Origin of the sequence: Pseudodesulfovibrio sp. zrk46 (assembly GCF_012516435.1) — a bacterium.
Taxonomy (GTDB): Bacteria; Desulfobacterota; Desulfovibrionia; order Desulfovibrionales; family Desulfovibrionaceae; genus Pseudodesulfovibrio.
Genome location: NZ_CP051216.1, coordinates 2,860,884 through 2,918,554, shown reverse-complemented (window position 1 = coordinate 2,918,554; position 57,671 = coordinate 2,860,884). Strand labels below are relative to the sequence as shown.

At 51.7% G+C, this 57,671-nt stretch carries 53 protein-coding genes and 3 tRNA genes (1 of these 56 only partly in view); 34 read left to right on the top strand and 22 right to left on the bottom strand.

The genetic code is table 11. From position 1 onward, the window contains the following. From HFN16_RS13130 to HFN16_RS13110, 5 genes are all read right to left on the bottom strand, one after another. A protein-coding gene (locus HFN16_RS13130) for a heme exporter protein CcmB (protein ID WP_168891188.1) crosses the window boundary here: on the bottom strand, nucleotides 1-564 show its 5' portion. Its footprint begins 114 nt before the window's first position; 564 of the gene's 678 nt are visible here — the first part of the coding sequence; the start codon lies at nucleotides 562-564; its stop codon lies off the left edge, out of view. Beyond that, nucleotides 558-1,223 carry an ABC transporter ATP-binding protein gene (locus HFN16_RS13125; RefSeq protein ID WP_168891187.1) on the bottom strand — a complete coding sequence of 222 codons (666 nt, stop codon included), beginning with the start codon at nucleotides 1,221-1,223 and terminating at the stop codon, nucleotides 558-560. Before HFN16_RS13125 ends, HFN16_RS13130 begins: the two co-directional genes overlap by 7 nt. Then, nucleotides 1,223-3,118, bottom strand: a complete 1,896-nt coding sequence (locus tag HFN16_RS13120; RefSeq protein ID WP_168891186.1) for a cytochrome c-type biogenesis CcmF C-terminal domain-containing protein — start codon at nucleotides 3,116-3,118, stop codon at nucleotides 1,223-1,225. Before HFN16_RS13120 ends, HFN16_RS13125 begins: the two co-directional genes overlap by 1 nt. A 233-nt stretch (nucleotides 3,119-3,351) precedes the next feature. Then, entirely contained in the window at nucleotides 3,352-3,783 is a 432-nt protein-coding gene (locus tag HFN16_RS13115) for a cytochrome c maturation protein CcmE (RefSeq protein WP_168891185.1), read from the bottom strand. Nucleotides 3,784-3,813: 30 nt separating this feature from the next. Continuing rightward, nucleotides 3,814-4,872, bottom strand: coding sequence for a hemolysin family protein (locus tag HFN16_RS13110; RefSeq protein WP_168891184.1), 1,059 nt, complete (start codon nucleotides 4,870-4,872; stop codon nucleotides 3,814-3,816). 112 nt (nucleotides 4,873-4,984) lie between these two features. Here HFN16_RS13110 and HFN16_RS13105 point away from each other — a divergent pair, with 112 nt between their 5' ends. Both HFN16_RS13105 and HFN16_RS13100 read left to right on the top strand, forming a co-directional pair. Further along, complete coding sequence (locus HFN16_RS13105; protein WP_247648336.1) at nucleotides 4,985-6,061, top strand: glycosyltransferase family 9 protein; 1,077 nt, start codon at nucleotides 4,985-4,987, stop codon at nucleotides 6,059-6,061. A 76-nt stretch (nucleotides 6,062-6,137) separates the two neighbouring features. Beyond that, the gene (locus tag HFN16_RS13100; protein ID WP_168891183.1) at nucleotides 6,138-7,106 is read left to right on the top strand and encodes an HD domain-containing phosphohydrolase; all 969 of its coding nucleotides are present in this window, start codon (nucleotides 6,138-6,140) and stop codon (nucleotides 7,104-7,106) included. 67 nt (nucleotides 7,107-7,173) lie between these two features. Here HFN16_RS13100 and nadD read toward each other — a convergent pair whose 3' ends face one another. Further along, entirely contained in the window at nucleotides 7,174-7,830 is a 657-nt protein-coding gene (gene nadD, locus HFN16_RS13095; protein WP_168891182.1) for a nicotinate (nicotinamide) nucleotide adenylyltransferase, read from the bottom strand. 670 nt (nucleotides 7,831-8,500) lie between these two features. Here nadD and HFN16_RS13090 point away from each other — a divergent pair. The 21 genes from HFN16_RS13090 to HFN16_RS12990 all read left to right on the top strand — a co-directional run bounded on the left by HFN16_RS13090 (nucleotide 8,501) and on the right by HFN16_RS12990 (nucleotide 30,414). Further along, nucleotides 8,501-8,587, top strand: a tRNA-Leu gene (locus HFN16_RS13090). A gap of 182 nt (nucleotides 8,588-8,769) precedes the next feature. Beyond that, nucleotides 8,770-9,696, top strand: coding sequence for a diguanylate cyclase (locus HFN16_RS13085; protein ID WP_168891181.1), 927 nt, complete (start codon nucleotides 8,770-8,772; stop codon nucleotides 9,694-9,696). A 151-nt stretch (nucleotides 9,697-9,847) separates the two neighbouring features. Next, nucleotides 9,848-10,828: a D-glycerate dehydrogenase gene (locus HFN16_RS13080; protein ID WP_168891180.1), complete on the top strand. Its 981-nt coding sequence runs from the start codon at nucleotides 9,848-9,850 to the stop codon at nucleotides 10,826-10,828. A gap of 3 nt (nucleotides 10,829-10,831) precedes the next feature. After that, the gene (locus tag HFN16_RS13075; protein ID WP_168891179.1) at nucleotides 10,832-12,181 is read left to right on the top strand and encodes a glycerate kinase; all 1,350 of its coding nucleotides are present in this window, start codon (nucleotides 10,832-10,834) and stop codon (nucleotides 12,179-12,181) included. 72 nt (nucleotides 12,182-12,253) lie between these two features. After that, nucleotides 12,254-12,340 (top strand) — tRNA-Leu (locus tag HFN16_RS13070). Between the two features lie 286 nt (nucleotides 12,341-12,626). Continuing rightward, on the top strand, nucleotides 12,627-13,658 hold the full coding sequence (locus HFN16_RS13065) for a transglutaminase-like domain-containing protein (protein ID WP_168891178.1): 1,032 nt from the start codon (nucleotides 12,627-12,629) through the stop codon (nucleotides 13,656-13,658). Nucleotides 13,659-13,794: 136 nt separating this feature from the next. Then, a complete protein-coding gene (locus HFN16_RS13060) occupies nucleotides 13,795-14,376 on the top strand; it encodes a DNA-3-methyladenine glycosylase I (RefSeq protein ID WP_168891177.1) in 582 nt (193 codons plus the stop codon). A 250-nt stretch (nucleotides 14,377-14,626) separates the two neighbouring features. Then, nucleotides 14,627-15,955 (top strand): Na+/H+ antiporter NhaC family protein, encoded by a 1,329-nt coding sequence (locus HFN16_RS13055; RefSeq protein WP_168891176.1) that lies wholly within the window; start codon nucleotides 14,627-14,629, stop codon nucleotides 15,953-15,955. Between the two features lie 125 nt (nucleotides 15,956-16,080). Next, entirely contained in the window at nucleotides 16,081-17,319 is a 1,239-nt protein-coding gene (locus HFN16_RS13050; protein WP_168891175.1) for a hypothetical protein, read from the top strand. A gap of 192 nt (nucleotides 17,320-17,511) precedes the next feature. After that, nucleotides 17,512-17,928 carry an SxtJ family membrane protein gene (locus HFN16_RS13045; RefSeq protein ID WP_168891174.1) on the top strand — a complete coding sequence of 139 codons (417 nt, stop codon included), beginning with the start codon at nucleotides 17,512-17,514 and terminating at the stop codon, nucleotides 17,926-17,928. Nucleotides 17,929-17,937: 9 nt separating this feature from the next. After that, a complete protein-coding gene (locus HFN16_RS13040) occupies nucleotides 17,938-18,087 on the top strand; it encodes a DUF5989 family protein (protein WP_168891173.1) in 150 nt (49 codons plus the stop codon). An 8-nt stretch (nucleotides 18,088-18,095) separates the two neighbouring features. Continuing rightward, nucleotides 18,096-19,952 (top strand): carbamoyltransferase, encoded by a 1,857-nt coding sequence (locus tag HFN16_RS13035; protein WP_168891172.1) that lies wholly within the window; start codon nucleotides 18,096-18,098, stop codon nucleotides 19,950-19,952. Between the two features lie 42 nt (nucleotides 19,953-19,994). Beyond that, nucleotides 19,995-21,131 carry a hypothetical protein gene (locus HFN16_RS13030; RefSeq protein WP_168891171.1) on the top strand — a complete coding sequence of 379 codons (1,137 nt, stop codon included), beginning with the start codon at nucleotides 19,995-19,997 and terminating at the stop codon, nucleotides 21,129-21,131. Nucleotides 21,132-21,292: 161 nt separating this feature from the next. Further along, a complete protein-coding gene (locus HFN16_RS13025) occupies nucleotides 21,293-22,696 on the top strand; it encodes a sigma 54-interacting transcriptional regulator (protein WP_247648335.1) in 1,404 nt (467 codons plus the stop codon). An 8-nt stretch (nucleotides 22,697-22,704) separates the two neighbouring features. Next, nucleotides 22,705-23,049 carry a dinitrogenase iron-molybdenum cofactor biosynthesis protein gene (locus HFN16_RS13020; protein ID WP_168891169.1) on the top strand — a complete coding sequence of 115 codons (345 nt, stop codon included), beginning with the start codon at nucleotides 22,705-22,707 and terminating at the stop codon, nucleotides 23,047-23,049. A gap of 369 nt (nucleotides 23,050-23,418) precedes the next feature. Then, nucleotides 23,419-23,934: a CBS domain-containing protein gene (locus HFN16_RS13015; RefSeq protein ID WP_168891168.1), complete on the top strand. Its 516-nt coding sequence runs from the start codon at nucleotides 23,419-23,421 to the stop codon at nucleotides 23,932-23,934. Between the two features lie 32 nt (nucleotides 23,935-23,966). Continuing rightward, nucleotides 23,967-25,442, top strand: a complete 1,476-nt coding sequence (locus HFN16_RS13010) for an SLC13 family permease (RefSeq protein ID WP_168891167.1) — start codon at nucleotides 23,967-23,969, stop codon at nucleotides 25,440-25,442. Between the two features lie 96 nt (nucleotides 25,443-25,538). Then, nucleotides 25,539-26,960: a transferase gene (locus HFN16_RS13005; protein WP_168891166.1), complete on the top strand. Its 1,422-nt coding sequence runs from the start codon at nucleotides 25,539-25,541 to the stop codon at nucleotides 26,958-26,960. Between the two features lie 45 nt (nucleotides 26,961-27,005). Next, the gene (gene nhaB, locus HFN16_RS13000) at nucleotides 27,006-28,622 is read left to right on the top strand and encodes a sodium/proton antiporter NhaB (protein ID WP_168891165.1); all 1,617 of its coding nucleotides are present in this window, start codon (nucleotides 27,006-27,008) and stop codon (nucleotides 28,620-28,622) included. A gap of 157 nt (nucleotides 28,623-28,779) precedes the next feature. Then, the gene (plsY, locus tag HFN16_RS12995) at nucleotides 28,780-29,370 is read left to right on the top strand and encodes a glycerol-3-phosphate 1-O-acyltransferase PlsY (protein ID WP_168891164.1); all 591 of its coding nucleotides are present in this window, start codon (nucleotides 28,780-28,782) and stop codon (nucleotides 29,368-29,370) included. Between the two features lie 129 nt (nucleotides 29,371-29,499). After that, nucleotides 29,500-30,414, top strand: a complete 915-nt coding sequence (locus HFN16_RS12990) for a cation diffusion facilitator family transporter (protein WP_168891163.1) — start codon at nucleotides 29,500-29,502, stop codon at nucleotides 30,412-30,414. Between the two features lie 14 nt (nucleotides 30,415-30,428). Here HFN16_RS12990 and hflX read toward each other — a convergent pair whose 3' ends face one another. The 3 genes from hflX to HFN16_RS12975 all read right to left on the bottom strand — a co-directional run bounded on the left by hflX (nucleotide 30,429) and on the right by HFN16_RS12975 (nucleotide 33,801). Then, nucleotides 30,429-32,021, bottom strand: coding sequence for a GTPase HflX (gene hflX / locus HFN16_RS12985; protein ID WP_168891162.1), 1,593 nt, complete (start codon nucleotides 32,019-32,021; stop codon nucleotides 30,429-30,431). A gap of 191 nt (nucleotides 32,022-32,212) precedes the next feature. After that, nucleotides 32,213-32,809, bottom strand: a complete 597-nt coding sequence (locus HFN16_RS12980; protein WP_168891161.1) for an IMP cyclohydrolase — start codon at nucleotides 32,807-32,809, stop codon at nucleotides 32,213-32,215. A gap of 428 nt (nucleotides 32,810-33,237) precedes the next feature. After that, nucleotides 33,238-33,801, bottom strand: a complete 564-nt coding sequence (locus tag HFN16_RS12975; RefSeq protein WP_168891160.1) for a tetratricopeptide repeat protein — start codon at nucleotides 33,799-33,801, stop codon at nucleotides 33,238-33,240. A gap of 432 nt (nucleotides 33,802-34,233) precedes the next feature. Here HFN16_RS12975 and flgB point away from each other — a divergent pair, with 432 nt between their 5' ends. The 10 genes from flgB to HFN16_RS12925 all read left to right on the top strand — a co-directional run bounded on the left by flgB (nucleotide 34,234) and on the right by HFN16_RS12925 (nucleotide 42,114). Further along, entirely contained in the window at nucleotides 34,234-34,644 is a 411-nt protein-coding gene (gene flgB, locus HFN16_RS12970) for a flagellar basal body rod protein FlgB (RefSeq protein ID WP_168891159.1), read from the top strand. Continuing rightward, the gene (gene flgC / locus HFN16_RS12965) at nucleotides 34,644-35,084 is read left to right on the top strand and encodes a flagellar basal body rod protein FlgC (protein WP_168891158.1); all 441 of its coding nucleotides are present in this window, start codon (nucleotides 34,644-34,646) and stop codon (nucleotides 35,082-35,084) included. The genes flgB and flgC overlap by 1 nt, the downstream gene beginning before the upstream one ends. Before the next feature lie 15 nt (nucleotides 35,085-35,099). Continuing rightward, nucleotides 35,100-35,429, top strand: coding sequence for a flagellar hook-basal body complex protein FliE (gene fliE, locus HFN16_RS12960; protein WP_168891157.1), 330 nt, complete (start codon nucleotides 35,100-35,102; stop codon nucleotides 35,427-35,429). 59 nt (nucleotides 35,430-35,488) lie between these two features. Continuing rightward, nucleotides 35,489-37,093: a flagellar basal-body MS-ring/collar protein FliF gene (gene fliF, locus HFN16_RS12955; protein ID WP_168891156.1), complete on the top strand. Its 1,605-nt coding sequence runs from the start codon at nucleotides 35,489-35,491 to the stop codon at nucleotides 37,091-37,093. Then, complete coding sequence (gene fliG, locus HFN16_RS12950; protein ID WP_168891155.1) at nucleotides 37,094-38,092, top strand: flagellar motor switch protein FliG; 999 nt, start codon at nucleotides 37,094-37,096, stop codon at nucleotides 38,090-38,092. Then, a complete protein-coding gene (locus tag HFN16_RS12945) occupies nucleotides 38,079-38,831 on the top strand; it encodes a FliH/SctL family protein (RefSeq protein WP_168891154.1) in 753 nt (250 codons plus the stop codon). The genes fliG and HFN16_RS12945 overlap by 14 nt, the downstream gene beginning before the upstream one ends. Next, nucleotides 38,832-40,175, top strand: coding sequence for a FliI/YscN family ATPase (locus HFN16_RS12940; RefSeq protein ID WP_168891153.1), 1,344 nt, complete (start codon nucleotides 38,832-38,834; stop codon nucleotides 40,173-40,175). It begins immediately after the preceding gene. 152 nt (nucleotides 40,176-40,327) lie between these two features. Further along, nucleotides 40,328-40,843 carry a chemotaxis protein CheX gene (locus tag HFN16_RS12935; protein WP_168891152.1) on the top strand — a complete coding sequence of 172 codons (516 nt, stop codon included), beginning with the start codon at nucleotides 40,328-40,330 and terminating at the stop codon, nucleotides 40,841-40,843. After that, the gene (locus HFN16_RS12930) at nucleotides 40,844-41,212 is read left to right on the top strand and encodes a response regulator (RefSeq protein ID WP_168891151.1); all 369 of its coding nucleotides are present in this window, start codon (nucleotides 40,844-40,846) and stop codon (nucleotides 41,210-41,212) included. 5 nt (nucleotides 41,213-41,217) lie between these two features. Then, nucleotides 41,218-42,114 (top strand): GGDEF domain-containing protein, encoded by an 897-nt coding sequence (locus HFN16_RS12925; RefSeq protein ID WP_168891150.1) that lies wholly within the window; start codon nucleotides 41,218-41,220, stop codon nucleotides 42,112-42,114. 9 nt (nucleotides 42,115-42,123) lie between these two features. Here HFN16_RS12925 and HFN16_RS12920 read toward each other — a convergent pair whose 3' ends face one another. From HFN16_RS12920 to HFN16_RS12865, 12 genes are all read right to left on the bottom strand, one after another. Further along, nucleotides 42,124-44,274 carry an AsmA family protein gene (locus HFN16_RS12920; protein ID WP_168891149.1) on the bottom strand — a complete coding sequence of 717 codons (2,151 nt, stop codon included), beginning with the start codon at nucleotides 44,272-44,274 and terminating at the stop codon, nucleotides 42,124-42,126. A 24-nt stretch (nucleotides 44,275-44,298) separates the two neighbouring features. After that, nucleotides 44,299-44,607 carry a MerR family transcriptional regulator gene (locus tag HFN16_RS12915; RefSeq protein WP_168891148.1) on the bottom strand — a complete coding sequence of 103 codons (309 nt, stop codon included), beginning with the start codon at nucleotides 44,605-44,607 and terminating at the stop codon, nucleotides 44,299-44,301. A 122-nt stretch (nucleotides 44,608-44,729) separates the two neighbouring features. Beyond that, entirely contained in the window at nucleotides 44,730-47,132 is a 2,403-nt protein-coding gene (gene pheT / locus HFN16_RS12910) for a phenylalanine--tRNA ligase subunit beta (protein ID WP_168891147.1), read from the bottom strand. 81 nt (nucleotides 47,133-47,213) lie between these two features. Beyond that, entirely contained in the window at nucleotides 47,214-48,242 is a 1,029-nt protein-coding gene (gene pheS, locus HFN16_RS12905) for a phenylalanine--tRNA ligase subunit alpha (RefSeq protein ID WP_168892359.1), read from the bottom strand. Nucleotides 48,243-48,269: 27 nt separating this feature from the next. Next, nucleotides 48,270-48,623 (bottom strand): 50S ribosomal protein L20, encoded by a 354-nt coding sequence (rplT, locus tag HFN16_RS12900; RefSeq protein ID WP_168891146.1) that lies wholly within the window; start codon nucleotides 48,621-48,623, stop codon nucleotides 48,270-48,272. Nucleotides 48,624-48,797: 174 nt separating this feature from the next. Next, complete coding sequence (gene rpmI / locus HFN16_RS12895; protein WP_168891145.1) at nucleotides 48,798-48,995, bottom strand: 50S ribosomal protein L35; 198 nt, start codon at nucleotides 48,993-48,995, stop codon at nucleotides 48,798-48,800. 45 nt (nucleotides 48,996-49,040) lie between these two features. Beyond that, nucleotides 49,041-49,589 (bottom strand): translation initiation factor IF-3, encoded by a 549-nt coding sequence (gene infC / locus HFN16_RS12890; protein WP_168892358.1) that lies wholly within the window; start codon nucleotides 49,587-49,589, stop codon nucleotides 49,041-49,043. Next, complete coding sequence (gene thrS, locus HFN16_RS12885; RefSeq protein ID WP_168891144.1) at nucleotides 49,573-51,510, bottom strand: threonine--tRNA ligase; 1,938 nt, start codon at nucleotides 51,508-51,510, stop codon at nucleotides 49,573-49,575. The genes infC and thrS overlap by 17 nt, the downstream gene beginning before the upstream one ends. Before the next feature lie 78 nt (nucleotides 51,511-51,588). Next, nucleotides 51,589-51,663 (bottom strand) — tRNA-Val (locus tag HFN16_RS12880). A gap of 385 nt (nucleotides 51,664-52,048) precedes the next feature. Then, nucleotides 52,049-53,209, bottom strand: coding sequence for a phosphate ABC transporter permease PstA (pstA, locus tag HFN16_RS12875; protein ID WP_168891143.1), 1,161 nt, complete (start codon nucleotides 53,207-53,209; stop codon nucleotides 52,049-52,051). Between the two features lie 12 nt (nucleotides 53,210-53,221). Continuing rightward, the gene (pstC, locus tag HFN16_RS12870; RefSeq protein ID WP_168891142.1) at nucleotides 53,222-54,445 is read right to left on the bottom strand and encodes a phosphate ABC transporter permease subunit PstC; all 1,224 of its coding nucleotides are present in this window, start codon (nucleotides 54,443-54,445) and stop codon (nucleotides 53,222-53,224) included. A gap of 77 nt (nucleotides 54,446-54,522) precedes the next feature. Beyond that, entirely contained in the window at nucleotides 54,523-55,566 is a 1,044-nt protein-coding gene (locus tag HFN16_RS12865) for a PstS family phosphate ABC transporter substrate-binding protein (protein WP_168891141.1), read from the bottom strand. Between the two features lie 241 nt (nucleotides 55,567-55,807). Between HFN16_RS12865 and HFN16_RS12860 the strand changes: the two genes are divergently transcribed. Then, nucleotides 55,808-56,986 carry an SGNH/GDSL hydrolase family protein gene (locus tag HFN16_RS12860; protein WP_168891140.1) on the top strand — a complete coding sequence of 393 codons (1,179 nt, stop codon included), beginning with the start codon at nucleotides 55,808-55,810 and terminating at the stop codon, nucleotides 56,984-56,986. On the opposite strand, the gene HFN16_RS12855 is transcribed toward HFN16_RS12860, so the two are convergent. Then, complete coding sequence (locus HFN16_RS12855) at nucleotides 56,983-57,660, bottom strand: 4Fe-4S binding protein (RefSeq protein ID WP_168891139.1); 678 nt, start codon at nucleotides 57,658-57,660, stop codon at nucleotides 56,983-56,985. The genes HFN16_RS12860 and HFN16_RS12855 overlap by 4 nt on opposite strands. Between the last annotated feature and the right edge of the window lie 11 nt (nucleotides 57,661-57,671).

Here is a 57,671-nt window from a genome sequence, read left to right as displayed (position 1 = left end):
CGAAAAACACATGCCGAACAAAGTGATTCCAGCCAACAGCACTGGCAACAGAAGTGGAAATACGATGACCGACAAAAGCGACTCTCGGGCAGCCTGTCCCTGACTCAGCGCACCGAGCAGCGCGCCAATGACAACAAGGCCGATATCAGCACCAACCAAAGTCACCAGCAACAGCCACCATGGACCGGAAACGGTTTGCCCCAAAAAGGCTACAGTTGCCGGCAGAAAAACCAGCTGCGAAATGAGCAGCAAGGTCAACCCGGCAAGCCCCTTACCGATCCATACGGCATGAACGGGCGCAGGCGAGGACAAAATACCGATACGCGCGCCGTTGGCCTCTTCGATGGAAAACAAGTCATTGAAGACCAGCACCAGTCCAAAAGCCGAAGCGAGCCAGAAAATGGCTCCTGCGGCCTGTGGCGAAATGGCTCCGCCCAGCGGCTTGGACAACGAAAACATGAATATGAGGAGTAATCCCAGCAATACCGCCTGGACCATCCCCTGCCCTCCGGACACGGAGAGCTTCAAATCTTTAGAAACAAAGGCAGCGGTGCGTTTTAGCATTCACACACCTCCACCTGATATTCAGATGCAGGCCCAAAGTATTCCAGCTTCTTGCCACCAATGGCCAGCACAGTGTCAGCCAAGGCGGTATCTTCCGCTACGTGATGACTAATCCAGACCACACTGGTGCCATTATCTCGAAAGCCAACAATCTCACGGCGCAGTGTCGCCAGAGACTTGGGATCAAGACCGGTTCCAGGCTCATCCAAGAAGATGAGCTTGGGCTCCACAAGATAGATACGGGCCAAATTCAAACGCTGCGCCATACCTCGGGAAAAGGAGCCAGCCTTTTCTTCCGCGGCACGCTCAAGCCCAACACGCTTAAGCAGAACCATAAGCTCATCACGGGAAGCGGAAATGCCGTACATGGACGCCCAGAACTTCAGATTAGCCAGTGCGGAAAGCCCCGGATAAATGAAGGTGGAATGCCCAAGATAGGCAACCTCCTCCGGCTCCAATCCCAGCGCCACATCACCGGCAGACGGCTTGGACAGCCCTGCCATGATACGCATGAGGGTTGATTTACCTGCACCGTTGGGGCCAGCGACCAGCATAATCTGGCCCGGTCCAACCTCACAGGAGATATCTTTGAAGACGAGCTTATTGCCATAAAATTTGGCAGCTCGTTTCACCGTCAAAAACGGCTTACCTCCAGCCATTACTCGGTCTCCTCAGGTCGACGAATGCGACGCAGAACGAGGAACGGCAAAATGCACATGATAGTGCCGCCAATCCAGACCCAGTTCACCAGCGGATTCACGCTGATCTTGAAGCTGGCCTTCTCGCCTTCGGTGAACCCAAGCAAAGTCGAATAGACTTCGTCACCCAGGCTGAAGATAGTGGAAACTTCAGCGAACTGTTGTTGTTCGAAGTTCTTGTAAATACGTTTGTCGGGCTGCATCAGGCCGATCACCTTTCCATCCTTGGTCACTTCCAAAGTGGTGGTAGCGCGAGCGAGCAACTCGGGAGTGTTGTCCTCCACCATGGAGAGGTACTTGATCTGGTAATCGCCAAGCTGAGCAGTCTCGCCCTGAGCCAACACAAACTCATGCTCAATCTTGTACGGACCGGAGAAGGCGATACCAAGAGCCATGAGCACCAGGCCAAGGTGAATACCGTAAGCTCCCCAAGACTGGCGAGACTTGCGAAGATTCGGATTAAGCACAAACAACATGATAATGGACACGACAGCGGCCACGGATGCGGCAGCGGTCAGCGCGGCCAATGGCTTGGTCATACCCGAGACGTAGAAGGTGATCAGAGCTGCGACCAGCACACCGGAAACAGCGCCAAATCCAATTTTATTACGGATTCCGCCCTTCCAGCCAAGCCAAGGACAGTAGCAGAAGATCAACACCAGCACAGCCATGAACGGCAGGCAAACACGATTGTAGAAGTTTGCATCCAATCCCATGGACTTGGTAGTCCAAATCTGGCTGATGACGGGCCACATGGTTCCGAGAGTAACAACCATACCGAGTGCCAACAGGAACCAAGCGGTAATGACCAGCATTCCCTGTCGGCTGATGAAGTCGGACAAAGTACGGTAGGTGGGACGTTCACTCATGAAGGTCACCATCAGAGTGATCACGATAATGGCAACCTGCCCCCAGAACAGCGGGATGGCCACCGGGGATTCGCCGAAGCTATGCAGAGAATCAATAACGCCCGAACGAGTCAGGTAGGTAGAGAAGATGCACAACAGGAACGTCATGGACATCAGAAAAACGTTAGTACGCTGAAGCGCATTGCGACGAACCTCAATGATGGAGGTATGCAGCACGGCGGTACCTGCGAACCACGGAATCAGGGAGGCATTTTCGACCGGATCCCATGCCCAGTATCCACCCCAGCCCAACTCCATGTAGGACCACCAACCGCCCAGCACGATGCCTGCGGTCAGGAAAACCCAAGACAGGATGTTCCAGTTGCGGGATGCAGTAATCCAGGATTTCTGCTCACCGGCGATGGAAGATGCCAAGGCACATGCTGCCGGGATAGCGTACATGGCGAAACCGAGGAAAAGCAGCGGCGGATGGAAGATCATGCCCGGGTTGCGCAACAAGGGATTCAGACCGCGACCATCAGAAGGCGCAGGAATCATCTCGATGAACGGATTGGACCAGCACGTAAGCAGGAGCAGGAAGAAGCCCTGAATTGCGAGGAAAAACATCCAGAAATACAACCGTGTTTTAGGTGCGAGCATCCGGTACCCCGGCGTGTACACATAGATCATGCCTGACACGGCAATGATCAATTCCCAAAACAGCAGTGAACCTTCGCGTCCGCCCCAAAAGGCAGTGAGGGTATATACGAAGGACAGCGCATTATCGACGTTGTCATAGACATACTCAAAGGAATAGTCGCGGGAAGCCAGAGAGATAAGCAGAATCATCGACGAAAAGAGAACGCCACCACTGCCGATAATCTGGCCGCGCTCAATGAGCCCGAGGGCGTCTTCTTTGTCGCTCCAGGCCGCGACTCCGGCCCAAACCGCGAGGAACAAAAAGGCGAGCAAAGCGAAAAGCAGGCCCACGTAACCGGTCAAATGCATAGAAACTCCTTCAGAAACGTCGTACTAATGCGCAGACATACCGCACATCAGGCGGCCGCGTCCATGATCAAAGTCAAACTGCGATAGACTGGGATAAATCAAACGGGCAACCATGTGAACAAAATTTCACTTCCCCCGAAAGCGCCATATCCCGGACAAAGAAAAAGACAGGACCACCGCGAAGCGGCAGGCTACCTGTCTTTTCATCGCCAAAGGCCGAAACGCCTATGGCGTTAGCCTTTCTGGCTCTCCATTTCCTTGCTCTGCTCCTCATACTTGGAGGGACATTTGGTAACAAGGGTACGGGCGACAAAAGTCTTTCCGTCAGGGGTAAAACCACCTTCAACGATGACTTCCACGTCTTCTTTAAATGTATCAGGCAGTGCTCCTTTGAACTCTACGCGCAAAGATTTACCTGCTTCCATTTTATCAACGAGATCGAAGGCTGCGCCAAGTTTTCCTTCGGCGATGGCGAGATTCTCAGGAGACACCTTGCCGAACAAGCGTGCCTGTTTGATTTGACTCCGGTCCTCGGCAAGAGCTTCAGAAACATTGAGGAAGTAGACACTGTCCTCAGTCAGCCCGGAGAAAATAAGGTATCCGAGGCCGCCCAAGAACAAGAGCAGAGCCACGGCATAAACCGCTTTGTTGTTGCTTTTCGCCATTATGTATTCCTTGTAATCATGCGCATCGCGCTACTTGTCATTGCTGTCGCCGTCTTTGCCGAGGTTTCCCGTCAACTCATCACGCTGCTGGCGTGCGAGTTCACGCATATCCACTACCTGGTCGGTCTCGTCAACAATTTCACTTCCCAAAATTTCTTCAAGCACGTCTTCCAAAGTCACGACTCCGGCCACTCCGCCATACTCGTCCAGAACGACGCACAAATGGAGTCGGCTGCCTAGAAACTTCACCAGCAACTTATCCAGCGTAATGGTTGCCAAAACGAACCGGACCGGCCGCATGATGTCACTCAGCTTGAGGTCATCCCTGTCATCGGCCAAGGCCTCAAGCACCTGCCGCCTGTAGACCACACCCACAATGTCTTCCTGATCTTCATCATAGACCGGGATACGACTATGCGGCCACGTAGGTTGCAACTCCCGCGCCTGACTTACGGTCATATCCGAAGGCAACGAGAACACCACTGTGCGCGGCGTCATGATTTCTTCAACCGTTTTGGTGTCCAGCAGCAGAATATTACGGATAGACTGCTCTTCGTACGGTTTGATCGACCCTGATCGACGCGTCAGGGAAACAATAGCCCTAATGTCATCTTCTGTATGATCCGGCCCCTCATCCTTTTTACTCACCGCGCTTGAAAGGATTCCCATCAGAGCAATGATAGGTTTGAATATCCAAACCAAGCCTCTGAGCGGTCGCGCCAATGGCGGTGCAATCTGTTCACTGTAAACCACACCGATAGTTTTCGGGAGAATCTCAGTAAAGATGAGAATAATTACTGTAAAGCCTGCTGTAAAGGCCCAAAGAGTCTCTTTTCCATACAAATTGGCCCATGCCCAACCGGCAACAGCAGCACCTGCTGTATGAGCGCATGTGTTCAAAGTCAGAATTGCCGTGATAGGCTCATCTACATTGGAACGAAGCTTGTGTAATATTTTGGCCGACTTACGACCACTCGTCATGAGTTTCTCAATGTCTGCCCAACTCATCGAATACAATGCAGCCTCAGCCACGGAGCAAAACATAGAGACAAAAACGGCCACACTGACCGCAAGAATGAGTTCTAACATTTCAGTTTGTTACTTCCTGGTTCTGTCCGGCTCGGGCCGGAATCTCGATAAAGAAATCTAGCAGATAGAAACATGTCACGCAACTTGGTGCAAGAAGGAAAAAAATAAAAACATGTTCCTCACACTTTGCCCATCATCTCTTGACTTCCGTGCCAATAAAAGCAAACTCAACCGCATGACTCACAACGGCGCAAAAAATCCGAAAATTGTATTCCGCCTCAGCCACATGGGTGATGTGGCGTTGACCACAGGTGTTCTGTCTCACTGGCAGGAAGTTCACTGTGACACGTTCATCTTCATCACTCGCAGCGGAAATGCGCCGCTTCTGGAAAGACACCCCGCCGTCCAAGATGTCATCACTCTTGACGATGCTATCCTCAAAGGAAAGGCCTGGCTAAAAGAAGCTCCCCGCCTTGCATCTCTATATCAAGGGCATACTTTGCTCGATCTACATGGCACTTTACGATCACGGATCCTTTCTTTCTTTTGGAAAGGAGAAGTAAAGCGATACCCCAAATTCGGACTTGAACGCCGTTTGTACGATCGTACCCACGCGGAGGTCTTTCGCAAGAGACTGGAAGCCACCACCGTACCTCAGAGATACGCCATGGCTTACGGAGAAAAACCAGCTCAAGCCGAGCGACTGGTCCCGCGAATCTATCTTTCGGAGTTTGAGAAGGATGATGCAGCACTTCGTCTGCAGCATCTGACCGGTGACAGACCACTGGTCGCAATACATCCTTACGCTACGCACCCGGCAAAGCAGTGGCCGAGGGCACACTGGAAAGCGTTAACCGGCCTTTTGGCCAGCGCAGACATGGATTGGATCATCGTTGGACGCGACAAGGAACCGCTCATCCCTGGCCATGACCATGACCTGACCAACAAGACCGACTTGCGTGAGACTTGTGCTCTGCTCAGTCAGGCCGATTTACTGGTGACAGCCGACTCAGGCCCCATGCATCTAGCCAGCGGCGTAGACACCCCATCCCTTGCCATGTTTGGTCCCACTGCCAAAGTCTGGGGTTTCTATCCTGCCGGACCGCTCGACCGAGTTCTGGAGAAAGATCTGAACTGTCGTCCCTGCTCTCTTCATGGCGGCAAACCTTGCGAAAAGGGATACGAATGTCTCGCAGGGATCACACCGGAAGAGGTCTTGGAAAACGTAGCTGAAATGCTGAAGAGATAGTCCAATATCATTGACAGTGCACCTTCGGCCCCGCACACTGAATATGCGCGGAATCCCTTAACCGAAAAGGTGCACGATGACAGAAAAACTGCTTTCCGTTTCTCCCAATCTGATCCTTCCTGCCACCAACGCCAAGTTCGAGATATATCTCAAACAAGAAGACAACTACGTTCTATACACTCGAGCTGGCGAACGGTTTTCAGACGAAACAGTGCTTCGGTTACAGGCGCAAGCCATTGACCAAGTATTCATACCCGCCAGCCAAGAAGCGGAACTCACCTACTATATCGAGCGGCACATTGCTTCGATCCTGAAAAACACTTCCATACCCGTTGCCGAACGAGCTGACGTATGGAACAAATCTGCGTCCAGCCTGGCTCAAAACCTGTTTGAGGAGCAACTTCCGCCCGCCCTGCTCAAGAAGCGCTTCGAACGTTTTCAGAAGCTACTTCAAGGCAGCGTCCAGTTCTTCAAAACCAAAGATGCCCTCAAGGAGCTCTCACGGCTCATCAGCAAGGGGTTCGACATCTACCACCACGGCCTTTCCACCAGCGTGCTATCCGCATGTGTCCTCATGACATTCGATGAAATCAAAGAAGATCAACTTCCTGCCGTCTGCGGCGGTGCCATGCTGCACGATATCGGCAAGATGCGTCTCCCTGCCGAGCTGCTCAAACTCGACCCGGATCGCATGGGAGATGATGAACGAAGAGATTGGGAAACACACCCGGCTCTGGGCGTTCAAATCAGTGCAACGATACCTCTACCGCCTGAGGCAATCCATTGTGTGTTGTTTCACCATGAGCGAGAAGACGGCAAAGGCTTTCCGACTCGCACTCCAGGCAGCGGTATCCCCACTTTTGCCAAGGTCGTTGCCCTGTGTGAACGATATGACAATCTCACACGCAACCAGCCTTACCGACATGGGATGAAACCCTTTGAGGCTCTGAAAACAATACGACAAGACGCAGGTTTCTGTGATCCCGAAATATTCACCCGTCTGGTGCAGGTGCTATCTGATGCAAATATAACGAAAAAGCCTTAACTTCGGTGAACTGCCAGGCATTACAATCATTCATGATAGACAGAAGAAGGTTCTTTATCCTGACCTCTTAGGTGCGTTTTCCCCAACACGCCCCTACTTCCGATGAACGCTCCTCAAGCAGTTCAATTACGTCTTCTGGCACTAACAGGTTCAAATTTCGACGCTCTAACCAGCGACGACGGATATGTCCTCCCTTGATATCCAATCGAGGGATATCAATCAGGCGAACAGTATTGCCTTCGGGAAACGTCCAGACTCCCTCTTCGTCCTGCTTCGCATTTGGCCAATTATCCTCAACGAATCCGGCAACCTCACCTGCGGCCGTCCAGCGATTGACCACCACAAGGGATGCAAGATCCGGGATTTCCAGTCCACGCCGCCACTTGGGCAACTCCAAGAATGTAGATGCACCGAGGATGAAGAAGAACTCGGAACTAGGCTGCTCTGTACGGAAGCAATTCAGCGTGTCGCAAGTGAAAGAAGGACCGGGCCGCTCGCCTTCGAGAGGATTCGACCCCAGACCGGGGATGTTGCCAATGGCACGCTCGACTAATTCCAACCGCAATTCAAACGGCAAAATATCTGCACCCGACTTATGCGGAGGCTGCTTGGCAGGAAGAAGTTCAACCCTATCCAGGTTAAGCTTTTCCAACACCTCGATTGCCATGCGCACATGACCAGTGTGTACCGGGTTAAAACTTCCGCCAAGAATACCAATTTTCATGAGGACTCCTTGATTAATCAAGAATAGGCGCGTTGAGAAAAGGAATCAAGGAAATGAAATTGCAATACAGTTCCTTCATGAGTCGGAAACGTAGGAGCTTTTTATCCGGATTTCAAGGTGTTCACATACCCCCCCTATCACCAACGCATAGGATAGGCCTATTCAACGACTCAACAAAGTACTCCACCTAGCGAGGTATAAAATTTTTTACCCACAGAAAGAACCTTAGACAGTTGTTCAAAATTTTATACCCAACAGCAGATAGAGGCACATAAGAAAAACACTCAACTGTCGCCACAACCAACTGCTTTAACTGGGTTTATAATATTTTTTGAGAATCAAGAACAAAGTGGCACACCGGTTGCTATATTCAAATCATCATTCTTCCTTTTATTTGCACAACGAGAATAACAGGCTTCAAGGGACGGTCCCGCGAAGCCTTCTCGTTTTTTTGGGGCCTGTGACAATCACCTGAAACATCACCCGAAGAAGGATCACCTCCTCACCATGGTCCATTACATAATTTAGACCCTCAGTTCATCTGACTGGACTCCATCCATAGGCAGAAACGTCTATTTACTCACTTTTTTCATTTTTTCTGAGAAAAACTTAAAAAAAGACTTGCCAACGAGTGGGCGCAAATATATACCCCTTTTCGCCCTGACGAAGTGCCGAAGTGGTGGAATTGGTAGACACGCTAGGTTCAGGGTCTAGTGGGAGCAATCCCGTGGAAGTTCGAGTCTTCTCTTCGGCACCATGAACACAATAAAGCCCAGCTTACGCTGGGCTTTTTTGCGTTTAATACTAGTATGTTTATCCATAGACTGCCCTCCTTTCCCTGCATCAAATCCTGCGCCTTTGGTTTTTTCCCATGCTTGGTGTATACTATGCCATCAGTATCCCTCCCGTTGAACTTCAGAAAAGCGATGAGGAAGAAACATGATCAATGAAAAACCGAGAATTCTGGTGGTGGCCGACGCAGATGAAATCAGTACGCCACTGGTTGAAAAACTCTCGAACGATTATCATGTGGAGCATGTAAAGGAGTTCGATGATGTACCACTGAACACCTACACCAGACTTCCTGACCTCATCTTGCTGGCTCCCCTCAATCACAAGAAAGAAGGCTTCGATTTTTGCCGTCGCCTCAAAGAAGACAAACACACCCAAAAGGTTCCAGTTCTTTTCATCACGAACCATTCAGACGACTTGGATGAAGCAAAGGGGCTGGAATTAGGAATTTCCGACTACATAACCACCCCTTTTCGCTGGCCCCTTGTACTGACAAGAATTAGCAACAATATTGAGCTCAAACGTCGAGGCGATCTACTTGAGGAGTTGGCGCTACTCGATCGAATGACCAAACTGCCCAATCGTCAAAACTTCGAAAAGACCATTACCGCCGAATGGTTCCGGGGCCAACGCTCACAGGAAGCACTATCCCTTCTCATCTGCAATCTGGACGAATTCAAAAAATACAACGACCATTTTGGCTACGCCATGGGGAATTCCTGCTTGCACAAAGTTGGAAAACGACTCAACAAGATTGCTTCCCGAGCATCGGATTTGACGGCCCGCATTGGTTGGGAAGGATTTGCCATTGTTCTCCCGGCAACAGATAAGGACGGGGCCATGACTCTTGCCGAATCGATCCGGACAAACATCGAAGCTCTGCGCCTACCTCATGCTCCAACGGCTACCAGGGAGCACATTACCATCAGTCTGGGCGTGGCAACAATGATACCATCAAGGGATTCTTCGCCTGAAGTGCTTTTTGAAGAAGCAGCAAAAGCCCTCAAGGAAGCGAAAGATACTGGGCGAAACCAGGTCGTGGCGGCAGCGGAGTACAAAAAACTATTCGGTTGATACAATCTCAACCAAAGAACAGCCTCGCAAGACATCGGGCATAAACACTCATTCTTGACAAAATCCTCACTCTTCTCCGCTGGAAGAGCGAATCGTTTTGCCCTATGCTTTCTTTTCATCACAACACATTGAAACTCAAAAAGGAGCCACGATGGAACGATTTAAAGTTCTTGTTACACGAAATATTCCGCAAGAAGGCATCCAACTCCTTGAACGCATAGCTGATGTAGACGTCTCACCTCATGATCGTCCTTTTCCTCGAGAAGAGCTACTCGCCAAGGCTGGTGAATATGATGGGATCCTCGGTCTGCTAACCGACAAGATCGACGGAGAGTTTTTCGACGCCGCTCCCAAACTGAAAGGCTACGCCAACTACGCAGTTGGATATGACAATATCGACGTGAAGGAAGCCACCCGCCGTAAGGTGCCAGTTTCCAACACCCCCGGCGTGCTTACCGACGCCACGGCAGAGCTGGCTTGGGCTCTCATCTTTGCTGTTTCCCGTCGCGTTGTGGAATCCGACAAGGTCATGCGATCTGGCAATTGGTCGGGCTGGGGGCCGCTCCAATTCATTGGCGGCGACATCAAGGGAAAGACCCTGGGCATCGTTGGCGCAGGCCGCATCGGTACAGAAACAGCGCTCATGTCGCGAGGATTCGGCATGAAGGTTCTCTACACCAGCTCGTCCGGCCGGAAGAACGGCGTATTAAACGCAGAGCTTCATGCAGAGCTGGTTCCTTTTGAAGAACTCCTCAAGCGATCTGATTTCATTTCCATTCACGCTCCACTCACTCCGGAAACACGGCATCTTTTCAATGCTTCAGCCTTCTCTTTAATGAAAGAGAGTGCCTACATAGTGAATACTGCACGCGGCCCAATCATCAATGAAGAAGACCTCGTACAAGCATTGCGCAATGGAGATATTGCAGGAGCGGGCCTTGACGTGTACGAAAACGAACCCGCCATGGCCTCCGGTCTGGCCCAACTGGAAAATGCTGTCGTACTGCCTCACATAGGTTCAGCCACGACATCCTCCCGCACTGGTATGGCAGAGCTTGCAGCCCGCAACCTCATCGCAATGCTCAAGGGAGAAAAGCCTGAAACACCGCTCAACCCGGAACTCTACGATTAGCCAATGACCGCATATACAAATAAACAGGAACAGTTGATGACCATTGTGGACCGCACCCTTCAGGCGGTCTCGCCCGATCCGGCCATGCGTGCAGCGCTCAAGCTGGATGGCGACATGCTCACTGTGGATGGAAAGAAATACGATCTCACCCAATATGACCGCATCTTCGTTCTCGGTGCAGGCAAAGCATCCGCAGCCATGGCTCAGACACTGGAAGCCCTGCTGGGAGATCGCCTGCATGGCGGCATCATTGCCACCAAGTACGAACACTCTGTCCTTTTGAAGAAAACCACCATCATGGAAGCGGGCCACCCTGTACCGGATATGGCCGGAGAACGTGCGGCAAAGGAACTGCTCAGCCTCGCCAAAGGCACGACAGAAAACGACCTTGTCTTCTGCTTGATGTCCGGCGGAGCAAGCGCCATCGTTCCTGCCCCGCGCAATCCTGTGACACTGGCCGTGAAGCAGGGCGTCACCCGCAAGCTGCTGGAATGTGGAGCGACCATCAATGAGATCAACGCAATCCGCAAGCACCTCTCCCTGTTCAAAGGCGGGCACCTCGCCAAGGCGCTTGAACCTTCCACGGTTATCACACTGATTATCTCCGATGTTGTCGGCGACTATCTGGATGTCATCGGTTCCGGACCCACAGCACCCGATCAATCCACCTTCCTCGACTGCCAGACTATTCTTGATAAGTACAAACTCTGTACCGGTATCCCTGCCGAAGTTAATGAGATCATCTGCGAAGGCTGTGCCGGAGATACGCCCGAGACCTGCAAAGAAGGTGACGCCTGTTTTGATCGAGTGCAAAATGTCATCATCGCCGGCAATTCCATGGCCGTTGACGGTGCAGCAAAAGCAGCAAAGGAAATGGGATATACTCCCATAGTGGTAGATTACGCGATGGAAGGCGAAGCCCGTGAGGTGGCTGCAAAGATGATACAGCTTGCTGGAGAATATTGTGAAGGCAAGCATGACATTAAAGCCCCGGTCTGCCTGCTGGCCGGAGGCGAGACGACTGTGACCATTCGAGGCAACGGCAAAGGCGGCCGCAACCAGGAACTGGCCCTCGCTGCCGCAATCGAACTCTCCGAGATGCAGGAGCATCGTGAACAGATCTCTGTCATGAGCTTTGGAACAGACGGCACCGACGGCCCCACTGACGCGGCAGGCGCATTGGTACTGCCCGACACGGTTGCCCGCTCGGATGAACAGTCCAATTCGGCCCGCCAATTCCTGGCGGATAACAATGCCTACGAGTTTTTCACCAACACCGGCACCCTTATCAAGACTGGCCCAACTCGTACTAATGTTATGGATGTCGTGGCCATTCTGATCGACTCGAAATAAAAATTCGGATTTCATAATTAATCTGTTGACATGAACAGGCCGTATAGATATCTATTCCTTCCCTGACGGAGTGCCGAAGTGGTGGAATTGGTAGACACGCTAGGTTCAGGGTCTAGTGGGAGCAATCCCGTGGAAGTTCGAGTCTTCTCTTCGGCACCATTTGAAAGCACGGGCCAAGGTTGTAAAACCTTGGCCCTTTTCTTTTGCCTCATCACCAGCCACTGCCTATGCGGGGTGGTAATCACACAACGCCCTCAGCTCTTACGTTTCAACAGTTCCATGAGCTGCAGCCTTTAAAACCTCCCCATCAATCCCTCTTGTGCCAGAGTTTTGGATAGAAAAATGCCTTTGACTTAGGCGACTGCTTCATACAATTGGTCTCTTCAAGAGTATTAATCACACCTATGAAACCCATAGATAAAACTTTATACCAGAAGGACTGATTATGAGAGGACAAACGATTCTTAGCGCCCTGCTTTTGGCCCTACTCCTTTGCACACCAGTGTTGGCTGGCAGTGCAGCAGGGACTGTCACCATGCAATTCGATATGAGCGAACAACCCAAGGGAGAGGAAATCAAACTATGGGTTCCCTACCCGGTTTCTGACGAGAATCAAACTATCACCAATGTTCGGATTAATGGCGATTACATCGAATCCGCCGTATACACTGACAACAAATTCCAGGTCCCGATGCTTTTCATGAGATGGGACAAAAACAATGCGGCTAAAACTGCCACTTTTTCATATGATGTAGAGCGCAAGGAGATCACTCGCGACAAGCTGCCCACAACTGAAGCACAGTGGGACCCTCGCGATTACAAAATCTATCTTGAGCCGACTCGCCTTGGTCCGATCGATGGTCAAGTCAAAGCTCTTGCCGACTCCATCACCAAAGGTGAGACAACCATCGTCGACAAGGCCAAGGCCATTTATGACTGGATGTGTGAGAACACCTACCGCAACCCTGAGACACGCGGTTGCGGCGAAGGAGATGTCTGCCTCCTTATCAAAGATCCTGGTGGTAAGTGCGGCGACCTGAGTTCCCTTTTCATAGCACTGCTTCGTGCCTCTGGCGTCCCTTCTCGTGAAGTATTCGGAATTCGACAGGCCAAGAATATGCAGCAAGATATCACCAAATGGCAGCACTGCTGGGCGGAATTCTACGTACCCGGTTATGGCTGGGTGCCCGCAGACCCTGCAGATGTTCGTAAAATGATGCTCAAATACGACCTGAAACTGACAGACTCCAAAACTGACGAATACCGGGATTACTATTGGGGCGGAATTGACCCTTACCGCATCAAGCTCAGTGAGGGACGAGACTTGAAACTGACTCCAGCTCAGAACGGCGCCCCGGTCAACTACCTCATGTATCCCTATGCTCAGGTCGGAGGGAAAACCCTTGATTGGCTCGACCCTGAACACTTCAAGTATACCATCAACTACACCCAGAAGACACAACTCTCACAAAAGTAAAGACAAGCTCACAGCTTGAAAGATCCTATACAGAGGCCCTCAATCAAATGATTGAGGGCCTCTTCACTCAGATCAGTCTGTTCAAGTGCAAAGGCATATGCCAAGATGACATTCGAACAATGAACTGGAGAATTACATGTCTGACCGAATCCGATGTCCCTGGTGCGGAGACGACCCGCTTTACGTAAAATACCACGATGAGGAATGGGGCGTCCCCGAATATGACGATCAAAAGCTCTTCGGCATGCTTATTCTTGAGGGAGCTCAAGCCGGCCTCAACTGGATCACGGTTCTCCGCAAGCGGGAGACCTACCTTGAGGCGTTTGACAACTTCACCCCTGAAATAATCGTGGAATATGACGAAGCAAAGGTTGCCGAACTACTGCAGAATCCCGGCATCATACGAAACAAGCTAAAGGTCCGTTCAACAATCAAGAACGCACGAGGCTACTTGGACATTATGGAGAATGAGGGCTCATTCAGCGACTTTCTATGGAATTTCGTGGACGGGAAGCCAATTCAAAACAGATGGAAAACTCTGGACGAATGCCCGGTACAGACAGATGCATCAATAGCAATGAGCAAGGCCCTAAAAAAGCGCGGCTTCTCCTTTGTCGGCCCTACCATCATGTATGCCTTCATGCAGGCCGTAGGCATGGTTAACGACCACCTTGTTGATTGTTTTAGACACGAAGAATGCAAACACACCACCAAGTAACAATTTGATTTTTCAGTAGTTCGACCTCATCATAACCCAATAGGCCATGAGGGTTGCCTTCATCAGACTTTCCCCTTATCGTGCGCCCCGCAACTCAAAAGGGGCGCTTCTTTGCGTCTATTAGGACGAATCCAGCGACCTCCGTTTTATCTAATACTTATCCTTTATAATCTGCCGTCCATTGTACGAGTCATCTTCGTCACGTACAGTTACGTGCGGCTGAATAATTTCTATCAAGAGAGAACCTCTCATGAAGCATGAAAACCCTTCCAACGGCCTAGCCCTATTACCCCTTGTCATTTTTCTCGCCTTGTTCGTAGGGACAGGCGCCATGCTCACTGCTCAAGGAGTGAGCATGGCTTTCTACCAGCTCTCAGCAACCGTTGCCATTCTGCCAGGCATAGCTTTCGCGCTGTTCATGGGACGTGAAAAGCTGGATAAGAAAATCAACATCTTCCTTGCTGGCGTTGGAGACAACAGCATTGTCACCATGTGCATGATTTATCTTTTGGCTGGCGGATTCGCATCTGTGGCCAAAGCGATCGGTGGCGTGGATGCTACCGTCAACCTGGGCCTCTCTTTCATCCCCGTTGAACTTGTCTTGCCCGGCCTGTTCGCCATCGCTGCTTTTGTCGCTACGGCCATGGGCACCTCCATGGGCACTGTGGCAGCCATTGCACCAATTGCCGCTGGGATCGGCCAACAAACGGATATCTCCGCGGCACTGCTTATGGGCACTGTAGTCGGTGGTGCCATGTTCGGCGACAACCTCTCCATGATCTCGGATACCACTATCGCCGCAACCCGTACGCAAGGCTGCGCAATGAGTGACAAGTTCAAAATGAATGTCCGCCTCGTTGCTCCGGCAGCAGTGGCAACCTTGCTGCTGCTCGGCTTTACAGGAACAGCCGGGAACATTTCCAACGTTGGGGACTGGGAATTTCTTCGTGTTGTGCCCTACCTCGTCATCCTTGGCCTCGCCATCGCGGGTATCAATGTATTCATAGTATTGGCTTCCGGAATCATTCTGGCTGGAGGGGTAGGACTCGCCGCGCTCCCCGACTATTCCCTTATCAAGTTCTCACAAGATATCTTTACAGGCTTCACCGGCATGCATGAAATCCTTGTTCTCTCCATGCTCGTCGGAGGCCTAGGAGAACTCATTCGTTACAACGGAGGCCTGAAATGGCTGCTTGAGAAGGTTAACAAGCTTGCTCACAAAGCGGCCAAAGGGAACAAGCGCCGCTCCGGCGAATTTGGCATCGCTTCTTTGGTTGCTCTTGCCGACCTTTGCACAGCGAACAATACCGTCGCCATTATCCTCACAGGCAATCTTGCTCGCGAAATCGCAACAGACGCCGATGTTGATCCACGTCGCAGTGCAAGTCTGCTGGATATATTCTCCTGCATCGTCCAGGGTATTACTCCATACGCAGCCCAGGTACTACTTGCAGGCTCCATCGCTGGCATCTCCCCGGTGGCCGTCGGGTTCAACAACTGGTACTGCCTCGTTTTGGCTGGAGTATCAGTCGTAGCAATCATGACTGGTTGGCCCGCAGCCAAACCCAATAAGAAATAAAGAGAAGGCGCTTTCAATAAATATTGAAAGCGCCTTTTTAAATCACCATTTGCACACCTCGACTTAAACAGGCATCTTTAGAAATCGGTATTTCTCCATGACTTTCGTGACATATGAGTACAAACATGACGATTCGATCCCAAATACAAGATGCCATAAACGACCCCGAGAAGCTGGAAGCACTCTACAGGCAAAACAGCAAACGCTTTTCTAAAGCATATAAAGACGTATTGGACACCAATCCAGACTCCATACTTCTTCGTGCATGGGAGGCGCGCCTTAACTATTCAGAAAGCACTTCGCCCAGACTCACCACGATTGACCTCATAGTCATGCTGCTCCTCTGCATTGCAGCCGGCACCCTGCTCAAAATCCCAGAATGGACAACCATAAAAGACGCTGAATTCTTTCCGCGTTTTGTCGCATTGATTCCAATGGGCGCCATGTTCTTATACACCATGCATTTGCGCCAGTGGCCAAGAGTTGTAACGAGTGCGGGCATTGGGGTCATTGCCAGCCTCATCGTAGTTATGTCCATTACCCCCTCAGATTGGGACGACGTCTTCCAACTAGCCAGCCTTAATCTTCCTTTCCTACTTTGGACTCTTTACGGAGCAGCCCGAATGAATAAGGAATGGAGATCAACCAATGCACGCATTGAGTTCATTCGATTTTCTGGAGAACTCATTATCCATTCAGGCCTTTTCTTCATAGGTGGAGCAGTGCTCCTCCTTCTCACCAGCGGCTTATTTGAACTACTCAATATACGTACTCAATGGGTCTTTGAGTACCCGGCAATTTATGGCCTTGCCTCCATTCCATTGGTTGCAGCCTGGGCTACAGACACTTATTCAGCCGCCAGAAAACTTGTTCCACTGCTTGCACGTATTTTCTCTCCACTGTTACTCGCCCTTATAGTCGCATACATGGGAGCAATGGCTCTGCGAATCGAGGAGTTATTCCAAGACCGCTCAACTCTGCTCATCTACAACATCCTGCTGCTCTGTGTTCTGACAACAGCTGTATTCACTCTGACAGGACAAAAAGAAAAAAAGGGAAATAAACTCGAAAACGGTATCATTAGCTATATGATCGGAGCTACACTCATTCTCGATATCATGGCAATTGCAGCGATCGGATGGCGAATCTTCGAATTTGGCATTACTCCCAACCGTATGGCAGTTCTGGGTTCCAACATCGTTGTTTTCGGCAATTTACTGACAATGGGATTGGGGTATGTCCACTACTGGAGAAAAATCAACACACTGGAAAGTATCGAACAGAGGCTGGCCCAATACCTTCCAGTTTACACTTGTTGGACACTCTTCTCAGTTCTTATTCAGCCATGGTTATTTCGTAATTAGAGAGCAATGATCAAATAATCCTAATCACCAAAGACAGCGAAGTTTTTTTGTTACTAAATCACTATGATTCACTTGCCATGATGTGATAGAGCCTCGGACAACACCATCCGCTTTGTCGCCTAGCCCTTGCTTTTAATTTGAATTTCAGGCAGGGAGGTACAAATTTTTTTTGCCTCTAATCGGACCTATTATATGATTGATACGAAAAAAGACGCTTCTGCTGGTTTTCTTCCGGCGAAGTTGACTACCAAGGAATGCAGCGACACAGGCATGGCCATGGTGCTTATCTGCCTGTTGATTGGCTTACTGCTTGGTCACCGTGAAGGCTTCGTTGCCGCAACAATTTTGCTGGTCATCAATATGACTTGGTCCAAGGCCTTCTACCTTCCGGCCAAAGTCTGGCTCGGATTTTCCCACCTGCTCGGCACGGTGATGTCTAAGGTCATATTGACCCTAGTATTCTTCGTAATCTTGACTCCACTGGCGCTACTGCGTCGTATATTGGGCCATGACCCCATGCAATTGAATAAGTGGAAAAAAGGTAGAAACTCCGTATTCTTTTCGCGTGATCACTCATTCACTCCTGAAGAAATCGAACGACCTTACTAGGATGATAATATGGACTTTCTCAAAGATCTCTGGGGCTTTCTCAAGGTACGCAAAAAATTCTGGTTGCTGCCCATTATTTTGGTACTGCTATTCTTCGGCGCACTCATCGTACTGACCGGCGGCTCTGCCATCGCTCCGTTCATCTACACCGTTTTCTAGGAGCCCCAATGTCTGATGCCATTCTCGGTATATCGGCTTTCTACCACGACTCCGCCGCAGTCCTGATGGTAGATGGCGAGATCGTTGCCGCAGCTCAAGAGGAACGCTTTACTCGCAAGAAACATGATTCGGATTTTCCACATCATGCAGCCAAGTATGTGCTCAAAGAGGGAGGCCTCTCACTGAGCGATCTTACGGCCGTAGCTTTCTACGATAAACCTTACCTCAAGTTTGAACGCCTGCTTGAATCATACAACGGATTTGCCCCAAAGGGCTTAAGGAGCTTCCTGTCTGCAATTCCCGTATGGATCAAAGAGAAGTTGTTCATGCGCAAGATGCTGAACGACGAACTGGCACGTCTTGGTGAAGGCAAGCCTCAGATCCTGTTCCCTGAGCATCACTTGTCCCATGCAGCCAGTGCATTCTATCCCTCTCCATTTGAAGAAGCCGCCATCTTGACTGTTGACGGTGTTGGAGAATGGGCCACTACCACCATTGGTAAAGGTTCTGGCAAAGATATCACCATCCTCAAAGAGCTGCATTTTCCGCATTCCCTTGGTCTGCTATACTCTGCGTTCACTGCCTTCTGCGGATTCCGAGTCAACTCCGGTGAGTACAAGCTCATGGGACTGGCGCCATACGGCAATCCCGGCGCAAAGCGCATCCAGACATGGAAGAAAGCGATTTACGATGAATTGATCGACGTCCGTGAAGACGGCTCCATGTTGCTCAACATGGCCTACTTCAACTACGCCACCGGCTTGACCATGTGCCATTTCGACCGATGGGAAAAGCTCTTCGGCATTTCGGCTCGTCAGCCCGAATCTGATATTTCCCAAGATTATATGGACTTGGCTCTCGCCATCCAACAGGTCACCGAAGAAATAGTCTTCACCTTGGCCGAAACCGCCAAGGAACTAACCGGTTGTGACAACTTAGTCATGGCAGGCGGCGTGGCTCTGAACTGTGTTGCCAATGGCAAGCTGCTTCGCAAAGGTACTTTCAAGGATATCTGGATTCAGCCTGCAGCAGGTGACGCTGGCGGAGCATTGGGTGCAGCTCTTACCGGCCGCCATATCTGGCAGGGCAAAGAACGCACGGTGAATCCCAAGGATTCCATGCGCGGCGCATACCTCGGCCCAGAGTTTACGGAAAACGACATCCTGCGTGGAGTTCGCAAGTTTGAAGCTCCTTTCAGAAAATATGACGACTTCCAGCAGCTTACATCCGATGTAGCCAAACTGCTGACTGAAGGTAATGCCATTGGCTGGTTCCAGGGCCGCATGGAATACGGTCCGCGCGCACTGGGTGGTCGCTCCATTCTCGGCGACCCGCGTCATCCTGAAATGCAAAAAAAACTCAACCTCAAGATCAAATACCGCGAAGGGTTCCGCCCATTCGCGCCTTCGGTCATGGAGGAAGAGATCACCACTTGGTTCGACCTGGACCGTCCGTCGCCTTACATGCTTATAGTTGCGCCAGTAGCAGACAAGCAATGTAATCCCCTTCCAGAAGGATACGACGAAATGGAAATGTACGATCGTCTGTACGTGCAGAGATCCACCATTCCCGCTGTGACCCATGTAGACTATTCCGCACGTATTCAGTCCGTGAGCAAGGATACCAATCCGCGCTACTGGGGCCTGATCGATACTTTCAACCGCGAGCACGGCTGTGGTTTAGTCGTCAACACCAGCTTCAATGTTCGTGGTGAACCCATCGTCTGCACCCCGTATGACGCATATGCATGCTTCATGCGAACCGAGATGGATTACCTCGTTTTAGGTGACTATCTGTTCACCAAGACCGAGCAGCCCTCATGGACGGAAGAAGGCGACTGGCGCGATCAGTTTGAACTCGACTAGTTATAACAACTATCCGCAGCATCATACGAGACCTGCTATACAATGAAAAAGATGTTCGATGCCCTGAGAGGGGTATTCATATTCCTGTTCGTACTGGTTGTGTGCCTAGAGATCGGCAGCTGTTCCTACATCCGTTTTGTAAACAACAACATCCCCCTGCCTACATACAGCATGGTGAATGCGGAAAGTTCATTCTGGGTGGACAACAATCCCTACTTCGGGGTGTGGCACGACCCTAATTCCAGCTACATGCACAACAAGCAGTGCGCCACTGTCTACTACAAGGCGAACTCGCACGGCATGCGCGACCCTGAACGCTCTCTCAAATCAGCAAAGCCTCGCGTAGCCGTATTGGGCGACTCCTTCATCGAAGGATATATCGTTGAAGACGGTAAACGATTGACTGACCTGGCAGAGAAGCACTACGGACTGGAGTTCCTGAACTTCGGCACATCGGGGGGGCATGGTCCTCTGAACGAATGGCTTCAGTACAAGCATATGGTCAAATATTTTGATCATGACGCCATCGTCATCGGTATCCTGCCCAGCAATGACTTTACCGACTCCATGAAGAAAAAGGTCTACATGGAAAGCGACCGATATCGCAGGCCATATCTTGAAGGCACCTATCCGAACTACAAGGTACTCTACTCTCAAGAAGAAATGCCTATTCGAAATCGCAGCGACCTACTCAAAAGCTTTGATCACACCCTGCGAGAGTGGAGCTACACATACCGCATCCTGCGCTACCTCGACTCCTTCGACCTGAAAAACATGGACTTCCGTGCACGTTGGCAAAGCAAAGCCGACAACAAAGAAAAAGTCTGCTCCATGTATTATGATTTCACTCCTGAGATGTGGGACATGATGCGCTATTGCCTGGAACAGATCGTCAAGGAAGCTGATGGCAAACCCATTTTACTGTTCGTAATTCCACGCTACACCGACTTCCTTCGTTATGATGGCAAGGAAGCTCCGGCAGCCAAACTGCTGCGTGAGTTCTGTTCGGACAACAATATCGACTTTGTTGACCTGATGGACCCGATGTACAAGTACACCAAAACTCAGGAAGACTACTACCTCCTCTGCGATCCTCATTGGAACGCATATGGCAATGAAGTTGCCTTTGAACTTCTTCAACCCAGCATCGAAAAGCTGGTTGAAAAGATCAATAAGTAGCATTCACAATACGACCAAACCCAAAAGGGCTTTCATTCTCGGATGAAAGCCCTTTTTTATAGGCTATTCGCTTTTACTTCGATGTCTTGCCTTCCCCAAAACGTTTCATTATGGTTCACTCTGACTATTCTCACCATACACTAACCATTGGAGCTGTTGCAGTGTCGTCAATTAACAACGCCCTCATTTCGTCTCTCCTGTCGGATACCGACAGCTTGAGCGCATTGCTGGACGAATTGCCCATCGGTGTTGCCATCATGGGCAGCGAAGGCAAACTACTCATGGTGAACAAAACCTATGAAACCCTGACAGGACTCATGCGCGAGCGTGCAGAAGGATTCAAGTGTTTGCACGCCCTTCGATGCGACTACTGCTTTAAAGGGTGTCCAGTAATGAAGGGGTGGGACAACAGCACCTGCCACAAAAGCGATGCGACAATCATCAACCGCTCCAGAGAGAAAGTGCATGTTCGCCTGACTGTCGCTCCGCTTATGAATGGTGGTAATGGAATCCGCGGTATCATCGAAACGGTCACTCCCGGCCTTGGGCCTATTGCTGATCACAGTACTGGCGATGTCTTTGGATTCGGAGAACTGGTTGGACGAAGCCCACAAGTTAGAAAGCTATTTTCGATGACGCCAGCCATAGCCCAAACCGATTCACCTGTTCTCATCACAGGTGAAACCGGCACAGGCAAAGACATGTTGGCCGAAGAAATTCACAACGCGTCAGACCGAGTTGATGGCCCGTTCATCAAAATCAATTGCGGAGCTCTACCCGAGAAGCTCCTTGAATCAGAGTTTTTTGGTCACGCCAAAAATGCGCTCCCTGGCTCCGATCATGCCAAGCCAGGCAGGTTGCGTATGGCTCACGGGGGCACCCTCTACATCACAGAGATCGGCGACCTCCCCATGCCAATCCAAACCAAGCTCCTCGCCTACATGGATGACCACATGGTCTACCCAATTGGTTCCACCAAAGGCATGCGAACCGATGTCCGCATCATGGCAGCAACCCAACATGATCTGGAAAGGTTGGCACGACGCAATCAATTCCGGCGCGACTTGTTATACCGGCTCAATGTGATCCGCCTCCATCTGCCTCCCCTACGAGAACGCGGTGATGACATCAGCCTTCTGCAGGACCATTTTCTTAAAACGTTCCAGATGCGCTTCAACAAGTCACTGGACGGATTCTCACGAAACGCGGAGAAGCTACTTGAGTCCTATGCTTACCCCGGCAATGTCCGAGAACTGCGCAACCTCATCGAATACGCGGTGAGCTTTTGTGATGGAAAGGTTATCCGTATGCGACACCTGCCAGGCTACATACTGGGGGGAGCGGGTTTACCTCAGCCACTTGCGGTCGCCCCTCAGGCTCCACCACAACCGGATGCGCGAGGCAACACTCGCTCCACTCCACCTGAAAGATGGGAAGATGTCCAACGCACGATGATTCTCGATGCACTGGTCAAGGCTGGTGGCAAGAAACAAGAAGCAGCCAAAATATTGGGATGGGGACGTTCCACCTTGTGGCGCAAGATGAAACGTTTCGGCATTGAATAGGTGAACTCATGGAAAAAGTATTGATCCCACTTATGGACAATGACCTTGCTCCCCGTTTCGACCTGGCCAACGAGGTGATGATGATATCCATCACACGTGAAACAAGTGCCATGGGTCGAATCGAAGAAAAAGTTGAAGTTCTGGACACACCATCATCGGAAGCAATGTGCCGTTTGGCCGTTGCTGAATCGGTACAGACAGTCATATGCGCAGGTATAGAAAAAGAGTTCTATGACTTCCTGGAATGGAAAGGCATCCGTGTCATTGATGACATTTGTGGCCCTGTGGATGTCATCCTCGAAGCTTTTCTGGGTGGCCGGCTTACTCCTGGACAAATTTACTACCGCACATAAAACGTTTAAAAACGTTTCACTTTGAAACACTGAGCAAGCACTCATCTGTTGCAAAACGTTTCATTACGTCTTTGCTCTTTTTTTCACGTAATAATCTTGACCCCCACAACCGTTTGCTATCTATAGAATCTGGACGTAGTGCAGGATAGTGTCCAAATGACACATCCCCACTACCATGGCGTTTCAACTCTGTTCCACTTGGGACACGACAAGGGAGACGAAACGCCTCCGGGAGCCGGCCCTGGCCAGGAGGAGTAAGTGCCAGCCGGTTTGGTTTGAGGAAATGTTTACGATGCGGCTCACTCCCTCTCCGGGGAGAGGAAGTGAGCCAGGAGAATGTAAACGATACTTCTTGGGAGGAAGGATTACATGAAAATCAAAGACCTGATGACTCCGGTCAGCGAATACAAAACAGTCACAACGACTGCCACGTTCGCAGATGTCGCTGCTGCATTGTCTGAAAGCAGCCACCGGGATGTCATTGTCGTCAACGAAGACGGCGACCTGGTGGGGATACTCACCATGACCGACATTCTTGTCGCCATGGAGCCCAATTACAAAAAACTTGGCAAAAAAGATCTCGATTCCGACATCCTGTCCAATCGATACGTTGCCGATCTCTTCAAGGAATACGGCCTGTGGGTCGATCCGCTTAATGAACTGTGCAAAAAGGGCGCAAAGGTCCTGGTGAGCGATGCGATGTACGTGCCAGACGAATCTGAATACCTCAACGAGGAAGATGATCTCGGCCACGGCATTCACCGTTACATAGTGGGCGTACACCAACCGCTTCTGGTCCGTAGCAATGGAACTATCACCGGTGTTCTGCGCCTGAGTGATGTTTTCGAAGAAATCAAGACCCGCATGGTCACCTGCACCGACTAGGCAGCCATAGGTAATTCTGAGGAGATTTTACAATGGAAGCAGCACAAGCTACCAAACCCGATTTTGACTGGAAACGCCTAGTCTTCATGATGACAGGCGTCATCCTATTCGCAGTCGTCTATTTCTGTCCGGCATGGCCGGATGCCATTGACCCCAATGGTAAACACTTCGTGCTCAGCCAGGAGGCCAAGGGCGCCATCGCAGTCTTCCTGCTTGCCGGTACATGGTGGGTTTTCGAAGTCGTTCCCATCGGTGTCACCTCTTTGATGATCGGTATTTTACAGGTCATGTTCCTTATTCGTCCTGCCAAAGTGGCGTTCAAGGACTTCATGGACCCGTCCGTTCTCTTTATCTTCGCTTCAATCATGATCGGCTTGGTTTTCACCAAAACCGGTCTGACCAAGCGCTTGGCTTACAAGATGCTTGATATTGTCGGTGAACGGACTTCTATGATCTACCTGGGTGTCTTCGTGGTAACTTCCGCGCTGACGCACATCATGGCTCACACCGCGGTGGCCGCTACCATTTACCCACTCCTGCTCGCCATCTACGCCCTGTATGGTGAAGGAGATAAGCCCACCAAGTTTGGTAAGGGCCTCTTCATCGGTATGGCCTACGTGGCTGGCGCGGGCTCCATCGTCACGCTGCTCGGCGCAGCTCGAGGCGCAGTTGCACTCGGTTTCTACAAAGAAATCGTAAACGTAGACGTTGGCTTCTTTGAACTCACATACTACATGGCCCCCATTGGTTGGGGTATGACCTTCCTTCTTTGGGGCTTCTTCATGATTTGCATGAAGCCTGAAAAGGATCGAATCCCCGGTCTTCGTGAAAAGGCCCGTGAGCTCAATGCAAAAATGGGCTCCATGACCCGTGACGAAATCCTGGCTGCCTCCATTGTCGGTCTGACCATTATCATCATGTCTGCCCGTGCATTCGTCCCCGCCCTCAAGGCTGTGGACAAGACTGCCATCATTCTGTGTTCTTCTGTACTCTTCTTCGTCTTCAAGATTCTTGATCTGAAAGACCTTGAAGATATTCCGTGGAACATCATCCTGCTGTTCGCCGGTGCCATGTCCATTGGCTTCTGCCTCTGGGAGACCGGTGCAGCAAAATGGATGGCTGTCAACTGGCTGGCCATGTTCGCCGACGCAAACTGGTTCGTCTTCGTTATGTCCATTGCATTCTTTGTCATGATGATGACCAACTTCATCATGAACGTTGCAGCGATCGCGATATCACTCCCGGTGGCATTGGTCATCGCCCCTTACCTCGGCGTGGCTCCGGAAGTAATCCTGTACGCCTCCCTGGTCGTGGCAGGTATGCCCTTCCTGCTGCTGGTAGGCGCAGCCCCCAACGCCATCGCATACGACTCCGGACAGTTCACTACGGGTGAATTCTTCGGATGGGGTGTCCCTGCATCCATCCTGCTGATGGTTATGACCGGTCTTGCCGTTCTCGTCATCTGGCCGCTTATGGGCATGCCCATAACCCTGCCGGTGGGAGGCTAACAAACGCCAACCTGTTCTGATACTTAAGGCGGCTGTCGTACGTGCGCGTACGACAGCCGCCTTTTCATAAAAACAACTAACCCGTGTGTGAGAAAAATGAAAAAACTAGAAGACCTTTTTGATCATATTTCCGCCCGAGTGAACGTCAATCTCAAGCCCATGGGGATTGACGTCAAACCTTACCTGAACAACGCGATTCCGCGTGAACGCCACTTGGCGTACTACGCATTCTATGCACTGACGGAAGACCATCCGATCAGCTTCAAGTTCAAAAACTCCAACCTCGCGGGCTCCTACTTCCTGGGTAAAACTCAGGTTGACCGTTCCGTTCTCTATAAAGCCGACGTGCGCGGAGACGAACTCAAGCGCAAGGGGGACGTGGTTGAATTCAACGGCGTCAAGACCACCCTGTACTACGACGAAGTGATCCGCATAATCAACTCGTTCCTGTGCAAGACCTTGGTCCATAACCAGTCAAAGAACCCCGAAATACCGGAAGTTTTTCGCATTCTGAACACCGTGGCCATGCACTACTCCAACATCCACGGTACCACCACTGAAGGTGTATACCTTGGCGCATTCGCCACGGTTGACCTGTCCGTCATGCATAACTGCGTTGTGGGTGATTATTCTTACGTTCAAGCCGGCGACCTTTCCCGCCAGACCATCGAACCCGGCCGCGTCTGGGTAAAGAGCAACGAATTCGAATTCAACTATGTCTACCCTGAAGGCGTTGTTGAACAGTATGTTAAGCTCGATGAGAACGGCAAACTCTCTGGCAAATTCGTCGAGTACGTCGACGAATTCAAGGAAGACTTCGTTCCCATTTATTCCACTGTTCAGCTGGAACAGATGCACGGCAACGATGCGGAAGGATCTTACGTTTCTCCTTACGCCGTCATCAAAGGCGACTGCTCTATCGGCAAGAACGCACTGATCGCTCAGCGTTCACACATCGAGAACTCCGAGATTGGCGTTGGCGCAAACGCTCAGGAAAACTGCTACATCAAGAATTCCGTATACGAAGGCAACAACGTAACGGCACACGGTGGCAAGGTCATTCACACCCGTAGCGGGAAGAATGTATTCGTCGGATTCAACTCCTTCGTTCACGGCACAGCTGACAACCCCATAGTTATCGGACGAGATTCCATCGTAATGCCGCATACTATCATTGACGCGGCAGAGCCAATTACGATACCTGAGAACTCGGCAGTATGGGGTTATGTTACTAAGCAGGCGGACCTTGAGACCCAGTGCGTAAATCTGGAAGATCTCTCAAAGGCCACCAACGTAACCTTGGGTAATGCCACCTTCAAGGGAGACGGCAAGGCTTTCGTTGACGCTTTCCGCCATCGAATTGAGCACATTTTGGAAGAGAATGGTGCTTTCTTTGATGGAACAGACGAAACCCGTGGCCACGCCCAGAAGACCCAGGATGCATGCTTCAACATCCTCCAGCCCTTCCAGGGCGGGCCTGAAGCGGGCATGTACCCGAGCATGGTTATCGGCGACTAAGGTGAGTCGTCGTTCATTACTATTTGAGTTGAGGAGAAACCTACAATGGCTCAAACACTGACTCAGGCTTTCGGCAAAAACTTCCTAGGCAATGCGCCGAGCTGGTACAAAATGGCGATTCTCGCTTTTCTTGTACTCAACCCCATTCTCGTCTACACGGTCGGCCCCTTCATTGCGGGCTGGGTCCTGATTGGCGAATTCATCTTCACACTTGCAATGGCGCTGAAATGCTACCCGCTTCCTGCCGGTGGTTTGCTTGCAATCGAGGCCGTCTTTCTCGGCCTGACCAGCCCGGCAACTGTGTATCATGAAGCCCATAACAACTTCCCAGTAATCTTACTGCTGATCTTCATGGTGGCTGGTATCCACTTCATGAAGGACTTCCTGCAGTTTACCTTCACTCGCATCCTGACCCGCGTACACTCCAAAATCGCAATCTCGTTGATGTTCAGCTTTGCTGGCGCATTCCTGTCCGCATTCCTGGATGCACTTACTGTTACCGCCGTCATCATCGCGGTGGCCTACGGTTTCTACAACGTTTACCACCGTTTTGCCTCCGGCAAGACCATGAAATGCACTCACGACCTGTGCATTGACGAAGGCGTCAAGGACAAGGATCGCAGTGACCTTCAGGAATTCCGTGCTTTCCTGCGCAACCTGATGATGCACGGTGCTGTCGGTACCGCCCTGGGTGGTGTCTGCACCATCGTCGGTGAGCCGCAGAACCTGCTCATCGGTCAGGAAATGGGTTGGCACTTCATGGACTTCTTCCTCGAAGTCGCCCATGTCTCCATGCCTGTCCTTGCTACCGGTTTGGTGACCTGTATCGTAGTCGAAAAGTTCAAGCTCTTCGGTTACGGCGCTCTCATGCCTGGTAACATTCGTTCCCACTTGCTGGAAACCGCCATCGAGATGGAAAAGAAGCAGGGCATCAAGGGTAAGGCCAAGCTCATCATGCAGGCTCTTATCGGCGTATGGCTCATCGTGGCTCTGGCATTCCACTTGGCTGAAGTCGGTATCATCGGTCTCTCGGTCATCGTCCTGCTGACGGCCCTCAACGGCATCATCGACGAACACCAGTTCGGCGAGGCTTTTGAAGAGGCACTGCCCTTCACCGCCTTGTTGGTGGTCTTCTTCTGCATCGTCGGCGTCATCCACGACCAGCACCTGTTCAAGCCGGTCATGAACATGGTTCTGAGCCTTGAAGGCCAGACCCAGCTCGCGGCTTACTACATCGCCAACGGCGTGCTTTCCATGATCTCGGACAACGTGTTCGTGGCAACGGTCTACATCTCGGAAACCAAGATGCACTTCATCAAGGTTCTGGCATCCATTCCCGGCGTGGAAGATGCCAATGCCCTGATGGACAAGCTGACCGACGCTCACCTGTACCGTGCAGACACCATCGCGACTCTGCCCGCAGCTATCCAAGAGCCGGTCACCAAGACCATGCATCACTTCGACCAGCTGGCAGTCGCCATCAACACGGGTACCAACATCCCGTCCGTGGCAACTCCTAACGGTCAGGCTGCATTCCTGTTCCTGCTCACCTCGGCGCTGGCTCCGGTCATCCGCCTCTCCTACGGTCGCATGGTTGTGTTGGCTCTGCCCTACACCATCACCATGTCGATCATGGGCTTGATTGCTACCTACTACTTCTAGTAGTTTAGCGATAATGTAATTCAAGGTCGTCGATGCGTTGCATCGGCGGCCTTTTCTTTTAATCTTCGAGATACTCCTGCATCGTATCAGCCCTTCCATTTCCTATCCAAAAACGCTACAACACCCCCACCAAACAAGCACTCAGGAGAAACTCTTCATGGAAATTATTCTTTGGTCCCTTATCGCATATATTCTCGGCTCCATTCCCTTCGGTTTGGTCATTGCCAAGACCCTCTGCAATATCGATCCTCGTGAGGACGGCAGCCGCAACACCGGCGCCACTAATATCGCGCGCCTCTGTGGTCTGCCTTATGGTATCGCCACTCTAGTCCTCGATGTATCCAAAGGCTTCTTCCCGGTTCTGGTCGCATCTCAGTGGGTTGAATCCGGCCTTGGGCTGAGCATCATAGCCATGGCTGCTATCTTCGGCCACGCTTTCTCCTGTTTCATGAATCTCAAGGGCGGCAAGGCCGTAGCAACTACGGTTGGCGCCTTCATCGCCTTATCTCCTTGGGGCGGCATTCTCTCAGCAGCCTCTTGCCTTGCTGTAGTCGCACTTTCCGGCCACGTATCCATGGGCTCTCTGACCTTTGCCCTGGCACTGCCCGTCTTCATGCTGCTCACTGGCAACATTGCCTTCATCCCGGCAGCTGTCATCGTCATGCTGCTCCTGTTCAAACGCCACAAGGAAAACATTTACCGCCTCGCCAGTGGTGAAGAAAACCCCTGGCTGAAAGACAAGGCGTAGACCAAATCAGAAATCGACTTCACCGAAGTTGAACATCCTTTTCAAGGATTGCAATTAAAGTGAACCCTTGCGTATCATACGCAAGGGTTCACTCTTTTTGGGCCCTTAATACCAACAGCAGGAAGACCAATGTTACAGGATTCTCCACAGCGCTACGCCATATATTCTCTTATCGCCTCGATCCTTACTCTCGTCATGAAATTCAGTGCATGGGCCATGACCGGATCAGTAGGTCTGCTTTCTGATGCCACAGAATCCATCGTCAACGTCACCGCAGCGCTCATGGCCCTGACCGTCATCACCATCGCGACCCGTCCGGCAGATGATGACCATGCATACGGACACGGGAAGGCTGAATACTTCTCCAGTGGAATTGAAGGTGTACTGATTATCGTGGCAGCCTGCGCAATTGGCTATGCCTCCATAGACCGTTTCTTTGATCCGCAACCGCTTGGCAATCTGGGTATTGGCCTCGGGCTGGCGTTGCTTTCGTCGGTGGTCAACTTCGTCACAGCACGCATCATGCTCCGTGCTGCGAAACGCTTCGACTCCATCACACTCGAAGCCGACGCCAAACATCTGCTCACCGATGTCTGGACTTCTGTAGGCCTGGTGGCAAGCCTTGGTATTCTGCTGTTCATGCCTGAATGGCAAATTCTGGACCCAATCATCGCCTGCATCATGGCAGTAAATATTATTTTTACGGGCGTAAGCCTGTTAAAGCGGTCCATTGGCGGTCTCATGGACGACGCCCTTCCAGATAATGAATTGGCACAAATCGCCGAAGCCATACATAAACATCAAGGGCCGGATGCGACCTATCACGAATTACGCACACGCAAGTCCGGTCCTATGCGCTTCATCGACTTCCACCTGCTCGTCCCCGGAAAGGTGTCGGTCCGCGAAGCACACGACCTCTGCTGTTTAATTGAAAAGGAAATAGAAACGGCCCTTGAACGCGCCGAAGTTACCATTCATGTAGAGCCGATCGAATGCGACTCCTCATATGAAGGAGATGATAAGGAAGACTGTGATGAGTGTTAAAATGTTAACACTCGTTACCAGTCAACCTTGCTCAAAATGGATTCCACCACAGGCTCAAGAGTGCTGCGCTTCACGGCAACAGCAGGAATACCCTCAGGGTAGATATTCCGCATGGCATCACGCCCCTCTTCATCAAGCTTGTCCCACTTATTCAAAACGAGGATGCTCGGAATATCATCCAAATCCATCTCAGCGAGGATAACCCGGACAGCTTCCACCTGCTCTTCTACTTCCGGATGTGAAGCATCGCAGACCTGAACCAACAGATCAGCGGACTCCAACTCCTCCAAGGTGGCACGGAAGGCTTCCTTCAAATCCGGCGGCAAACGGCGAATGAATCCGACGGTATCCGTCAGAACCACCTCGCGCTCCTGAGGGAATCGAATGCGGCGACTGGTGGGGTCCAAAGTTGCAAAGAGCTTATCTTCGGCTATGACTTTGGACTGAGTAAGAGTATTGAGCATGGTGGACTTACCAGCATTGGTGTAGCCCACCAGTGATACGATGGGCAATCCGGCCTTGGCACGCCGCTCACGAGTCTGTGTGCGACGTTTGCGAACCTGCTTCAACTCTTTTTTGAGACGAGTTAATCTGTCATTAGCACGACGACGATCAATTTCCAGCTTGGTTTCACCGGGACCACGGCCACCAATACCACCCATCAAACGCGACATTGCGCGGTTTTTACCAACCAGACGCGGCAAGGTGTACTTGAGCTGCGCCATTTCAACCTGAAGTTTACCTGAGGCAGAGGTGGCGTGCTGTGCAAAAATATCGAGAATAAGCTGGGTTCGATCCAGAATCTTACGTTCCGTGACCTTGGCGAGGTTACGAATCTGCGTAGGAGACAACTCCTGATCGAAGATGATGACCGAGGCATTGGCCTGCAATGCCTTAACCTCCAGTTCAGCCAGCTTACCCTTACCCATGATGTACTTGGGGTTGAGCTTGCGGACACGCTGAATCATTGTGCCAGCGGCTATTAGGCCTGCAGTATCAGCCAGTTCGGCCAACTCTTCGAGGGACAACTCCTGCACCGGCTTTGGTGTATCATCTACACTGACCAGCAGCACACGATTTTCGTCGGATTCACGCCCAACTCCATCCATCTGACGGCTAAACTCGTCTTCCAACGCCTCAACAATCTGACCTAGGTCGACATCCATGCGGTCCCAACGGACCTGCTCCATGATCTCGTAGCTCTTTTCTTCAGGATTGGGAGGCAGCAAATGAGCGGTCTGAGCAGTTTTAGGAAACCCTTCCGAAACATTCAGGACCGTGACGGAATCAAGTCGCAGAAAGACCATATCCATGAGGTCTTCCTGAGAGAGTATTTCCTCATTCAGATGAGTATGCAGCAAGCGCAGCCCGCGAAGACGTCCCGAACTCATACGGGCGCGAGACAATTCAGGAATGTAAATAGCCCGGTTATCGCCCACCAGCACCATTTGAACCTTGCCCTGTCTATCAATGATCAAACCCAACTGCCGTCCGGTATCAGCGGACAGTTCAGCCAATTCTCGAGCCTGCTCATTCGTATAGTTCCCATCCATGGGGAATTGACGTTGGTACAGACGGGACAGTCGCTTGATCTGATTGGGTTTCAACCCTTGCAGGTTACCCTTGGGCTTCTGGGCGATGGCTAATTCTCCTTATTGCTAGCGGCAGACGCTTTGCTCAAAATCGTGCAAATATGTTTGGTATTCCTTAAATGATCACGAAAAAAAGAAAGGCAAGTACTAGCTGTTTAGTACTTGCCTTTCAAATGATTTATCAGCGCTCTGTTCAAAAAACAACGCTATGCGTCATTCTCGGACAGATACTTGGTAATCATGGCGTCGTATTCACTGACCAACTTAAAGGTCAAGGCCGCCATTTCTTTACGGAATTCAAGAGAAATACCACCGTTTTCCTCGATCTCCTTCTGCACTACCGGGTAGTACTTGGGATCAGGAACAACACAAATGGAATGGAAGTTTTTGGCAGTAGCACGCAGCATGGTAGGTCCACCAATGTCGATCTGCTCAACCGCTTCCCTGAGATTGAGGCCCTTGGCCACAGCATCGGCGAAGTTGTAAAGATTCACACAGATCAGATCGAAAGGCTCGATGCCGAACTCACGCAGGGTCTCCATGTGACCAGCGTCATCCTTGTCGGCCAAGATACCGCCATGAATGTTCGGATGCAGCGTCTTGACGCGGCCACCAAGGATTTCTGGGAAATCTGTAATGTCGCTGACAGAGGTCACGGGAAGACCGGCCTCGGACAGCATCTTCTTGGTACCACCGGTAGAAACCAGCTCGGCACCCTGATCAACCAGGAACTTGCCGAACTCGGCCAGACCGGATTTATCGGTAACAGACAATATAGCTTTTTTTACGGGCAGAAGATCCATAACACTCCTCTCCTTTAGTGTTTGAGAGGTGGTGCCAGATTTGAGGAGTTAAGGCAAGCGAGACAATGATTCCCGACCATTTTAGACGGGATTCGCTATAGGCCATTGCGATGTAGCAGGCTAGCCAGGATGTTCGCGTTCTGAACGCAATACAAAAACGCCCCGCGGCATATTGCGCGAATTGTTAAATATTAAGAGTCCTTCAAATGCCACGACAAAGTGACAGGCTGCGTAGAAGTGTTCGAGTGCAAGACGCGAGTGAAAGATCGGACCCGCCGCGTATTGAAAATACGCAAGGGATCGAGCTTTCGCGAGCAACGAAGCAATCGAGCGCTTATACGCAGTCTGCCGCCAGAGGCTGATTTCCCGCCCCACCTAGCTGTAAGAGGCCAGCGAGGCGGGAAATCAACGGGGAGGGGAGACCGTAGTTAAGACTGGATTTCTGCCAGCATTTCGGTTGCGGCTTCAAAGTCCGGGTTCATTTCGAGAATCTTCTCGAGATGTTCCCGTGCCGCATCCTTCTGGTCGAGGCAGACCAAGCAACCAGCCAGGGAATAACGCACTTCGTGCTTGACTGGATCGATCTCAAGATAATCCCTGAGATACGGAATGATGTCTGCGACGCGATCCAGTTCATGGCCGAGCCTGATCAGCGAGAACAGGGCAACCATGTTTGCGGGGTTCATCTTGACGGCTTCGACGAACATGGAGAAAGCATTCTCCTTTTCACCGTTTTCCATCCTGATGAGAGCGATCCCGGAAAGACTTTTGTCGGTCGGTTCGATCTTGTGAGCTTTTTGGTACATGACCATGGCGTCTTCCAGTGCACCGCGTTGAACGGCGACCGTGGCCAGGCCAAGGTACGGGTCGGGGTGGATGCCATTAGAACTGACGGCCTTCTTGTAGTATTCTTCGGCCTTGTCCAGCTCACCCATGAACAGGTAGCATTCACCAAGTTCCTTGTTGATTTCGTAGTCGAGATGTCCACTCATGACGTTTCCCCTCCATTTCTCCTTTACCCGTGGGCCGGGTTGAAAAGATCTCCACAGGCCACATTTGGCCCGCGACCATATCTAGCAACCACTGTGCCAAACATTGACAAAAATCAACATTTTATCAACAAATACTTGATATAAATAACTTTATTCAGTGTTTATATTGTAAAGAGCAGCAAAAGCGGGAAAAATTATCCCGTCACCGACTCGGAACAATCTGCCCGCCCATGTCATAATATTAAGAAGTCTTCACCTTCCTCTTCCCTTCGACTGCTCCGTCATAAGTCTAGCGACCATCTTTATCTATAAACATATTTATTTCAGATAGATACACAATTGGAACACTAGTTGCTTAATCCTCTGCGAGTTCGGCGGCAAAAAATGCCCGCCTCCCGGCCAAGGCCGGAGAAAACGTAGAAGGAGCAAGGCATGAAGGGAATTTTCGGAAGCCACATACATTTGACGGCAAAGGTCATGGACATGCGGCTCGATCGTCAAAATCTTGTCATGGGCAACATCGCAAACGTGAATACACCCGATTACAAAGCCCAACGTCTTGAGTTCGAAGGAAAGCTGCAAAGTGCACTCAACCAGGATGCACACGGCAAAATGACCCGTACTTCACAGGATCATATGCCTTCAGCATTCAGCGCTAACGGATTCCAAGGCGATGACCTGCAAGATTTCAAGCCGCGTCATATTTACGGTGAAGACCGGGTAGACCTGGACAAGGAAATGACCTCCCTGGCGAAAAATGGGATGATGTACAACGCCTTGGCCACTGTTATCCGCAAGAACTTTCAAGGCCTGCAAAGGGTCATACAAGACGGAGCTAAGTAATGGATTTCATGACTGCACTCGACATTGGTGCCTCAGGTCTGAAAGCCCAGCGCGCCAATCTGAACGTAATTTCCATGAACATGGCCAATATGCGGACCACCAAGACTATGGAAGGCGGTCCCTACCGCCGCAAGTCCGTCTCATTCGAGGCGACTCCGGTCTATTCTCCGTTCGATACAGCCATGCGCGACAAACTCAACCAGAACCTGCAGGGCGTGAAAGTGCTCGGCGTTACTGCCGACGAACGCCCCTTCAAGCAGGTCTACGATCCGCACCACCCCGATGCCAATGACCAGGGGTACGTGTTCTATCCGGACATCAATGTAGTCGAAGAAATGACCAACATGATGAATGCCACCCGTGGATACGAGTCCAACGTGCAGACCATCACCGCCGTGAAGCAGATGTTCCAGCGAGCACTGCAAATCGGACAGGGTTAAGAAAGGAGTTAAGCCATGGTCGTCAAAAGCGTCGCCATCAACGCATACCAGAATGCCATGCTCCAACGCCGCAAGTCGGTGGACGACAAGGTCACCAAGTCCCTCGTCAAGCCACAGGCTCCGGTCAAGGACTTCAAGGACACCTTCACTGATTCCCTTAAGACTGTGAATGATATGCAGGCCGAGAAGAAGCAGATGATCGAAGAATTCGCCTCGGGCAAGAAGCAAAACATTCACGAACTGATGATATCCATGCAGAAAGCAGGTCTCGCCGTACAGATGACAGGCGCAGTCCGATCCAAGCTGATGCAGTCCTATCAGGAAATCATGCGCATGCCCTTCTAGAGGCACTACGCACTAAGAATTTAAAAACGGAAACCTGTAAAATCTTCGGGAGATAAGAGATGCCTCCGTTTATTGCTGAATACTGGGCCAAAATGAGCGGCTTCTGGTCCGACCGCACCATGTCACAGCGAATCCTCATTGCCGGTCTCGCCGTGTCCGTGATCCTCGCCTTCGGTCTCATGATCTTTTGGATGAACAAGCCTGATTACAAGATTCTGATGACCAACCTGTACCCCGAAGACGCCAATCGCATAGTGAGCATGCTTCAGGCAGCCAAAGAAGATTATGTACTCGAAGACAACGGCCGTACCATCAAGGTACCTGCCGATCGCGTCTACGAACTGCGCCTCCAGGTTGCTGGCGAAGGTGGCCTTCATGGTGAAGGTATCGGTTTTGAAATTTTTGACGAAGTTCAAATCGGACAGACTGACTTCATTCAGCACATCAACTATCAGCGCGCCCTTCAGGGTGAACTCGCCCGTACCATCACGGAATTCCCGCAGGTCGAAAAGACCCGCGTTCATCTGGTTATCCCTCAGAGATCCCTCTTCATTGAAGACCAGATGCCTCCGTCCGCATCCATCATCCTCCAGCTCAAGGATGAAGGCAAAATGGCAGCAAACGAGGTGCAAGGCATCGTGAATCTCGTTTCCATGGCCGTGGAAGGATTGGACCCCAAGAATATTACTGTTACCGACATGAAGGGCCGCCCGCTCTATACTCCCGAAGACGACAGCACTGGTCTGGCCCTGTCTAACACTCAGCTTGAATATAAGGCTGAGATGGAACGTACGACCCAGCGTCGCATTATGGAACTCCTCGGCCCCGTCGTTGGTCCGGAAAAGGTCATCGCCCGCGTCAATGCGGACCTCGATTTCTCCCAAAAGACCATCCGCAAGGAATTATACGACAATGAAAGCCCGGTGGTCCGCTCTGAGACCACCAGTGAAGAAACCACTGCTGGCGCAGCCAACCTGGCTGGCGGCGAACCTGACGCCAACTTCCGTGGCGACGGTTTCACCGGCACTCGTACGACTCAGGATTCCAGCCGTGCCAGCCGTACCACCAACTTTGAAATCAACAAACAAGAAGAAAACATCATTGCCCCTGTTGGGGAGTTGCAACGCCTGACCGTCGCGGTTATCGTGGACGGCACGTGGCAGACCAATGAAGAGACGGGCGAATCCGTGTACGTTCCCCGCTCTGCTGAGGAAATCGAACGCATCAAGACCCTGATCTCCAGCGCAGTCGGCTTTGACGAAGCTCGTGGCGACACCATTGAAGTGTCCAACATCTCCTTCGGCGAACCGGCACTGACCGATGCGGACTCCATCATGCGCACCATGCTTGAATACGCGCAGCGACTGGGTAAGCCGTTCCTCAACGGCCTCCTGATCTTCCTCTTCCTTATCCTGGTCGTCCGCCCGGTGATCATGGCCCTGATCCGGCCTCGCGTCGCTGAGCAGGAGATTGAGGAAATGGCCGGTCTGCCCGGTGCCGAGCGCCTCGCCCTCGAAGAGGATGAGGTGGACGAGGAAGCCATGGATATGTCCAGGCGCCTCGAGAACGCGAGAAACCACGCAGTGCAACTGTCCGACGACAACATGGATCAGGCAGTACATCTGCTCAAGACCTGGCTCACCCAGGAAGAAGGTGCGCAATAAATGTCTGACTTCACCGGCCCCCAGAAGACCGCCATCGTCCTGCTCGCACTGGGCGACAAGTTCACGGCGGAAGTGTTCAAACGGATGGAACGCAATGAGATCGCGGCCGTATCCAAGGCCATGCTCACCACCGATTCCATCCCGCGCGAACAGGTTCTCGAAGTGCTCAAGGAGTACAACGAAGCCCTGGCCTACGGCGCCGAGCTCCTGGTGGGCGGTGCGGAACAGGTCAAGCGCCTGCTGACCAAGTCTCTGGACAGCGAAACCGCAAAATACATTATGGATTCTCTCGAACTGGATACCGGCCCGACTCCTTTCCAGGAACTGGAAAACGTCAGTCCTCGAATCCTCGCTCAGATTCTCAGAAACGAGCACCCGCAGACCCTCGCCCTCATCCTGGGACACCTTCACCCGGATCAGGCCGCCGAACTCATCCAGCACCTGCCTGCAGGCGTCCGCGCCGAAGTGCTTATGCGCCTGGCAAAACTGGAGGCCGTGGCCGAGGAAATGCTCATGGAAGTGGACAAGGTTCTCCAAAGCCAGCTCATCGCAATGGGCGGCAAGGAAGGCAAGAAAGTGGGCGGTATTCCTTCAGTTGCAGAAATCCTCAACGCTGTGGACCGCAACACCGAAGAAGAAGTCCTGTCCGAGATCGAAGAAGAATCCACCCAGATGGCAGAAGACATCCGCAACCTCATGTTCGTTTTCGAAGACATCAAGAGTGTGGACGACGTGGCCATCCGCGAGCTGCTCAAAGAGGTTTCCAACGAAGACCTCACCGTGGCTCTCAAGGGTGCCTCCGACGAACTCAAGGACAAGTTCTTCAAGAACCTGTCCGAGCGTGCAAGCGCAATGATCAAGGAAGACCTGGAAATCATGCCGCCGAAGAAGCTCTCCGAAGTGGAAGCGGCCCAGCAGAACATCGTCAAGACCGTCCGTCGTCTGGAAGACGAGGGCAAGATTGTCATCAGCCGAGGTGGAAGCGATGTCTTTGTCTAAACACGCAGCAAACGATGCTCCCAAGTATACTGGAAAGGTTGTGGTCGGCATGGACTCTCCCGGTCCTGACGAGATGACTATCCAGGAGCTTGAAGGCAAGCGCCAACTCATCTGGGACGAGGCGACTGACAACGAGTATATGGAGCGCGTCAAGGCAAAGGCGAAGGAGAAGGCCAAGGAAATCCTGATGATGGCCGAACTGGAAGCCGAAGCTCTTCGCGCTACGGCTCACCATGAAGGTTATGAAGAAGGACTGGCAAAAGCACAGGCTGATCTGGATGTCCATGTTCAAACCATGTCATCCGAGGTGGAAAACCTCATGACACAGTTGAGTGCTCAGGGCGGCACTATTTTCCACGAACGTCGACAGGACATCATTGGCCTGATCCGACTGGCAGTGGAAAAGACCTTGAATATTGAGATGGCAGAAAGCCGTATAACCTCACTTGAGGCCCTTATGACCGAAGCGCTTGAGCGTATCGAGTCACAGCGGCAGATCGCCATCAAATGCGCCCCTGAAGACGCAGCCGATCTTGAAGGCTTCATAGCTACGATTCAAGAACGCAATCCAGCCCTGAAATACTGGACCGTCAAAGGAGACCCTACCATCCAGAGCGGTGGTGTGGTTGTTGAAAGCGCAGACGGTAAAGTAGACAACACTGTTGCTACCCGCTGGCAAGGAGTGGAGCCTGTTCTCGATCAACTGGCTTCACAACTGACTTCCGGCGAGGAAGGATAAATGATGCAGGGGTCCCGACTCGGACTGCTTGAAGACCTCGACCCTTGCCAGACTTTTGGCAAAGTCACCAAGGTGGTGGGTCTCATCGCCGAAGGACATGGCATCAAAGCGCCTCTCGGCTCGGTCTGTTATCTGCTACCCGACAATGGCAACCCCATTCCGGCCGAAGTGGTCGGATTCCGTGACGGAGCCTGTCTGTTCATGCCCTACTCGGACATGCGCGGCATCGGCCCCGGCAACCTCATTCAAAATGCAGCTACCCCGCCGCATATGCCCGTAGGATACTCCCTGCTGGGTCGCGCAATTGACGCCTTTGGCGATCCACTTGACGGCAAAGGACACATTACTCCCGAAGTATTCGTCCCCTTGCATCGCGATCCGCCCAACCCGTTGGAACGCCCTCGCATCAACGAACCGCTGGACGTCGGCATCCGTTCAGTGAATTCGCTGTTGACGCTGGGCAAAGGTCAGCGTGTGGGCATCATGGCAGGATCCGGCGTAGGCAAGTCAACGACGCTTGGTATGATGGCCCGCTACACCAAAGCGGATATCAACGTCATCGCACTTGTCGGCGAGCGTGGCAGAGAGGTTGTCGAGTTCATGGAGCGCGATCTTGGCCCCGAAGGCATGGCCCGCTCAGTGCTTGTCGTTGCCACTTCGGACAAGAGCCCGCTTATCCGTATGCGCGCAGCCTATGCTGCAACGGCCATTGCCGAATTCTTCCGCGACGAAGGCAAGGACGTCCTGCTGATGATGGACTCTGTCACCCGATTTGCCATGGCTGGACGCGAAGTTGGTTTGGCTGCGGGGGAACCGCCTACCCGCGGTGGGTACACTCCCAGTGTCTTCGCGCACCTTCCTCGACTCTTGGAGCGCGCTGGCAAGACTCAGGCTGGCTCAATCACAGGCATCTATACAGTGCTGGTGGATGGTGATGACTTCAACGAGCCTATTGCTGACTCCACCCGCTCCATTCTGGACGGACACATCGTGCTTACCCGAGATTTGGCGGACCTTGGCCACTATCCGGCCATCGATGTACTTAAGTCTGTCAGCCGTCTGAGAAATGACATTACCACTGATCAGGCACAAGCAGATGGACGCGCCCTGCTCCGCCACATGGCAACATTCAAAAAAGTGGAAGACATGGTCAATATCGGTGCCTATCAGCGCGGGGCGAACGCCGAAGTGGATACCGCCATCCGTATGGTCGGGCCTATCAACCAGTTTCTACGGCAGCTCGTTGCCGAGCAGGAACCTCTGGAAAGCGCCATGGCCAAGATGAATGCCTTGGTCAATGGAGACCAACAGCAAGCACAGCAACCTCCCCAGCAGGAAGGTTAGCCTCCAGGTCAATCATCGAACTTTCCCGTCATGATGGAATAATTTTTACTGAGCCGCCACTATTGGCGGCTCTTTTATTTCACCCCTTAATGCAATAATAATTTCTATTTTCCCTTTGTCGGCATATTCTACAAACAGACCAGGGGAATCGTATGGACAAGAAAATCAACACACTCATGACCAGCCTTTCCAAACGGGCAGTCGAATACCTTGCCGAGGAAATGGGGCTCGAGGCTGAAAAGGTCGAATACCATCTAAAAAGCATCGACCAGCACACACTCAAGCCCTTGACGAGCCTTGTGGCGCTCAGTGGCGGTCTTGGCGTTTATCTTGCCTTCAGCTTCGACAAACCTCTCATCGATACAATTCTGGAGAGGTATACGGAAGAGATGACCGTCACCGATGAAATGGTGGACAAATTTATTGAGGTGACAGCTGGAGACCTACTCAATCTCGTAGCAGGAAATGCGTTGGCAGAAGTTTCTGACAAAGGTTCTCCCATCACCATTACCCCGCCACTGTTCATCAGCGGGGCGAAACAGATAGGACGGGTAGACAGAGCAAAAATTTACATGGCCTCCCTCCAGTTCCCAGAAGGAAACATGGACATGATCTGTATCGGGCCGCCCAATCTGTTTGACGACAAACTGGAATATAAGGAGCGATAAATGAAAGGCTTGAAGGTATTGGTTGCTGACGATTCGGTCATCATCCGAACCAAGATCATACAAATGCTCGAGCAGCTTGGTCACACCGTGGTCGGACAGGCCGAAAATGGCACGGAAGCCATTGAGGTTTTCAGCAAGGAACGCCCCGACCTTATCACCATGGATATCACCATGCCCGATATGGACGGCATCGAGGCAACACGCATCATCATTGATGCAGACCCGAACGCCAACATTCTGGTCCTTACCTCTCACGCACAACAGGAGATAGTCCAGCAGGCCATCGAAGCCGGAGCCAAGGGATACGTGGTTAAGCCCGTAACCGCAGACAAGCTGAGCCAACGAATCAAGCAGATCATGGAGTTGTAAACGAGATGTTTCGGAACCTGCTTGAATCCCACTTCGATCTCATCCCGTTTCAGGTATATATTGCCGATGTCTCAAAATATGAAATCGTCTTTGCAAACAAGCTATTGTCCGATATCTACGGGGATCTCCGCGGCAAGACCTGTTACAAGGCCTTGCACGGAATCAATGTTCCATGTGATTTCTGTCCAATACAACATGTCCTGACCGAGGAAGGTCTGCCGAATGATCAAACCAACAACTTTGAATATTTCAACGAAGTGGAAGACTGCTGGTACCAGGTAAAAGCACGCGCTCTTGGCTGGACGGACGGCTCCATCGTGACCCAGTTCATTCGAGTCGACATCACAGACCTCAAGGAAATTCAAAGCCAACTTGCCGAAACACACGCCATGATGGCTCTTCAGAACAAAAAGCTGGAACAGATATCAAGCACTGATCCTTTGACAGGGTTAGCCAACCGACTGCGCCTTGATGAAGCCATGAAAGCGGAAAAGAAGCGCGCCAAGCAACAGGCTAAGCCTCTCTCCATTATCATGACGGACATTGATCACTTCAAGTCTGTCAACGACACATACGGCCACACAACCGGAGACAGAGTCCTTAAAAGAATTGCCTCAATCCTTGCCAATAGTGTTCGCAGAGAAGATATTCCCGGGAGATGGGGAGGAGAGGAATTTCTCATCATCATGAGAAATACGGATATCATGGGGGCAACCCAGATGGCCGAGGGACTCAGACGGCAAATCGAGGCACAGGAATTCCCCAAGGTAGGCCAGAAGACTGCCAGCTTTGGCGTCGCACAACTCAAAGACGATGATACGCTCATCACCTTTGTAAACAGAGCTGATGCCGCCCTCTACAAGGCCAAGGAAACCGGCCGCAACAAGGTCGTCAGCCAGTAGCTGCCACGATTAGAAGATTCCAAGAAACTTCTTGTGGGGCTCAGCCTCTTGTTTCTCTTTCTCCGGTCCACCGCCGCCGGTCACAGCCTTGCCCACACCTTTGATGACTCCTGTCACGCCACCGATGATACTTCCAGCCGTGCCTATAACCGCACCACCCAACGCTTTGACGTATTCAGTAAGACTCACCCAATAGCGAGGGTGTTCCAAGGTGCCGCTCACGCGAATGGGAACCATGACGCCAAAGAGATCGTCTGACGATTTGCCTCCCTGACCTTCTTTTGATGCCACAAGCTTCACTTTTAAGAGGTAATCGAGTTCACGGGTAGGTAACTTTACTATTCCCTCACCATTAGCTCGCAGTCCCGGAGCTTTGACTTCAAGGTCCTTGTTCCGCAAAATACCAGACTTGATGACGGCAGTGCCTTCGATGGTTCCAAACTTTGTTGAATCAGTCGCTACCGCCTCAACCGTGCCCTCTTTCTTCCCTTTGCTTTCGTGGGTTTTCTTGGCCATTTCCGCAAGGTCAACACCGGGGAAAACGCCATCCGTCAACTGCAAGCTCAGTTTTCCATTCATGGAACGAAGCAATATGGGCAGCCGCTCACCATTGGCGGAAACGGCAGCATTAAATTCTAGTATCCCTTCATAGGAGGATTCTCCAGTCACATCACGGGAGAGATCACCTATGTTCACTTTGTGCAGTCCTGCAATTAAATTGGCGTCCGGATACTGCCCTGTGGCATTGATGGTAATGCCGGAAGACAAAGTGCCGCCATAGAGATCAGCTGCCAATGGATTGATGTTAATCATTCCATTCTCCGCCTTAGCCTTGGCGTGTACGTTTTCAAACCACATGCCTTCTGCACGGAGCTTTGCGACCTTACCCTCAAGGTCCAGATTCAGCCGTCTCAAAAGACGAGTATTAAAAATACGTTCTCCGCTACCTTGTGCGGCCTCTTCCTTGGCTGCGGTAGTATTGTCAGCATGATCGGGAGGGAGATAGCGATCCAGATCGATTGTCCCGGCATCCAAACGGGCAAACGCATACCCTTTTTCCGCCCCCCATTTCACACGCATACTTCCCGATGCTTGAGCTCCATCCACTATCGTCGAAAAGGTCTTCAACTCCAGATCGCCAGGAACATACACGACATCGGCCATTCCCTTTACGGAAGTCAAAGCACTCGCCTCTGCGGTATCAGGCACATCCAACCCCAATTGGGTTAATGACTTTCGCGCATCAAAAGGATCAATACTTACAGTGGCGACAACCTTGCGAATACCATCTGTAATGCCTTCAAGGGAACCGTCAACATGGGCGTTCATGCCGTATGCAGAAGCAGTAAAACCCGTTAACTGGGCATGCTCTTCGTTGAAATTCATAACCAGAAACGTGAACGCTGCCGTTCCTGAAACAACACCACCCGGCACTGCATCTCCCTTTGCATCAAGAGAGAGTTTCATATCCATATGGCCGTATTCCCGGTTCTCCAAATCGAGAGAGGACTTCCCTGTAACCTGCAATTTGCCCTGCACGCCAGGATCGCTGCATTCGAAAGCCAACTCTGCCTTCATGGGGAATGGCGCACCCTTGTAGATTCTCCCGGTTTCCAGATTTATGTCACGCAACACGAACAGGACGTCAGCAACATCATCATCCCAAGCAAGGCTGGCAGATCGAACAGTCACTCCCTCGATATCAAGAGAGAACTGCTCATTACGCCCTTCCTTCTCTGGCTCATCTTTGGGAGCACGTCCAACAAGGTCATCCCAATTTGCGACACCGTCTTTACGGCGACTCAAGTTGAGGCTCAACCCGTCCAACTCCAACGTACCAAAACGAATCTTGCCAAATATCAGTGGTAATATACGTACGGAGACACGAGCCGAATCGGCTCGCACCATGAACTCATCCTTGAACCCGTTGGCATTGCTTAGGCTCACCCCGCCCAACGACACTCCTAGCCGAGGAAAGAATCCCAAGCTCAGATCGCCTTCAAAGGTCAACGTCCGTCCGGTTTCATCATGTACCGCCTGCGCGATACGATCTTTGTAATTATTAAGATCGAATGTGGAGAAAAAAACGACGACAGCCAGGATGACCACACAAAACGCAACACCAAGTCCAATTATACTCAGTTTCACCGCTCGTTTCATCGCGGTCCTCCCAGGATCAGATAATCAAGAATTCAGGAGCCGCTTAATCGCAAGCAATTCGTCACGTACTTCCGTTAAAATGTCCGAGTGTTCTCGGCTCTGCAGCTTTTTCTTGGCTCCGTCTATGGTTAGCCCTTCATCATACAAAAGGCGCTTGATCTCACGGATGATCTCCAGATGATCCTCGGTATACAATCGTTGGCCCGAATCTGTCCGAATAGGGTCGATTTCATCGAACTCCCCTTCCCAGAACCGCAGCACGTACGTCTTGACGCCAATCTCTTTGGCCGCCTGACCGATCTTATACCTCTTGAACTCCTGCAAATCTTCCATTTGGTTAACATAACAAATCGCTACGCACGATTCAATAAGATTACATAATCCGCTTCCGATAGTGCCCCAATAAAAAAGCCCCCTGCTTCATATTGAAACAGGGGGCTTATTCTTAGCTTTAACTAGAAGCGAATCGGCAGATTCTTTTCCAGAGCGGCAAGCACTTTCTTGTGCTCCTTGTCGACCTGCTTGTCCTTCAGCGTCTTCTTGGGATCGCGGTAAGTCAGGCGGAAGGAAAGGTTTCGCTCCTCTTCCTGTCCTTCGGGTACGAACTCGGCAACAAGTTCTACAGACTCAAGAATCTTTACGCCCGCGTTCGCAATGGCCTCACGAATTGCCTGTGCAGGCAGAGTTGAGGGGCCGATAACGGTGACATCACGACGGCTGGGCGGGAAGACAGGCAGCGGCTCAAATACGATCTTATGAGCGTCAACGATCTCACGCAACACATCCAGCTGCAGTTCAGCCATCCAGACATCCTTCTTGGCGTGGTAGAAATCAGCAATATCTGTCTTGACTTTACCGATAAGGCCGATCTGCTTCTCTCCAAGAGAGACTTCAACGCAGGGCTCAAGGTAGGCGTGTTCCTCAGCCAGAGCAAAAGTAGGCTCATCAAGCTTAAGGTGGTTCACTACCAGATGTTCAACATGGCCTTTCACGTCGAGATAATCGACATCACCAGCTTCCCACGGCCACTCAGTGGCGTGACGCGGGCCGTGCATGAGCAGGCCGAGGCGACCGAATTCACGAGTCTCAGTCTCGGACTCTGAATCAGCTACGAAACGCTTAGCAACTTCGAAGATACGAACATGGTTGTTGCCCTGAGCAAGGTTGTTCTTGAGCGTATTCAACAGGCCAGGAGCCAATGCAGTACGCAAGACATTCTGGTCTGCGGACAGCGGGTTGGCGATGGCGACACGCTCATCAGCGGGCAGATTGAGGCGGTCGAGATCTTCATCACCCACGAAGGAGTAGTTGATTGCCTCGTTCAGACCTGCACCTGCGCCCCACTCCTTGATATTTTTGAGGAAACCGTACTCGGTCTCAGAGGCGACCTTGCCGTCCATGCGTTTGGCAACCTTGGGCAGGACTGCCGGGATCTGATCCAAACCAAAGACTCGACCGACCTCTTCATAGAGGTCGACTTCGCGCTCCAGATCAAGGCGGTGGGACGGAGAACCAACGGTCCAGTTGTCGGCATTGGAATCGTCAACGGTACAGCCTTCGCCTTCGAATACTTTCTTGGCGAATGCAGGCTCGAGATCAAGGCCCAGCAAGGACATGCAGCGGGCATGGCGGTAACCATGCTGACGATCATTCCACGGCTTGGGCTCATTGGAAACCACACCGGAAACAACCTGACCACCAGAGGTCTCAGCCATAAGCTGAGCAGCGCGATCCTGACAGAAACGAGTCAACTGCTGGTCAACGCCACGCTCGAAACGGTAGGAAGCATCGGACGGCAGAGCCAGTCGACGAGCCGTCTTACGAACTGTACCCGGACGAAAGACAGCTGCTTCCAGCAGGACGTTGGTGGATTTATCAGTCATTTCCGAGTTGGCACCACCCATAACACCGGCCAGAGCGACAGGCTTTTTGCCGTCCCAAATGAGCAGGTCGTTAGAGGTAAGGGTGCGCTCCATGTCGTCCAGAGTGGTGAACTTCATACCCTCGGTAGCCGGGGCAACGCGGATAGTAGCATCCTCAATGAGATCCAGATCAAATGCGTGCTGCGGCTGACCGAGTTCGAACATGACATAGTTGGTCACGTCGACGATATTGGAAATAGGACGCTGCCCCAGAGACAGGAGCTTGAAGCGCATCCAGTCCGGGGACTTGCGGGTTTCGACGTTACGGATGATGCGGGCATGATATGCCGGGCATAGCTCCGGGTCGTCGATCAAAATCTTGATGTCATCGGCTGCGTTGCCTCCGGCCTCAACCAGATTCAGTTCCGGCATGGTCAGGGGCAAATCAAAAGCCAGCGCTGTCTCACGGGCAAAGCCGAGAATGGACAGGCAGTCTGCACGGTTGGGTGTGATGTCGAAATCGAACACGGTACGCTCAAGATTCAGAGCATCGACGAGTTTTTCACCGACTTTGAAGGAGTCATCCAGAACCCAAATGCCATCATGATCTTCGGAGAAGCCAAGTTCACGCTCGGAACAGATCATACCGAAAGACTTGATCCCACGGAGTTTGGCCTTCTTGATCTTCATGCCCTCGGGCATAACAGTACCAACCTTGGCGACAGGGACCTTCTGCCCCTTGCCCACATTGGGGGCGCCACAGACGATGGTCAAAGTTTCAGCTTCGCCGACATCCACGGTGCAGACCGACAGCTTTTCCGCTTCGGGGTGCTTCTCGCACTCAACCACATGGCCGATTACGATATCCTGAACTTGCTCGAACGGATCTTCGATGCCTTCGAGTTCGAGGCCCAGCATGGTGAGTTTGTCACCAAGCGCCTGAATCTCGCCCTCGTAGGGGACGAATTCCCTCAACCAATTGAGACTGACTAACATTGCACTACCGTAAGTGTAGAAAAGTTATAAAAAAGCGACCACGGAGTACCCCGGTGCGGAGTGCTCCGGGCCGCAAAGAATCTATGCGAACTGTTCGAGGAATCGGACGTCGTTCTCAAAGAACATGCGCAGATCACCGATGTTGTACTTCAACATGGCGATACGCTCGATACCGAGACCAAAGGCGAAACCGGTGTAGACTTCGGGGTCATAACCAACAGACTTGAAGACGTTGGGATCAACCATACCGCAGCCCAGAATTTCCACCCAGCCAGTGCCCTTACAGATACGGCAGGTCTTGCCGTCCTTGGTTCCCTTACCACCGCAGGCCACACAGGAAATATCTGCTTCGGCGCTGGGTTCAGTGAACGGGAAGAAGCTGGGGCGGAAACGGACTTCGGTTTTGGAGCCGAAGATCTGACGCACGAAGACAGTCAGAGTTCCACGCAGGTCGGCCATGGACACGTTCTTATCGACCAGAAGCCCCTCGATCTGATGGAACATCGGGGTGTGAGTCAGGTCGGAATCGCGTCGATACACCTTGCCAGGAGCGATAACGGCCACCGGAGGCTCCTGCTTGAGCATGGAGCGAATCTGCATACCCGAGGTATGGGTGCGCAGAACGATGTTGTCAGAAACATACAGGGTGTCCTGCATGTCACGGGCCGGGTGCTCGGCAGGGATGTTCAGGGCCTCAAAGTTGTGCCAGTCATTCTCCACCTCGGGACCGGAAGCATGCTCAAAGCCGAGTCCGGTCAACACCTCACACACCTCGTCCATGACGAGAGTGACAGGATGCAGTGAGCCTGCAGCAGGCTTGCGGCCAGGCATGGTGGGATCAAACAGGGACAAGGCATGACTTGCTTCAGCTGCGGTCAGATCGGCCTGCCAGGAGTCGATGAGCGCGGTGATGCGCTGCTTGACTTCATTGGCCTTCTTACCGCCCTCGGGCTTGTCGGCATTATCGAGCTTGCCGAGCTGGCCCATGGCCTGAGCGAGTTTGCCTTTACGGCCCAAGAACTCGATGCGGAGTTCGTCCAGTTCCTTTAACGAACAGGCCTGGCCCTTGCGAGATTCGCAATCAAGGGCCAGGCCGTCGAGTCCTTCCACGAAGGACTTCAATTCATTACTCACGATTTAGCTCACCTTAGCTTTGGCGGCCTCAGCGACTTTGGCGAACACTTCAGGGTTGCGCACTGCCATGTCGGCGAGGACTTTGCGGTTCAGCTCGATACCAGCCAATTTAAGGCCATTCATCAGACGGCTGTAAGACAGACCGTTCAGACGGGCAGCGGCATTGATACGCATGATCCACAGCTTCCTGAACTCACGCTTTTTACGCTTGCGATCGCGGTAGGCATTACAAAGAGCCTTTTCAACGCGCTCACGAGCGGTGCGGTACAGGCGGCTACCGGCTCCGCGGTAACCCTTAGCCATTTTCAAATACTTTTTGTGACGACGCTTAGCGGCGACACCGCGTTTAACTCTCATGGTTAAACCTCCATCTTTAATCAACCTCCCGGGCCGGACGGACTCCCCCAGCGAGGCAAGATTCTAAAAGTTAATTACAATAACGATTGATCTTCATTGAAGCCGAGGTTGACAGGCGTGTGGACCAAAGGTCCATCTTGGACGCTGCCAACAAGGCACATATCAAAGGAGATACTAACCGTTGGGCAGCTGACGACGAACGGCCTTCATGTTGGTGCCATCCACAGTTGCGGACTGGCCCAGGCGACGTTTGCGCTTGGCGTTCTTCTTGGTCAGGATGTGACGCAAGTTCTTCCTGCGGCGCTTGAACTTACCGGAAGCGGTCTTGGAGAAACGCTTTGCGGCAGCGCGACGGGTTTTAATCTTGGGCATAGTAGCCTCCTTCATATTGGGGATCGGTTCCCCTGTGAGTATCGACTATTTTTTTACAGGAGCAAGCATCATTGTCATCGTCCGTCCCTCAGACAACGGCCTGCTCTCAACTTTAGCGATATCCTGTGTATCCTCCACAACCCTTTCGAGCATAGTCAGCCCGCGGTCTTTGTGGACGATCTCACGGCCCCGGAAAAAGACAGTCACTTTACAGCGATCGCCGTCATCCAGGAATTTAACAATTTTCTTGAGCTTCGTCTGGTAATCGTGCTCATCGGTTTTCGGCCGGAACTTTACTTCCTTGATCTTGATTACGGTCTGCTTCTTCTTGGCTTCCTGCAGCTTTTTCTTCTGCTGGAACTTGAACTTGCCGTAGTCCATGATCTTGCAAACAGGCGGGTCGGCGTTGGGCGCAACCTCAACCAGGTCCAGGCCCTTCTCACGGGCGCGTTCCAGTGCATCGCGAGTGTCTAAAACACCCAGCTGTTCTCCGTCCTCGTCAACCACCCGTACCTTGGGGATACGGATTCTTTCGTTACGACGGACCTGATCTTGACGTCTTTGACCTCTACGGTCGTTACCCCGAAAAGCTATAGCTCATGCCTCCTGCTTCGAAAGGAGCCTTGGCAGCATCCAAAATAAGCTGCGCGGCTTCTTCCAGTGTCACCATACCGGGATCCTCACCATCGCGGGAGCGAATGTTGACACACCCGGCCTCAACCTCTTTATCGCCGATTACCAGCATATACGGGATCTTCTCAACCTGAGCTTCCCGAATCTTGTAGCCGAGCTTCTCATTACGGGTATCCGCTTCAACACGGATGCCTTTGCTAAGGAAGAATGCTTCGGCTTCCTTCATAAAATCAAGCTGCGCGTCGGTTACGTTCACCAGACGCGCCTGAACCGGAGCCAACCAGACAGGCAGTGCTCCGGCGAAGTGTTCAATGAGCACACCGATGAATCTCTCGATAGATCCGAGGATAACCCGATGCAACATGACCGGGCGGTGGCGCTCACCGTCCTCGCCCACATATACCAAGTCGAAGCGCTCTGGCAAGGTAAAATCGCATTGAATCGTGGCGCATTGCCAACGACGCTCAAGAGAATCCTTGAGAATAATGTCGATTTTGGGACCGTAGAATGCGCCATCACCTTCGTTGATGGAGTAATCCTTGCCGGTGGCATCCAGCGCTTCAGTCAGCGCCTTGGTTGCCAGTTCCCAATCTTCATCAGAGCCAACAGACTTTTCCGGACGGGTGGAAAGCTCAGCCTCAAACTCGAAGCCAAACATATTCATGATGTCGCTGACGAAGTTGTAAACGCCCAGGATTTCATCCTGAAGCTGGTCCTTGCGGCAGATAAGATGCGCATCATCCTGAGTGAAGGAACGGACTCGCATAAGGCCGTGCAGCACACCGGACTTCTCGTGACGGTGAACCACACCCAGCTCAAAATAGCGCTGAGGCAGGTCACGGTAGCTCATGAGCTTACGCTTGTAGATCAACATGTGAGACAGGCAGTTCATGGGCTTGATGCCGTAGGCCTGCTCGTCGATCTCAGTGAAATACATATTCTCGCGGTAGTTGTCGTAGTGACCGGACTTTTCCCACAGCTCACGCTTCAGGATCAGCGGTCCCTGTACGATCTGATAACCGCGCTTCAGATGCTCTTTACGCTCCCAGTCTTCCAGAATGGCACGAACAAGGCCACCTTTGGGGTGCCAGAGGATCATACCGCCACCGACATCATCGTGGGTGGAGAAGAGGTCAAGCTGGGTGCCCAGCTTACGGTGATCGCGCTTCTTGGCTTCCTCGAGACGATTCAAGTGCTTCTTGAGCGCCTTGGGATCATTCCAAGCGGTACCGTAGATACGCTGGAGCATCTTGTTCTTTTCGTCACCACGCCAGTACGCTCCAGCTACAGACAGCAGCTTGAATGCCTTGAGCATACCGGTACGGGCAACGTGCGGGCCACGACACAGGTCTGCGAAATCGCCGTGGGTGTAAACGGAATACTGTTCCGCACCCAGATCATCGATGAGTTCCTGTTTGTAGCTCTCATCCATTTCAGCGAAGTACTTCTTGGCTTCGTCAGCGGACATGGTCTGGCAAGAGAAGTCCTTGTTGGCACCAACAGAAGAAAGCATCTCCTTCTCGATGGCTTCAAGGTCTTCCGGAGTAAAGGGGCGTTCGTAATCGAAGTCGTAGTAGAAACCGTCCTTAATGGCGGGACCGATGGTCACCTGCGCGGAGGGGAACAGCTTCTTGACCGCCTCGGCCATGAGGTGGGCGGTAGAGTGACGAATGACTTCAAGCCCCTCTTCGCTATCAGCGAAGACGGGCTCGAGAGTGGTGCAAGTAGTCGGTACGGCAGTAGTGAGATCAAGAAGAGTATCACCGCACTTGGCAACTACAACATTCTTGAACTGTTTTTTGGACAGGCCCTCTTTCAGGGCATCGGCGCATACGGCACCTTCTGCCAACTCTACCTGTTTGCCGGAGACTTCAATCTGCACTCTCAAGCTCCTTCCCGATCTTATCGGGGTTTAAAAACGATGAAAGGGAGGCCACTTGGCCTCCCTTCCGGGGATTTCTGGTAGGCGCGGAGGGATTTGAACCCACGACCCTTTGCACGTCAAGCAAATGCTCTCCCCCTGAGCTACGCGCCTTCTCGTCGAAGCGAGGGAGAAACTATGCAGAACACGGTCGATTGTCAAGCGGCTTTTTTAAAAAAAGTGATCTTTTTTTGTCGATGCCCAATTAGCCCTACTGCGGCGTAGTTTTTAACGATTTAAAAAGTTTACGTTTCCAGTTCAATCAATGGCTAAAGAACCTCAATTCAGCGCTTTTTTTGAGCCCAGAGCACTCTACCCTATCTAAACAACTCTTCCCGAATCAAATCCAAGCACCCATAATTTGACGCTGAATTACATTTTTTTTTATCAAAATCACAAAATGAATGCATTTTTTTCAGCGGTCCTTACTCATTATAAAAGAGGCACGCCAAGTGGCGTGCCTCTCAACTTCATTAATCAATCACTAAGGAAGGGAGTTTTACCACTTGGTCTCGTATTTGTTTCGGAGATAGATAGCAGTACCATTCATAACCAGCATAACCGCCAGCAAGACAATGATACCAGCAGAGGTTCGCTCAGTAAAAGCTCGCAGGGAATCTGCAGACCAAGTATAGATCTGAGCCGGCAAAACAGTCGCAGCACTTGTGAAACCATCTGGGGCTTCAGGAATATACGCCATCATACCAACGATCATCAGCGGCGCGGTTTCACCAATAGCACGAGCCAGGCCGATAATTGTACCTGTCAGGATACCGGGCAACGACAGTGGCAATACGTTGCTAGTAACCATCTGCCAACGAGTAGCACCTAATGCAAGAGCGCCCTCTCGTATAGAATCCGGAATGGCCAAAATGGCTGCACGGGTTGAAATGATGATGACTGGCAATGTCATGAGCGACAGCGTCAGACCACCAACAAGGGCAGACGAACGAGGCACTCCCATGAAATTGATAAATATCGCCAAGCCGAGCAAACCGAACAGAATTGAAGGAATTGCAGCCAAGTTGTTAATGTTGACTTCAATGACCTGCATGAGACGGTTATCCGGCGCAAACTCTTCCAAATATATGGCGGTCGCGACCCCTAACGGGAAGCTAAACAGCAAGGTAATTATCAACACATAGAATGAACCGACTGCAGCTGCTGCAATACCTGCCATTTCAGGCAACTTCGAGTCTCCGTTCAGGAAGAGACCTTTATTGAAGCCGAGACGGGCACGCCCCTCAGCCCTGAGCTTGTCTATCAGATTCCGCTCTGCCTTACGCAGACGGTTGGGCTTACCCTTCAAGTACTGGTCGACCTCTGAATCTGCCAAAACCCACTTCTCAACAGTGGTGCCCAGCAATTGACGATTTTCTCGGATCTTATTGGGAATCAGACGAGTGAAACCTCGGCTGACAAGATAACTCATCTCCTCATCCAAAGCGTAGTCGCCCATGGTCAGAGCTTCTTCATTGTAATTCACTTCTACACGCAGCTCGGCCTGCTCAAATGCAGACCACGCAGTTGCAATGATATCAGCGAAGAAGAAGACAAGGAACGCACCAGCCATGAAAATGGCAGAGTATGCGAACACCCGGAAACGCCTGTCTTTACCAGCGCGCCGCTTCAATTCTCTTTGATCTACGGTAAATGCCATATCTTAATTCTCTTATTCGTATTGTTGACGGAAGCGGCGGATGACCACCAGGGAAACGATATTCAGGAGAAGGGTTACAACGAGCAGCACCAGTCCAAGGCCGAAAGCGGACAAGGTTTCTGGACTGTCGAAGGCCTGATCTCCTGTAAAAGCATCGACGATACGGACGGTCACCGTAGTCATGCCTTCCAAGGGGTTCCAAGTAAGGTTGGCTCGCAGGCCAGCGGCCATGACCACGATCATTGTCTCACCGACTGCACGGGATACTGCCAACAAGAATGCAGAGACGATACCCGGCAACGCTGCGGGAAGCACAACGGTTTTAATTGTCTCGGAGCGATAGGCGCCCATTGCGAGGGAACCTTCACGCAGAGCATTGGGTACCGAAGTGATAACGTCATCAGACAGTGATGAAATGAGCGGAATGATCATTACGCCCATCACCAGCCCCGGAGACAGAGCGTTGGTGAAGTCTGCATGCAGGCCAAAATATTCCGCGACATTGACGATCAAGGGACTGACCGTAATTGCGGCGAAGAATCCATAAACGACAGTGGGGATACCAGCCAGGATTTCAAGAGCAGGCTTGGCTGTCTTCCGGAAAGCCGGACTCGCATACTCTGCCATACAGATGGCCGAAAAGAGGCCGATGGGCACAGCTACGACCATGGCAATGGCCGTGATCATGAAGGTACCGGCGAACAGCGGAATGGAACCGAACACGCCATGCGAATCCTTGCCAGCAACAGCTTCGTCCGGATTCCAGGTAGTACCTGTAACAAAGTCCCAAATGTTTACGACATCAAAAAACTTCATTGCCTCAAAGGTAACCGAAAGAACAATTCCGATGGTGGTCAAAATGGAGACCAAGGAAGCAACAAACAACATCTTTACGATGAGTTTTTCTACTACGGCACGAGCACGCAGGCTTGGCTTAACTGTAGCCAGGCCGACGGCGAGCCCTCCCGCCCCCAGTGCTATGGCTGTGGCCACCAGCGCAGTGCCCGGCACCTCAACTACCCCACACATCTGCAACAAAGCTGCGAGAAATGAGGCAAGAAGAGCCGGAGACAGAGTACAGACTATGGCATACCAGCCATAGCTGTCCGGTGTTGATTGAAACTCCTCTCCCTCAAATTTGATGGAGTAGGTTTTCTTTGTCGCCAGAAAATAGGCAACAATAGCCAGTGGCACCAAGCCACAGAAGAGATAAAGAAAGATGGTTCCGGTATCCACGGTATTCCCCGTTTAATAAAACGCCGAAAGAGACCGGTCCTTGCCGGACCGGTCTCCCTATCGGGTCAATGTCGTTACTATTTTTTCAGGTCTTCGGCGGTCAGGTTCTTGTAGGCAGCAACGTCAGCCTGAACCTGCTTGCGGAGTTCGTCAGCCAGGGGTACCAGGCCAATGCGCTTCAGCAGACCGCGGGGGCCGATCATCTTTTCGGACATGAAAAGCTGGACGTATTCCTTCATGCCGGGAACCTTATCCAGGTGAGACTTCTTGATGTAAAAGTACAGGGAACGGGAGATCGGGTACTCGCCGGCAGCGATGGACTTCGGTTCCGGAGTAACACCGTTGATCTTAGCGGCGTTCAAGCGGTCAGAGTTCTCTTCAAGGAAGGAGTAACCGAAGATACCGAAAGCGTTCTTGTCCTTGGTAAGCTTCTGAACGATCAGGTTGTCGTTTTCACCGGCAGGCACGTAGACACCATCCTGACGGACAGACTCGTACTTCTTGGCCTTACCCTTCGGGGAAACAGGAGCATAGAGATCCTTGTGCTTCTTGGCGAACTTGCCGAGAACCATTTCACCGAAAGCGTCACGGGTACCGGAAGAGGTCGGAGGACCGTAGAACAGGATGGGACGCTTGGGCAGCTTGGAATTGATCTGATCCCAGGTCTTGTAGGGGTTCTTGACCAGCTTGCCATCAACGGGAACCATCTCGGCAACAGCCATGGCCAGCTCGTCCTTGGTAATGGAGAACTCACCGTTAGCGCCGTTCTGAGCGACAGCGATGCCATCGTAACCGATCAGGGCTTCGGTGATCTCAGTGTTACCGTTAGCGAAGTTCTTTTCCAGCTCGGAGGCTTTCATGCGGCGGGAGGAGTTGGTCAGGTCAGGAGTATCCAGACCGCTACCGGCCATGAACAGCTTGTGACCACCACCGGAACCGGTGGACTCAACAACGGGAGCCTTGAACTTGGTGGTAGCACCCAGCTCTTCAGCAACGTAGCTGGAGAAAGGGTAGACAGTGGAGGAACCGACGATCTTGATCTGATCGCGGGCCTGAGCCATGCCGGCGCACATAGCAACAGTTGCTGCGGCGACTACAAGCATTTTCATGAATTTAGACATTTGGTTCTCCTCAGAAATTGATTTATGAAAATGGTGTTTCCAATTTTGATGAGGAGCAACCTAGATCAACACTGTTACAGGAGAATGTGTCGTTTGTTACGCTTGTGTGACATGTAACATTTCTCTTTACCAAGATAATTTCAAAGGATGACCAATGATCCTTTCATGTTCCCACAATTATTGGTACGCCTAGGCTAAACGCCGATGTACGTGAAACATCCGTAAAACAATCGAGGGACCGATGATCTATTTTCTTGGGAACTGTCAGGCCGATTTCGTTAGTCGCACAATGGCCGACAAAGGCTTTGACACGACTTACCGAGTTCTCGCATCCCCTCTAACTTATACAAGCCATCCGGGCCAGATACCTCCGGTATTGGCCGAAACAGTTAAATCGTTCGGTCTTGGCGACTATTTTCTGGGCCGTGAACTGATTAACCAGTTCTGCCCTGTCACAAAAGACGAAGCCCCGGAACTGATCGTCCTCAGCATGTTTCATGAGAATGTTCCCCTCTTCCTGCACAATGAAGAGGAGTTCATATTCTATATGGATACAAACGCTCTGACCGAGGTTCCGGCAGCTATGCTGTGGGCACAGGAAAACTGTCGGATGTTTCAGCCCAATCCTGTCGGATACCTCAAGCGCTTCAAAGACATGCTGGAACAATTGCGAAAGGACGTCCCCAAGGTTCCAATAGTCATCCTCGGCAGACTTTCCCCCTACCCGGCTTTCGGACCTGCCCCATATTCGTATTTGGAAAAATGGGAGGAATTCTGGCTCAGCGCTAAGGAAGAAATGGCTGAATGGCCTTCAACCATGGAGAATGTTCACATACTGGAGATGGACCGGGTATTTGCAGGTATCTGGACGGAGTCAGAAACAGCCATTGAATCTCATTGTCCATTCCTCAAACTCGAACTGGAAGAAACTGACGGACAGATCACCGGACTGCATGCTCGACGAGACATTGAACACATTGGCCCCATGCCTGCCAGACTTGCGGACAAACTCATTCAGTTTCAAAAGAATGGCAGGATCGAATACGAGGACAGCGAAACCGTACCACGAGGATGGCATCGTCAATGGCGTATGAGCAAATTGGATGATGAGGCCATGCTGCGAAAGCTCGTCTCCGGAGCCAACTACCAGTGTGCCGAGGCCATCGGTTCATTTTTTCTGGACCTGAGCAGGGATCGCACCGCCTTGCTGGTCCAGGCCAGAGAGAGAATGCCGGTCTGCCACAACACTTTGCATATGATCAAAGCCTACAGTCGCATCTTCCCCAACCCCGATTTGGCAGTCTGGTGTGAGGCCCACCGTAGATTGGCCGAATCCTTCATGGACAACGGTCCAATCTACCAGCAGGTCTACCTGAAAAGGATCGATGAAATTCAGCATCGCGTCCTCGGCCAAAGCTAAAGAGTCCAAGGCAGTTCGATGGCATCCTGCGGGCAGGCTTCAACACAGCTACCGCACTCGTCACAACGAGAGCCATCAATAGTGAACGGCTCACCCGCCACTACCGCCTTGAAAGTACAGGTGTCCTCACAGATTCCGCAGGCAATACAGTCGCCAGTAATTCGTGCACCGGGGGCGTTGTGTGTCTCACCGCCGAAGGAAAATCTGGTACGCAACACCTTGTGATCACGATTCACCATTTCAAAATCGTAATCGAAAATTTCGCCCTTGCCTTTGTAAATACAAAACAGCTTGGTTGCCGGGTAACGAGCAGCGTCTTCCAAAAAATACTGGAACATGCCATTCCCGGCATCAGCCCGCTTCTTGATAGTGTCCATTTCCATCTCTCGAGCATGTCCGGAAAGACGGAAGGTATAACCGGGCTCCCACGCAGGTTGACCGACTTCATTCTTGCCGGTGGCATAACTGGAGGGCCAAATACCACACAGAGCAAGATGCCCATTAGCCTTGAGTTGTCGATAGAAAGGCTTGGAATTCATGGTCAGAAAATAAATGCCGTCATCATCCTGCCCCATCATGTGGACGATGCGAGGGTGCATGGTCTCACCATCCAAAGTGGTGATAGACAGACAGCCTATTTTCTCTATGGCAGCGTAAATTTCTTTCAAGGTCATAACGGCTCCTC

Excerpts from the sequence above, each read along its gene's own strand:
- HFN16_RS13125 (WP_168891187.1), bottom strand. The coding sequence starts at position 1,223 with ATGGCTGGAGGTAAGCCGTTTTTGACGGTGAAACGAGCTGCCAAATTT.
- HFN16_RS13120 (WP_168891186.1), bottom strand. The coding sequence starts at position 3,118 with ATGCATTTGACCGGTTACGTGGGCCTGCTTTTCGCTTTGCTCGCCTTT.
- HFN16_RS13115 (WP_168891185.1), bottom strand. The coding sequence starts at position 3,783 with ATGGCGAAAAGCAACAACAAAGCGGTTTATGCCGTGGCTCTGCTCTTG.
- HFN16_RS13110 (WP_168891184.1), bottom strand. The coding sequence starts at position 4,872 with ATGTTAGAACTCATTCTTGCGGTCAGTGTGGCCGTTTTTGTCTCTATG.
- HFN16_RS13105 (WP_247648336.1), top strand. The coding sequence starts at position 4,985 with ATGTTCCTCACACTTTGCCCATCATCTCTTGACTTCCGTGCCAATAAA.
- HFN16_RS13100 (WP_168891183.1), top strand. The coding sequence starts at position 6,138 with ATGACAGAAAAACTGCTTTCCGTTTCTCCCAATCTGATCCTTCCTGCC.
- nadD (WP_168891182.1), bottom strand. The coding sequence starts at position 7,830 with ATGAAAATTGGTATTCTTGGCGGAAGTTTTAACCCGGTACACACTGGT.
- HFN16_RS13085 (WP_168891181.1), top strand. The coding sequence starts at position 8,770 with ATGATCAATGAAAAACCGAGAATTCTGGTGGTGGCCGACGCAGATGAA.
- HFN16_RS13080 (WP_168891180.1), top strand. The coding sequence starts at position 9,848 with ATGGAACGATTTAAAGTTCTTGTTACACGAAATATTCCGCAAGAAGGC.
- HFN16_RS13075 (WP_168891179.1), top strand. The coding sequence starts at position 10,832 with ATGACCGCATATACAAATAAACAGGAACAGTTGATGACCATTGTGGAC.
- HFN16_RS13065 (WP_168891178.1), top strand. The coding sequence starts at position 12,627 with ATGAGAGGACAAACGATTCTTAGCGCCCTGCTTTTGGCCCTACTCCTT.
- HFN16_RS13060 (WP_168891177.1), top strand. The coding sequence starts at position 13,795 with ATGTCTGACCGAATCCGATGTCCCTGGTGCGGAGACGACCCGCTTTAC.
- HFN16_RS13055 (WP_168891176.1), top strand. The coding sequence starts at position 14,627 with ATGAAGCATGAAAACCCTTCCAACGGCCTAGCCCTATTACCCCTTGTC.
- HFN16_RS13050 (WP_168891175.1), top strand. The coding sequence starts at position 16,081 with ATGACGATTCGATCCCAAATACAAGATGCCATAAACGACCCCGAGAAG.
- HFN16_RS13045 (WP_168891174.1), top strand. The coding sequence starts at position 17,512 with ATGATTGATACGAAAAAAGACGCTTCTGCTGGTTTTCTTCCGGCGAAG.
- HFN16_RS13040 (WP_168891173.1), top strand. The coding sequence starts at position 17,938 with ATGGACTTTCTCAAAGATCTCTGGGGCTTTCTCAAGGTACGCAAAAAA.
- HFN16_RS13035 (WP_168891172.1), top strand. The coding sequence starts at position 18,096 with ATGTCTGATGCCATTCTCGGTATATCGGCTTTCTACCACGACTCCGCC.
- HFN16_RS13030 (WP_168891171.1), top strand. The coding sequence starts at position 19,995 with ATGAAAAAGATGTTCGATGCCCTGAGAGGGGTATTCATATTCCTGTTC.
- HFN16_RS13020 (WP_168891169.1), top strand. The coding sequence starts at position 22,705 with ATGGAAAAAGTATTGATCCCACTTATGGACAATGACCTTGCTCCCCGT.
- HFN16_RS13015 (WP_168891168.1), top strand. The coding sequence starts at position 23,419 with ATGAAAATCAAAGACCTGATGACTCCGGTCAGCGAATACAAAACAGTC.
- HFN16_RS13010 (WP_168891167.1), top strand. The coding sequence starts at position 23,967 with ATGGAAGCAGCACAAGCTACCAAACCCGATTTTGACTGGAAACGCCTA.
- HFN16_RS13005 (WP_168891166.1), top strand. The coding sequence starts at position 25,539 with ATGAAAAAACTAGAAGACCTTTTTGATCATATTTCCGCCCGAGTGAAC.
- nhaB (WP_168891165.1), top strand. The coding sequence starts at position 27,006 with ATGGCTCAAACACTGACTCAGGCTTTCGGCAAAAACTTCCTAGGCAAT.
- plsY (WP_168891164.1), top strand. The coding sequence starts at position 28,780 with ATGGAAATTATTCTTTGGTCCCTTATCGCATATATTCTCGGCTCCATT.
- HFN16_RS12990 (WP_168891163.1), top strand. The coding sequence starts at position 29,500 with ATGTTACAGGATTCTCCACAGCGCTACGCCATATATTCTCTTATCGCC.
- HFN16_RS12980 (WP_168891161.1), bottom strand. The coding sequence starts at position 32,809 with ATGGATCTTCTGCCCGTAAAAAAAGCTATATTGTCTGTTACCGATAAA.
- HFN16_RS12975 (WP_168891160.1), bottom strand. The coding sequence starts at position 33,801 with ATGAGTGGACATCTCGACTACGAAATCAACAAGGAACTTGGTGAATGC.
- flgB (WP_168891159.1), top strand. The coding sequence starts at position 34,234 with ATGAAGGGAATTTTCGGAAGCCACATACATTTGACGGCAAAGGTCATG.
- flgC (WP_168891158.1), top strand. The coding sequence starts at position 34,644 with ATGGATTTCATGACTGCACTCGACATTGGTGCCTCAGGTCTGAAAGCC.
- fliE (WP_168891157.1), top strand. The coding sequence starts at position 35,100 with ATGGTCGTCAAAAGCGTCGCCATCAACGCATACCAGAATGCCATGCTC.
- fliF (WP_168891156.1), top strand. The coding sequence starts at position 35,489 with ATGCCTCCGTTTATTGCTGAATACTGGGCCAAAATGAGCGGCTTCTGG.
- fliG (WP_168891155.1), top strand. The coding sequence starts at position 37,094 with ATGTCTGACTTCACCGGCCCCCAGAAGACCGCCATCGTCCTGCTCGCA.
- HFN16_RS12945 (WP_168891154.1), top strand. The coding sequence starts at position 38,079 with ATGTCTTTGTCTAAACACGCAGCAAACGATGCTCCCAAGTATACTGGA.
- HFN16_RS12940 (WP_168891153.1), top strand. The coding sequence starts at position 38,832 with ATGATGCAGGGGTCCCGACTCGGACTGCTTGAAGACCTCGACCCTTGC.
- HFN16_RS12935 (WP_168891152.1), top strand. The coding sequence starts at position 40,328 with ATGGACAAGAAAATCAACACACTCATGACCAGCCTTTCCAAACGGGCA.
- HFN16_RS12930 (WP_168891151.1), top strand. The coding sequence starts at position 40,844 with ATGAAAGGCTTGAAGGTATTGGTTGCTGACGATTCGGTCATCATCCGA.
- HFN16_RS12925 (WP_168891150.1), top strand. The coding sequence starts at position 41,218 with ATGTTTCGGAACCTGCTTGAATCCCACTTCGATCTCATCCCGTTTCAG.
- HFN16_RS12920 (WP_168891149.1), bottom strand. The coding sequence starts at position 44,274 with ATGAAACGAGCGGTGAAACTGAGTATAATTGGACTTGGTGTTGCGTTT.
- HFN16_RS12915 (WP_168891148.1), bottom strand. The coding sequence starts at position 44,607 with ATGGAAGATTTGCAGGAGTTCAAGAGGTATAAGATCGGTCAGGCGGCC.
- pheT (WP_168891147.1), bottom strand. The coding sequence starts at position 47,132 with ATGTTAGTCAGTCTCAATTGGTTGAGGGAATTCGTCCCCTACGAGGGC.
- rplT (WP_168891146.1), bottom strand. The coding sequence starts at position 48,623 with ATGAGAGTTAAACGCGGTGTCGCCGCTAAGCGTCGTCACAAAAAGTAT.
- rpmI (WP_168891145.1), bottom strand. The coding sequence starts at position 48,995 with ATGCCCAAGATTAAAACCCGTCGCGCTGCCGCAAAGCGTTTCTCCAAG.
- pstA (WP_168891143.1), bottom strand. The coding sequence starts at position 53,209 with ATGGCATTTACCGTAGATCAAAGAGAATTGAAGCGGCGCGCTGGTAAA.
- HFN16_RS12865 (WP_168891141.1), bottom strand. The coding sequence starts at position 55,566 with ATGTCTAAATTCATGAAAATGCTTGTAGTCGCCGCAGCAACTGTTGCT.
- HFN16_RS12860 (WP_168891140.1), top strand. The coding sequence starts at position 55,808 with ATGATCTATTTTCTTGGGAACTGTCAGGCCGATTTCGTTAGTCGCACA.
- HFN16_RS12855 (WP_168891139.1), bottom strand. The coding sequence starts at position 57,660 with ATGACCTTGAAAGAAATTTACGCTGCCATAGAGAAAATAGGCTGTCTG.